This window comes from Arthrobacter sp. 24S4-2, assembly GCF_005280255.1.
In the GTDB taxonomy this organism is placed as follows: domain Bacteria; phylum Actinomycetota; class Actinomycetes; order Actinomycetales; family Micrococcaceae; genus Arthrobacter.
In genome coordinates, this window is sequence record NZ_CP040018.1 from 2,522,006 (window position 1) to 2,578,569 (window position 56,564).

54 protein-coding genes and 6 pseudogenes (2 of these 60 running past the window's edge) are annotated in these 56,564 nt (G+C 64.1%); 32 read left to right on the plus strand and 28 right to left on the minus strand.

Translation table 11 applies throughout. The features are described from left to right. The 6 genes and pseudogenes from FCN77_RS11455 to FCN77_RS11480 all read left to right on the plus strand — a co-directional run. A protein-coding gene (locus tag FCN77_RS11455; protein WP_254678954.1) for a tyrosine-type recombinase/integrase crosses the window boundary here: on the plus strand, positions 1-271 show its 3' portion. Its footprint begins 872 nt before the window's first position; the window shows 271 of its 1,143 coding nt (coding positions 873-1,143); its start codon lies off the left edge, out of view; its stop codon occupies positions 269-271. Further along, positions 268-1,227, plus strand: a complete 960-nt coding sequence (locus FCN77_RS11460) for a tyrosine-type recombinase/integrase (protein ID WP_137321569.1) — start codon at positions 268-270, stop codon at positions 1,225-1,227. The genes FCN77_RS11455 and FCN77_RS11460 overlap by 4 nt, the downstream gene beginning before the upstream one ends. Next, positions 1,224-1,631: a site-specific integrase gene (locus FCN77_RS11465; protein WP_137322365.1), complete on the plus strand. Its 408-nt coding sequence runs from the start codon at positions 1,224-1,226 to the stop codon at positions 1,629-1,631. The genes FCN77_RS11460 and FCN77_RS11465 overlap by 4 nt, the downstream gene beginning before the upstream one ends. Before the next feature lie 66 nt (positions 1,632-1,697). Further along, positions 1,698-2,881, plus strand: a protein-coding gene (locus FCN77_RS11470) for an IS3 family transposase (RefSeq protein ID WP_137322366.1) whose coding sequence is annotated in 2 segments (ribosomal slippage) — positions 1,698-1,959 and positions 1,959-2,881 — 1,185 coding nt in all. Because the reading frame shifts where the segments join, the coding sequence is not laid out codon by codon here. A gap of 135 nt (positions 2,882-3,016) precedes the next feature. Then, positions 3,017-3,562 carry a tyrosine-type recombinase/integrase gene (locus FCN77_RS11475; RefSeq protein ID WP_217496241.1) on the plus strand — a complete coding sequence of 182 codons (546 nt, stop codon included), beginning with the start codon at positions 3,017-3,019 and terminating at the stop codon, positions 3,560-3,562. 114 nt (positions 3,563-3,676) lie between these two features. Next, positions 3,677-3,994: pseudogene (locus FCN77_RS11480) on the plus strand (integrase core domain-containing protein); the annotation flags it as partial. Positions 3,995-4,074: 80 nt separating this feature from the next. On the opposite strand, the gene FCN77_RS11485 reads toward FCN77_RS11480, so the two are convergent. Further along, a complete protein-coding gene (locus FCN77_RS11485) occupies positions 4,075-5,244 on the minus strand; it encodes a hypothetical protein (RefSeq protein ID WP_137322368.1) in 1,170 nt (389 codons plus the stop codon). Between the two features lie 376 nt (positions 5,245-5,620). On the opposite strand from FCN77_RS11485, the gene FCN77_RS11490 reads away from it, so the two are divergent. After that, on the plus strand, positions 5,621-6,226 hold the full coding sequence (locus FCN77_RS11490) for a hypothetical protein (RefSeq protein WP_175417236.1): 606 nt from the start codon (positions 5,621-5,623) through the stop codon (positions 6,224-6,226). Between the two features lie 16 nt (positions 6,227-6,242). Here FCN77_RS11490 and FCN77_RS26315 read toward each other — a convergent pair whose 3' ends face one another. Further along, on the minus strand, positions 6,243-6,581 hold the full coding sequence (locus FCN77_RS26315) for a hypothetical protein (RefSeq protein ID WP_137322370.1): 339 nt from the start codon (positions 6,579-6,581) through the stop codon (positions 6,243-6,245). Between the two features lie 796 nt (positions 6,582-7,377). Here FCN77_RS26315 and FCN77_RS11500 point away from each other — a divergent pair. After that, entirely contained in the window at positions 7,378-8,430 is a 1,053-nt protein-coding gene (locus FCN77_RS11500) for an IS30 family transposase (RefSeq protein ID WP_217496303.1), read from the plus strand. Positions 8,431-8,516: 86 nt separating this feature from the next. Here FCN77_RS11500 and FCN77_RS11505 read toward each other — a convergent pair whose 3' ends face one another. Both FCN77_RS11505 and istA read right to left on the minus strand, forming a co-directional pair. Continuing rightward, positions 8,517-9,302 carry an ATP-binding protein gene (locus tag FCN77_RS11505; RefSeq protein ID WP_137321461.1) on the minus strand — a complete coding sequence of 262 codons (786 nt, stop codon included), beginning with the start codon at positions 9,300-9,302 and terminating at the stop codon, positions 8,517-8,519. A gap of 125 nt (positions 9,303-9,427) precedes the next feature. After that, a pseudogene (istA, locus tag FCN77_RS11510) lies at positions 9,428-10,564 on the minus strand (IS21 family transposase); the annotation flags it as partial. A 1,046-nt stretch (positions 10,565-11,610) separates the two neighbouring features. On the opposite strand from istA, the gene FCN77_RS11515 reads away from it, so the two are divergent. The 3 genes from FCN77_RS11515 to FCN77_RS11525 all read left to right on the plus strand — a co-directional run bounded on the left by FCN77_RS11515 (position 11,611) and on the right by FCN77_RS11525 (position 14,183). Continuing rightward, positions 11,611-12,663, plus strand: a complete 1,053-nt coding sequence (locus tag FCN77_RS11515; protein WP_217496303.1) for an IS30 family transposase — start codon at positions 11,611-11,613, stop codon at positions 12,661-12,663. A 452-nt stretch (positions 12,664-13,115) separates the two neighbouring features. Further along, the gene (locus FCN77_RS26835; protein ID WP_254678955.1) at positions 13,116-13,331 is read left to right on the plus strand and encodes a hypothetical protein; all 216 of its coding nucleotides are present in this window, start codon (positions 13,116-13,118) and stop codon (positions 13,329-13,331) included. Positions 13,332-13,478: 147 nt separating this feature from the next. Beyond that, positions 13,479-14,183, plus strand: coding sequence for an SRPBCC family protein (locus FCN77_RS11525; RefSeq protein ID WP_175417237.1), 705 nt, complete (start codon positions 13,479-13,481; stop codon positions 14,181-14,183). Positions 14,184-14,399: 216 nt separating this feature from the next. Here the strand turns inward: FCN77_RS11525 and FCN77_RS11530 are convergent, their stop codons facing one another. Next, positions 14,400-14,705, minus strand: coding sequence for a hypothetical protein (locus tag FCN77_RS11530; RefSeq protein WP_254678956.1), 306 nt, complete (start codon positions 14,703-14,705; stop codon positions 14,400-14,402). A 684-nt stretch (positions 14,706-15,389) separates the two neighbouring features. Between FCN77_RS11530 and FCN77_RS11535 the strand changes: the two genes are divergently transcribed. Next, entirely contained in the window at positions 15,390-15,941 is a 552-nt protein-coding gene (locus FCN77_RS11535; RefSeq protein ID WP_137322373.1) for a hypothetical protein, read from the plus strand. Positions 15,942-16,094: 153 nt separating this feature from the next. Here FCN77_RS11535 and FCN77_RS11540 read toward each other — a convergent pair whose 3' ends face one another. Beyond that, positions 16,095-16,532, minus strand: coding sequence for a MarR family winged helix-turn-helix transcriptional regulator (locus FCN77_RS11540; RefSeq protein ID WP_175417238.1), 438 nt, complete (start codon positions 16,530-16,532; stop codon positions 16,095-16,097). A gap of 155 nt (positions 16,533-16,687) precedes the next feature. Between FCN77_RS11540 and FCN77_RS11545 the strand changes: the two genes are divergently transcribed. Together FCN77_RS11545 and FCN77_RS11550 are read left to right on the plus strand one after the other, a co-directional pair. After that, positions 16,688-17,620 carry an NADP-dependent oxidoreductase gene (locus FCN77_RS11545; protein WP_137322374.1) on the plus strand — a complete coding sequence of 311 codons (933 nt, stop codon included), beginning with the start codon at positions 16,688-16,690 and terminating at the stop codon, positions 17,618-17,620. A gap of 631 nt (positions 17,621-18,251) precedes the next feature. Next, positions 18,252-19,487, plus strand: coding sequence for an IS110 family transposase (locus FCN77_RS11550; protein WP_137322375.1), 1,236 nt, complete (start codon positions 18,252-18,254; stop codon positions 19,485-19,487). Between the two features lie 102 nt (positions 19,488-19,589). On the opposite strand, the gene FCN77_RS11555 is transcribed toward FCN77_RS11550, so the two are convergent. Both FCN77_RS11555 and FCN77_RS11560 read right to left on the minus strand, forming a co-directional pair. After that, entirely contained in the window at positions 19,590-21,053 is a 1,464-nt protein-coding gene (locus FCN77_RS11555; RefSeq protein WP_137322376.1) for an IS30 family transposase, read from the minus strand. Positions 21,054-21,224: 171 nt separating this feature from the next. Further along, the gene (locus FCN77_RS11560; RefSeq protein ID WP_254678593.1) at positions 21,225-22,424 is read right to left on the minus strand and encodes an IS110 family transposase; all 1,200 of its coding nucleotides are present in this window, start codon (positions 22,422-22,424) and stop codon (positions 21,225-21,227) included. A gap of 283 nt (positions 22,425-22,707) precedes the next feature. Here FCN77_RS11560 and FCN77_RS11565 point away from each other — a divergent pair, with 283 nt between their 5' ends. After that, complete coding sequence (locus FCN77_RS11565; RefSeq protein ID WP_217496281.1) at positions 22,708-23,283, plus strand: recombinase family protein; 576 nt, start codon at positions 22,708-22,710, stop codon at positions 23,281-23,283. Between the two features lie 310 nt (positions 23,284-23,593). Here the strand turns inward: FCN77_RS11565 and FCN77_RS11570 are convergent, their stop codons facing one another. Further along, a complete protein-coding gene (locus FCN77_RS11570) occupies positions 23,594-24,544 on the minus strand; it encodes a YafY family protein (protein WP_137322377.1) in 951 nt (316 codons plus the stop codon). An 89-nt stretch (positions 24,545-24,633) separates the two neighbouring features. Between FCN77_RS11570 and FCN77_RS11575 the strand changes: the two genes are divergently transcribed. Then, entirely contained in the window at positions 24,634-24,999 is a 366-nt protein-coding gene (locus FCN77_RS11575) for a VOC family protein (RefSeq protein WP_137322378.1), read from the plus strand. Positions 25,000-25,935: 936 nt separating this feature from the next. Here FCN77_RS11575 and FCN77_RS11580 read toward each other — a convergent pair. Continuing rightward, entirely contained in the window at positions 25,936-27,342 is a 1,407-nt protein-coding gene (locus FCN77_RS11580) for an MFS transporter (protein WP_137322379.1), read from the minus strand. A gap of 115 nt (positions 27,343-27,457) precedes the next feature. Between FCN77_RS11580 and FCN77_RS11585 the strand changes: the two genes are divergently transcribed. Together FCN77_RS11585 and FCN77_RS25945 are read left to right on the plus strand one after the other, a co-directional pair. Beyond that, a complete protein-coding gene (locus FCN77_RS11585; RefSeq protein ID WP_137322380.1) occupies positions 27,458-28,006 on the plus strand; it encodes a TetR/AcrR family transcriptional regulator in 549 nt (182 codons plus the stop codon). Then, a pseudogene (locus FCN77_RS25945) lies at positions 27,937-28,194 on the plus strand (substrate-binding domain-containing protein); the annotation flags it as partial. The gene FCN77_RS11585 and the pseudogene FCN77_RS25945, both read left to right, overlap by 70 nt. A gap of 61 nt (positions 28,195-28,255) precedes the next feature. Here the strand turns inward: FCN77_RS25945 and FCN77_RS11595 are convergent. Further along, positions 28,256-28,843: a TMEM175 family protein gene (locus FCN77_RS11595; protein ID WP_137322382.1), complete on the minus strand. Its 588-nt coding sequence runs from the start codon at positions 28,841-28,843 to the stop codon at positions 28,256-28,258. A gap of 593 nt (positions 28,844-29,436) precedes the next feature. Here FCN77_RS11595 and FCN77_RS11600 point away from each other — a divergent pair. After that, positions 29,437-30,492, plus strand: coding sequence for a DNA polymerase IV (locus tag FCN77_RS11600; protein ID WP_137324744.1), 1,056 nt, complete (start codon positions 29,437-29,439; stop codon positions 30,490-30,492). A 17-nt stretch (positions 30,493-30,509) separates the two neighbouring features. On the opposite strand, the gene FCN77_RS27375 is transcribed toward FCN77_RS11600, so the two are convergent. Next, on the minus strand, positions 30,510-30,641 hold the full coding sequence (locus tag FCN77_RS27375) for a hypothetical protein (RefSeq protein ID WP_302647412.1): 132 nt from the start codon (positions 30,639-30,641) through the stop codon (positions 30,510-30,512). Between the two features lie 72 nt (positions 30,642-30,713). On the opposite strand from FCN77_RS27375, the gene FCN77_RS11605 reads away from it, so the two are divergent. Then, on the plus strand, positions 30,714-31,178 hold the full coding sequence (locus tag FCN77_RS11605) for a pyridoxamine 5'-phosphate oxidase family protein (RefSeq protein ID WP_137322383.1): 465 nt from the start codon (positions 30,714-30,716) through the stop codon (positions 31,176-31,178). A 109-nt stretch (positions 31,179-31,287) separates the two neighbouring features. Here the strand turns inward: FCN77_RS11605 and FCN77_RS11610 are convergent, their stop codons facing one another. Next, on the minus strand, positions 31,288-32,577 hold the full coding sequence (locus FCN77_RS11610; protein WP_254678957.1) for a wax ester/triacylglycerol synthase family O-acyltransferase: 1,290 nt from the start codon (positions 32,575-32,577) through the stop codon (positions 31,288-31,290). 996 nt (positions 32,578-33,573) lie between these two features. On the opposite strand from FCN77_RS11610, the gene FCN77_RS26320 reads away from it, so the two are divergent. The 4 genes from FCN77_RS26320 (at position 33,574) to FCN77_RS11630 (ending at position 37,443) form a co-directional block, all read left to right on the plus strand. Next, positions 33,574-33,897 carry a hypothetical protein gene (locus FCN77_RS26320; protein ID WP_217496283.1) on the plus strand — a complete coding sequence of 108 codons (324 nt, stop codon included), beginning with the start codon at positions 33,574-33,576 and terminating at the stop codon, positions 33,895-33,897. Between the two features lie 327 nt (positions 33,898-34,224). After that, positions 34,225-35,409 carry a glutamate--cysteine ligase gene (locus FCN77_RS11615; RefSeq protein ID WP_137322385.1) on the plus strand — a complete coding sequence of 395 codons (1,185 nt, stop codon included), beginning with the start codon at positions 34,225-34,227 and terminating at the stop codon, positions 35,407-35,409. Positions 35,410-35,822: 413 nt separating this feature from the next. Next, complete coding sequence (locus FCN77_RS11625; protein ID WP_137322386.1) at positions 35,823-36,248, plus strand: hypothetical protein; 426 nt, start codon at positions 35,823-35,825, stop codon at positions 36,246-36,248. 10 nt (positions 36,249-36,258) lie between these two features. Beyond that, positions 36,259-37,443, plus strand: a complete 1,185-nt coding sequence (locus FCN77_RS11630) for a cation:proton antiporter (protein ID WP_137322387.1) — start codon at positions 36,259-36,261, stop codon at positions 37,441-37,443. Between the two features lie 278 nt (positions 37,444-37,721). Here the strand turns inward: FCN77_RS11630 and FCN77_RS11635 are convergent, their stop codons facing one another. Next, positions 37,722-38,723, minus strand: a complete 1,002-nt coding sequence (locus tag FCN77_RS11635) for an MFS transporter (protein WP_137322388.1) — start codon at positions 38,721-38,723, stop codon at positions 37,722-37,724. 105 nt (positions 38,724-38,828) lie between these two features. On the opposite strand from FCN77_RS11635, the pseudogene FCN77_RS11640 reads away from it, so the two are divergent. Further along, positions 38,829-40,207: pseudogene (locus FCN77_RS11640) on the plus strand (carotenoid oxygenase family protein). A 27-nt stretch (positions 40,208-40,234) separates the two neighbouring features. Continuing rightward, positions 40,235-41,734 (plus strand): aldehyde dehydrogenase family protein, encoded by a 1,500-nt coding sequence (locus tag FCN77_RS11645; RefSeq protein ID WP_137322389.1) that lies wholly within the window; start codon positions 40,235-40,237, stop codon positions 41,732-41,734. Positions 41,735-41,919: 185 nt separating this feature from the next. On the opposite strand, the pseudogene FCN77_RS11650 reads toward FCN77_RS11645, so the two are convergent. Continuing rightward, positions 41,920-43,442: pseudogene (locus tag FCN77_RS11650) on the minus strand (SulP family inorganic anion transporter). Positions 43,443-43,619: 177 nt separating this feature from the next. On the opposite strand from FCN77_RS11650, the gene FCN77_RS11655 reads away from it, so the two are divergent. Continuing rightward, positions 43,620-44,006, plus strand: coding sequence for a MerR family transcriptional regulator (locus FCN77_RS11655; RefSeq protein ID WP_137322390.1), 387 nt, complete (start codon positions 43,620-43,622; stop codon positions 44,004-44,006). An 84-nt stretch (positions 44,007-44,090) separates the two neighbouring features. On the opposite strand, the gene FCN77_RS26840 is transcribed toward FCN77_RS11655, so the two are convergent. The 9 genes and pseudogenes from FCN77_RS26840 to arsB all read right to left on the minus strand — a co-directional run bounded on the left by FCN77_RS26840 (position 44,091) and on the right by arsB (position 50,352). Further along, positions 44,091-44,348, minus strand: coding sequence for a hypothetical protein (locus FCN77_RS26840; protein ID WP_254678958.1), 258 nt, complete (start codon positions 44,346-44,348; stop codon positions 44,091-44,093). 214 nt (positions 44,349-44,562) lie between these two features. Further along, positions 44,563-45,057: an MFS transporter gene (locus FCN77_RS26845; RefSeq protein WP_254678959.1), complete on the minus strand. Its 495-nt coding sequence runs from the start codon at positions 45,055-45,057 to the stop codon at positions 44,563-44,565. Positions 45,058-45,059: 2 nt separating this feature from the next. After that, positions 45,060-45,482: a low molecular weight phosphatase family protein gene (locus tag FCN77_RS11665; RefSeq protein ID WP_137322391.1), complete on the minus strand. Its 423-nt coding sequence runs from the start codon at positions 45,480-45,482 to the stop codon at positions 45,060-45,062. Continuing rightward, a complete protein-coding gene (locus FCN77_RS26850) occupies positions 45,479-45,880 on the minus strand; it encodes an arsenate reductase ArsC (protein ID WP_254678960.1) in 402 nt (133 codons plus the stop codon). The genes FCN77_RS11665 and FCN77_RS26850 overlap by 4 nt, the downstream gene beginning before the upstream one ends. Before the next feature lie 110 nt (positions 45,881-45,990). Beyond that, positions 45,991-46,155: pseudogene (locus FCN77_RS27690) on the minus strand (three-helix bundle dimerization domain-containing protein); the annotation flags it as partial. Between the two features lie 52 nt (positions 46,156-46,207). Beyond that, positions 46,208-47,593 (minus strand): NAD(P)-binding domain-containing protein, encoded by a 1,386-nt coding sequence (locus tag FCN77_RS11675; protein ID WP_137322392.1) that lies wholly within the window; start codon positions 47,591-47,593, stop codon positions 46,208-46,210. Between the two features lie 192 nt (positions 47,594-47,785). Continuing rightward, positions 47,786-48,763 (minus strand): thioredoxin-disulfide reductase, encoded by a 978-nt coding sequence (trxB, locus tag FCN77_RS11680; protein WP_137324745.1) that lies wholly within the window; start codon positions 48,761-48,763, stop codon positions 47,786-47,788. A gap of 42 nt (positions 48,764-48,805) precedes the next feature. Next, positions 48,806-49,228, minus strand: a complete 423-nt coding sequence (locus tag FCN77_RS11685; protein WP_137322393.1) for an arsenate reductase ArsC — start codon at positions 49,226-49,228, stop codon at positions 48,806-48,808. Between the two features lie 26 nt (positions 49,229-49,254). Continuing rightward, positions 49,255-50,352, minus strand: a complete 1,098-nt coding sequence (gene arsB, locus FCN77_RS11690) for an ACR3 family arsenite efflux transporter (protein WP_137322394.1) — start codon at positions 50,350-50,352, stop codon at positions 49,255-49,257. A 96-nt stretch (positions 50,353-50,448) separates the two neighbouring features. Here arsB and FCN77_RS11695 point away from each other — a divergent pair, with 96 nt between their 5' ends. From FCN77_RS11695 to FCN77_RS11705, 3 genes are all read left to right on the plus strand, one after another. After that, positions 50,449-50,799: a metalloregulator ArsR/SmtB family transcription factor gene (locus tag FCN77_RS11695; RefSeq protein ID WP_137322395.1), complete on the plus strand. Its 351-nt coding sequence runs from the start codon at positions 50,449-50,451 to the stop codon at positions 50,797-50,799. 35 nt (positions 50,800-50,834) lie between these two features. Beyond that, positions 50,835-51,176: a GNAT family N-acetyltransferase gene (locus tag FCN77_RS11700; protein WP_137322396.1), complete on the plus strand. Its 342-nt coding sequence runs from the start codon at positions 50,835-50,837 to the stop codon at positions 51,174-51,176. Between the two features lie 80 nt (positions 51,177-51,256). After that, positions 51,257-51,490, plus strand: a complete 234-nt coding sequence (locus FCN77_RS11705; protein ID WP_137322397.1) for a hypothetical protein — start codon at positions 51,257-51,259, stop codon at positions 51,488-51,490. A 50-nt stretch (positions 51,491-51,540) separates the two neighbouring features. Here FCN77_RS11705 and arsA read toward each other — a convergent pair whose 3' ends face one another. The 4 genes from arsA to FCN77_RS26860 form a co-directional block, all read right to left on the minus strand. Further along, on the minus strand, positions 51,541-53,304 hold the full coding sequence (arsA, locus tag FCN77_RS11710) for an arsenical pump-driving ATPase (RefSeq protein ID WP_137322398.1): 1,764 nt from the start codon (positions 53,302-53,304) through the stop codon (positions 51,541-51,543). Then, entirely contained in the window at positions 53,301-53,705 is a 405-nt protein-coding gene (gene arsD / locus FCN77_RS11715) for an arsenite efflux transporter metallochaperone ArsD (RefSeq protein WP_137322399.1), read from the minus strand. The genes arsA and arsD overlap by 4 nt, the downstream gene beginning before the upstream one ends. Before the next feature lie 244 nt (positions 53,706-53,949). Continuing rightward, positions 53,950-54,591, minus strand: coding sequence for an FAD-dependent monooxygenase (locus FCN77_RS26855; protein ID WP_254678961.1), 642 nt, complete (start codon positions 54,589-54,591; stop codon positions 53,950-53,952). Continuing rightward, entirely contained in the window at positions 54,567-55,136 is a 570-nt protein-coding gene (locus tag FCN77_RS26860) for an FAD-dependent oxidoreductase (protein ID WP_254678962.1), read from the minus strand. The genes FCN77_RS26855 and FCN77_RS26860 overlap by 25 nt, the downstream gene beginning before the upstream one ends. A gap of 666 nt (positions 55,137-55,802) precedes the next feature. Between FCN77_RS26860 and FCN77_RS11725 the strand changes: the two genes are divergently transcribed. After that, positions 55,803-56,273, plus strand: a complete 471-nt coding sequence (locus FCN77_RS11725; RefSeq protein WP_137322400.1) for a hypothetical protein — start codon at positions 55,803-55,805, stop codon at positions 56,271-56,273. Continuing rightward, on the plus strand, positions 56,270-56,564 hold the start of the coding sequence (locus tag FCN77_RS11730; protein ID WP_137322401.1) for a hypothetical protein. It continues 632 nt past the right edge of the window; the window shows 295 of its 927 coding nt (coding positions 1-295); it begins with the start codon at positions 56,270-56,272; the stop codon falls past the right edge of the window. Before FCN77_RS11725 ends, FCN77_RS11730 begins: the two co-directional genes overlap by 4 nt.

A 56,564-nucleotide genomic window follows, 5' to 3' on the forward strand; every position in this document is an offset into this window, starting at 1 on the left:
GGCCCCGCATGTCGCCTTGGCTGACCATACGGCGATTTACGTGATCGTCAACAAGGTCTTTCGTGCGTCCGGGGTGGAAGCTGTGAAGGTTGGAACGCGTTCCCTTCGCTACAACGCGGCGTCCAAGTTGTTGCGGGCGGGCACCGCGTTGCCGACGATTTCGGCGATTCTCGGTCATGCCCATAGTGACTCGACCAATGTGTATCTGAGTGCGGATACCGAGCGGTTGCGCTCGTGTGTCCTTCCGCTGCCGGAAGGGGCAGCGCGATGAGCACGTATGAATTCACCAGCGTGTTCGCCCGGGAATTGACGCGGTATCTTGCCTTCAAACAGGGCATGGGCTGCTACGGTGCATCGCGCATCTGGTATCTGCGCAGCTTCGACACCTACTGCACGGAACACGGGGTGAGGTCTTTTGACCAGCAGGCCGTCGAAGGTTGGGTCATCTTCAAGAAATCCTCCCAGCCGGGCTCCAGCCCGTCCTGGATGTCATACATCAGGGATTTCGGCCGCTGGTTGCGGACCCACGGCAACGCGGAGGCGTATGTGCTTGCCGAATCCTGGAAGAGCGGATTCTTCCGCTCCCAGCCTTACTTGTTGAGCCGCGAAGAAATCTCGTTGTTCTTCCGATCCGCTACTGAACTGGAGACCACTTCGCCGTGGAAATGGCAGTCCGTCGCCTTTTTTGCGCTGATGCATTCGTGCGGGCTTCGGACCTGCGAAACCCGCAGGTTGCAACCCCGGGATGTTGACCTCGACAAACGGGAAATCGATGTGCTGTGGTCCAAGGGCAACAGGAGCCGGCGCCTGCCAATCACCGGCCAGATCATCGATATTCTCGCCGACTGCGACCGGATATCCCGCAGGAAGTTCGGGCAACAGCGTCCCGGGTTCTTCGTCTCCTCGACCGCAGCCCCGGTATCACCGGCATCGATCGGGGTCACGTTTAACCGGATCTGGGACCAAGCCGGGTTGCCGCGAGCAGTTGGTGGCAGACAGCCTCACCCCTACTCCTTCCGCCACCATTTCGCCTACGCCAACATCGAACGATGGATGGCCGAAGGCACCGACGTCAATGCGATGCTGCCCTACCTCGCCCGCTACATGGGGCACGCATCGCTGGACAGCACCTTCTATTACATCCACACATCACCGGACTTCATGGATGGCTACGCAGCACTCACCCACGACGGCCCAGGCGTATTTCCCGAGGTGGGATTCGAATGAAACGCACAACGCACGAACCGACCCCTGATTTCTGGGGTTACGCACGGAACTACCTGCACGACTTCCTGCCCAACGTCAGGGAAATGGCGCCGCGCAGCATTGAGGCATACCGGATCAGTCTGGAGAGCTACGTCCATTACCTGGTCACGGAGAAGCAGGTCCGCCGCCAGAACATCGGTTTTGATCACTTCGACCGGCAATTCCTGAAGGACTGGGTGGTATGGATGCGGCAAGCCAAGGAATACCTGCCCGCAACCATCGGCCTGCGCCTGAGCGCCGTCAAGGCCTTCCTGAATTTCGCGTCCGCGGAAGACCTCACCCTGGTCGCTGTTTACCAAGCTGCCAAGAACATCAAGGCACCGGCCACACCGCGCAAACCCATCGAATACCTCCAGGAGAACTGAGCTGCCACAGAGATCTCGGACAGTGGGCCCTCTTAAAATGGGGGTCTACCGAAAGTAGAGATCAGCATGACCGCATCACGCAAGCGATTTACCCAGGAGTTCAAGGACGAGTTGTGCCGCGAGGTGATCAACACGTCCAGGCCGATCAAGGACGTGGCCACCGCGTACGGTGTCGGCCCCGAAACGCTCCGCAACTGGCTGGTCAAGTACCGGGCGGCCAACGGCGGCACGGAGGTGGATCTGACGGTGTCGGAACGGGCCCGGCTGAAGGAGCTCGAGCGCGAAAATCAGGAGCTGCGGGCGGAGACTGCGTTCCTGAAAAAAGCCAGCGCTTACTTCGCGCGGGAGCAGCGGTAGTGAGCAAGTACGAATTCATCGATTCCCAAAAAGCTCAGCCCGCCAATCTCAATTCGGTCGTGAAAATGTGCCGCTGGTTGGCCGTCTCGACGTCCGGTTTCTATCACTGGGCCACACGCCCGCAATCGGCCACGGCGGCCCGCCGCCGGGCCCTGACGGCGCGGGTCCGGCACTTCTTCGAGGAGTCCGAGGGCACCTACGGCTACCGGCGCATCCATGCCGACCTCGCCGCGGAACAGACCGAGTGCTCACCCGAGCTGGTGCGGCAGATCATGCGCTGCCAGGGCCTGGTGGCCTGTCAGCCACGTCCGTTCCGCATCACCACCGAGGCTGATGCTGAGGCTGCCGCGGGCATGCCCGACCTCGTCAAGCGGGACTTCACCGCGGACCGTCCCGGGGTGAAGTTCGTCGGCGACATCACCTACATCCACACCTGGCAAGGATTCGTCTACCTCGCCACCGTCATCGACTGCTATTCAAAGAAAGTCGTCGGCTGGTCCATCGCCGATCACATGCGCACCGGGCTCGTCGCCGATGCGCTCAAGAACGCCGCCGCCACAACCCGGATCGAGCCTGACGCGATCTGGCACTCCGACCGGGGCAGCGTCTACACCTCGACCGAGTTCAGGGCCCTGGTGGCCAGCCTCGGTATGCGCTCCTCGATGGGACGCACCGGCGTGTGCTGGGACAACAGCATGGCCGAATCGTTCTTCTCAGCCCTGAAAAACGAGCGTGTGTACCGGACTGTTTACGCGACAAAATCACAAGCCCGGAGCGACGTCATTCGCTACATCGAGGGGTTTTACAACAGCCGGCGCCGTCACTCCGCGCTCGGTTACCGGCGGCCCAACGAAGTCCACTATGGTTATCAACAGCCAGCCTTGGCAGCGTAGAAGAATCCACTAATTCCGCTGTCCGAAATCCCCGCAGCAGCTCAAACGAAACGGCAGCGATTCTCGCCGCCTATGACGGCAAGGACGTGAAGTCACGCCGGAACCGCATGCTGCTCATCCTGCTCTACGACAGCGGTGCGCGCGTCGGCGAGATCACCGCTAACCATTGACGACCTGGCACTGGCAAGACCGGCCCACTTGACCCTCACGGGAAAACGGGACAAGAGCCGCGTTGTCCCCCTGGGAGAAAAAGCCGTGGAACATCTCAAGGTCTATCTCGACGAGTTCCACCCGCAACGCGCAACCCGGCCCGCGACGCGGCCCCTGTTCTATAGCTCGCACCGTGGGCAACCAACTGCCCTTTCCAGCGACACCGTCGCCGCGGTGCTCAAGAAAGCCGGGGATCTCGCCCGCGAACGGTGCCCTTCGATCCCGGGCAACCTCCACTGCCACATGCTGCGGAAGACCAAGGCCATGGACCTTTACAAGCAAGGCATACCGTTACCGATCATCATGCAGCTGCTTGGACACGAAAGCATGAGCACCACTTCCGTGTTCTATGCCTTCGCCACCCTCGACATGATGCGGACAGCAATGAATGCCGCCACCCCGGCAATCAGCGACATGAGCACCGAGGCGCTCAGTGACGACGAACTTCAGCTGCTCTACTCACTGAAATAGCACGAAACGTTAAGCCGAGAAACAGGGCCGCGACCCAGGAATCACAAGGGCAAACTCCCCAACCTCGGCTTAACGATTACCTCGGCATAATCCGAGTTAAGCCGAATTCGGCTTAACTCCGACCGCGGCACCCAATACACCTCCCGGGAAATGGGCGCCTGGTGCACCGGAAACGCTGTGCGCCAGTCCATGGGGGCCACCGGGGTGTGCTGGGACAATGCCGTCGCCGAGTCGGCGTTCTCATCCCTGAAGAACGAGTTCTACCACCACCACAGCTTCGCCACCCGGCAGGACGCCCGCCGGGCGACCATGCGCTACATCGAAGTGTTCTACAACCGCTGGCGGCCCCACACCAACAATGATGGGCTGCCGCCGGCAACAGCAATGGCCAACTTCAAGACCAAAAACCAGCCGCTACCTGCGGCCGCCTAACCCAAAAAGAAACTAACCGGCTGTCTCACATCCTTGACACACCCCAGTTCCGAAGTAATCGGAGTCCGTTAGGGGAACCCTCACCGCGACATCTTGTCGTTCGTTGCAACCCTCAGCCCTGCCCTTGATCCGAGAGGATGGGGAGTTCTTCCGGCCTCTCCGCCGGTGCGAGTGGAGATGCCCAGAACCTCGTGGGCTCTCGAACGGTTGCTCCGTCTGGCTGTCAGGACCATCGCGGCAGCGCCCATTAGTACCGCCGCGACGACAGCACCAAGGACTACCGGAATACTGGCCCAGAAGCCGTCCCCCGCATTGTCGGACGGTGCCTGCGCCGGCGGACCTGGTTCTTCGACCTGCAGCCGTGTCCCCTGAACATTGGATTGGGGCGGCTGGGGGGCGTGTAGGACCTGGGACGCGAAGACAGTCACGGATTTGGCAGTTGTGTTGGTGACGAGGACGGACCCGTCGGGTTCGAGGGCGAGATGCCCGGGATCCTGGCCCGTGGGCAGGCCGAGCGAAACGCTCGTTCCGCCAGGTCTGATGACGGATAGGCCGTTGGCCATGTAGAGGACGTAGACAGTTCCATCCGGACCGACGACGACTTCCTTCGGACCCCCGGGCACCGCCACGCGGTATGCGACCGTCGCGTCTCCGGGCTTGATCACGGCGACGTCGTTGGCCGTGATATTGGTGACGTACACGGTGCCGTCCGGGCCAACCGCGATCCCGTGCGGGTCGCTCGTCCGCCCGGGCGTGGAACTGACCTGGATGGTGCGTGAGACGCTGCTCGCGCCGGCAGGGATCACCGAGACCGTCCCGTCATTCTGGTTGGTCACGTAGGCGATGCCGTCCTTGGCGACGGCCACCTCCCTGGGATTCCCTCCCACGACGATCTCGCGCGCCGGCGCGTCAGCTCCGGGCGGTATGACCGAGACCGTGCCAAGGTCGGGATTGGGAACAAACACCGTCCCGTCCGGCGCCGCGGCGATGAGGTGGGCGCCCCGAGTGAGGGCAATCGTGCGCGTCACGCCGGAGGATCCCTTCGGGATCACGCCCATCGTCTCCTGCTGCTTGGCGAAATCCCACCGTTCGACGTACAAAGTGCCATCGGCGGATAGGGCCATTCCCGCCGCGCCGTAACCGGTCGTCAGAGTCCGGGACGGTTTGTCCGCCCCTGGAGGGAGAACGCTTACCCCTCCGCCCGAGGAGTAGTCGCCGATATAGGCGGTGCCGTCTGCGTCCACGACCACGCAAAGGGGAGTTCCCCCGACGTCCACGACATCCCCGGCCGCGATCGCAGGACCAGCGCCAACCAACAGAATGCCGCCAACGGCGGCCCCAGCTAGAACCCCGGAGAAACGCATACCCCTACCCCCAAAATCGATGGCACACCAAGAAAAGCCTCAGAACGCAGCATACTGCCAGCAGGCCTGGCCTCATCCGGAACAATCCCCTGACGCGGCGAATCTGTCCCGTTGGACCTTCCGTGTTTGTGGCCCCCGTAGGACGGCTATATCCGGCCCCACTTCGTGACTCGGCGGCCAGCTTGTGAATCTGCGTTGGTCTTCGACCTGATACTCTCCGACCATGAAATTGCGGCGCGCCCCTCGTGGTTTGACCAATCCAGTGGTCGGGATCATCATCGCCCACTCGGTCGTATTCGTGGGGGGATTGGTCGCGCTCATCCTCCAAATCCACTCCTTGAACAGCGCAGGACTCGCAGTTTTCAGCATAGTTCTGGGCCTGATCATCTGCGGCTTGATCATGAGCGTTGGTGTGCTGGTCGCCCGGCACAATGAGCGTCGCCGTCACTTTCTCGTAGACGAACGCAACCCCGGTGCCGCAATCGCCAAGATGACCTGGAACAACGCCCTATTGCCCCCCTTCGTGAGTTCCAAGGCCCTGCTGAAACGCGCTAACCGGTTTGGCTACGGCGTAGACGTCGTAGCCAACGCCGAAGGGCTGAGTTTCTGGCGCGGAGGACGGAAGATCATCCAGCTCGGGGCGATTCCCTGGTCCACCCTCCGGTCCGTAGAGTCATGCCTGGTCCGTGCGCCCATCGGATCGCGGCAGGTCGAATCGGTCGTCTTCGAGTTCGATTCCAACCCCACACTCATATCACCCATCGTTCTCTACCCCAGCAAGGAAAAGGCCTGCCAGGCCATCGAACGACTGATGCACGGACGCCCACGAGTCAATACCGGCCACGTGGCTATAGCGTGCAAGACGTAGTCTCTGGAAGCCTGCTTCACGTTCGAGACCAGCGCTGAGAAGGTAATTCTCCCGTAAGCTGATCCTCAAACGCACACCCGCCATTTATCGCTGACAGAAAAGGCCAGATACGGCTGCGGTTCACAGTGCGGGCCGGGCCGGGGGTTACCGCAGCACGGTGATCGACCGGCTTGCGGGCGCATTGTGAAACCCTGTCTGCATCTGTCAACTGCAACTTTAAACTGACCGCTGGCTGCAGTTTGCGTTGACCGGTGGCTGCAATGGACTGACCGGTGGCGGCAAGTACTTTTGAACACTGCTTGAGTTCTAGCGATCGTTGCAACACCCCCGAATAATCGGGAGTTGCAACACCCATGGGATCACCATCGAAAAGTAGTCCTTCCTTAAGGAAAAAATCTCCTCTACCGAAAGAACCGGGGTCGAGAGCCGGGGCGCAGGGGAAGCGTTCCCAGCAGTCCCATACCCGTGCGCAAAGACAGGATTTCCTTTCTGCCGTTGAGCGGTTGGGAAGTGTTGCCGCGGCGGCCAAGGAGCTCGGCATTAACCGGAGCACCTGCCAGAAGTGGGCGAACGCTGAAGGGATCAGGCCGCAGCGCCAGTACACCCAGGCGGATAAGGACCACTTCTATGCCGTCTTGGACCGGGCCGGCACCATCACCGCGGCGGCCCAGGAGCTGGGATTGAACATCAGCACCGCGCATAACTGGGCCGGCAAGGTTAATCCTGCTGGGAGAAAACCACGGGCCACGAGAACTGTGAATGCTGATCCGGCGCGGCGCCACCCACCGTCGGTGATTGAGGAGTTCCTGGGCCTGCTGCGGGAAGTCGGCAGCGTCAGCGTTGCCGCCAGAGAACTCGGCCTGAACTACTCCACCTGCTCCAACTGGGCCAAAGCCGCCGGTCTGGTCTCCGTCAGTCCGCGACGGCCATCGGCGAAGCAGCTTCACTACCTGCGCTTGCGCCAAGAAGGAGCCGGCCGGAGGGACGCAGCCCTCGCAGTCGGTGCAAGCAAACCGAGCTCCTACAACTGGGACCGGCAACAGACTGCAAAGGACACGGCCGCGGCCCAAGGTCATGCCGCGGATCTGCCGTATAAACAGGAAGTGACAACTACATTCGCGGAACCTTCGGCCCCTGCAGCGGCACCGGAGTTGACAGCGCCGGTGGCTGAGCCGGCACCCGCGGTGGCGTTGGAAGCGCTGGAGCAGTCCGTCAGCGCCCGCTACCTGTCCCTGTCCGAGCGGGAGAGGATCGCGGACCTGCGGTCCCAAGGAACCTCAATGCAGGCGATCGGCAGGGCGCTGGGCCGGTCCGTGGGCACCATTAGCCGGGAGATCAAACGCAACAGCCACCCGGTGCTGGGTTACCGGCCTTACGGTGCTCACCGGGCGGCCACTGCGGCCCGGGCACGGCCGAAGGACAGTAAGCTGGCAGAACCCGGGGAACTACACGACTACGTGAAAACCAAGCTCCTCACACGCTGGTCCCCACAACAGATTTCCAAGCTCCTGATCAAGGAATTCCCCGATGACGAGCAGATGCGCGTGAGCCCCGAAACGATATACCAGGCCCTCTACTTTCAGGCCCGCGGTGGACTCAAACGCGAGGTCAAAGAAGCCCTGCGCACCGGCCGGACCCGCCGCAAGCAGCACAGGAACCCCGAAGAACGCACCAACCGTTTCCGTGACCCGATGATCAACATTTCCGAACGCCCCGCCGAGGTCGAAGACCGCGCCGTCCCGGGGCATTGGGAGGGGGATTTAGTGACCGGAGCTTACAACCAGTCCGCGATCGCAACGCTGGTTGAACGCACCACGCGATACGTGATGTTGGTGCACCTGCCGGTGGACCACACCGCCGAATCAGTCCGCGACGGGCTGATCAAGACCATGTCCACCCTACCGGCGCACCTGCGCGGATCCCTCACTTGGGACCAAGGCGCCGAAATGGCCAAACATAAGGCTTTCAGCATCGCCACCGACATGGACGTCTACTTCTGCGACCCCGCCAGCCCCTGGCAACGCGGATCCAACGAGAACACCAACGGGCTGCTACGCCAATACTTCCCCAAAGGCGCAGACCTGAACGCCTACGGGCCCGAGGACCTCGAGCACGTCGCCCAAGAACTCAACGCCCGACCACGCAAAACGCTCGACTGGGACACCCCAGCCGAGCGCCTACGTGATTTACTGATAGCCAGCTAAGCACGGGTGTTGCAACGACCCCTGGAATTCAAGCTGGTCAGGCGCCTGGGGCATGCTGGGGTTGGGGCGCCTGACCACGTTGCGGGTTAGTTCATCGGGCGGGTTCCTTTCCCGTTTTGGGCTTGCATGAGCCGGACGGACTCGCCGCTGGTTTGGCATAGGTGCGCGTGGTGCATAAGCCGGTCCACGGTCGCGGTGGCGATGGTTTTGGGCATCAGCTCATCAAAGCCGCTGGGGTGGATATTCGAGCTGATCGCCAGGGATCGCTTCTCGTAGGAGGCCTCCACGACGCGGTAGAAGCCCTCGGCGGCATCGCCGGAAACCGGCAGGAGTCCGATGTCATCGATGCAAATCAAATCCACGCTGGTAACGCGGGTGATGGCTTTGTTCACGCTGTCATCGATGCGGTGCCGGCGCACGAGGGCGCCGAGGTCCTCCAGGCTCAGCCACGACACGGACATGCCTTCGTCGATGGCCTGCTGGCCCAGGGATTCCAGCAGCAGGGTCTTCCCGGTCCCGGAGGGCCCGCACGCGATCAGGTTCTCCCGCCGCCGCACCCACTCCAGGGTCCGCAGGAACGAGGTCGTCGCCGCAGGGAGGGTGGAGAGGGACTCGTCCCAGACATCGAAGGTTTTCCCGGTGGGAAACCCCGCGCGTTTACGCCGGGTGGTTAGCATCGACCGGTTCCTGCCGGTCGCCTCGGCCTCGAGCAGGACGCGAATGACTTCTGTGGGGTCCCAGCGCTGGGCCTTCGCGGTCGCCAACACCTCGGCGACCACGGCGCGGGCGTGCGGCATGCGGGTGGTGCGCATCAAGGCGATGATGTGCTCCACATCCGCCAGCGGGCTGGCGGCAAGGGTTGTCGCGCTCATTCGGTGGCTCCTTCAAGATCAATATCGTCGCTGGTATTTGTGCTGGCGGTGCCGAAGTTGGCCCATGCGCTGGTGCCCTGACTCAGCCACTGGCCTTGATCGGTGACGGTGTGCCGGGTAGTGCTGAAATGGGAATCAATGATCGCCGGCACGCCGGGGCGGGTAAGTTCGTGCCGGGCGACTTCCACCGGCCCCTGCTCGCCGACATGGACAATGATGACCTCGGCGTCGGTGCCGCGCACCCAGAGCCTCTGCCCCATCAGCGTGTGCGGGACGGAGTAGCGGGAGTGCTCGTAGGTGACCATGGGCGTGTTCGGCGGGACCTGCCGGACCTGCCCGAAACTGGCCGTCACCGGCACTGCCGGGACCGGGTGCAGCTTGGGCTGTTCGATCAGTCTCAGCATGTCCCTGGGGATCTCCAGGGTGGCACGGTGCACCTTGGAATTCACATCCTCCATAAACGCCTCGCACGCCGCTTCCAGCTCGGCGAAGGAGGCGTAGTCCGAGCGCAGGTTCGTGTCTTTGGGGACGATGTCGGCTTTGGCGATCTTGACCGCGTTCTCCACCCCGCCCTTCGAGGCCGGGTCCGCCGGCATGCAGGTGTGCACGGCGGTGGAGTAGTGCCGGGCGAACGCGACGATCTGCGGGTTACGGACCGGCACCCCGGCGACGTGCTCGATCGTGACGGTTTTCTCATTGTCGGTCAAAACGTACGTTGGGACGCCCCCGATGAGCCTGAAAGAGCGGTCCAGGGCGGCGAACACGCTCGGCATCGTCTTATCCCGCAAGGGAATCACGATACGGAAGCGTGAATACGCCAGCCAGGCCACGAACAACACCGTTTTGGCGCCGTCAACGACGGGCCCGTCTCCGTAGTCCCATTGGAGCCACAAACCTGGCTCCACAGTCCAGGGGCGGTGAACACGCGTGTTTTGGGCCCGATATTTCGACTTCAGCCCGGCCAGCACGTACCGGGTCGTGCGGATCGATCCGGGATAGCCCAGATCAACGAGTTTTCCGTGCACAACGTCCCCGCGGATCTTCCCGCGGGACTGCTCGACCAGCGACTTCATCTGCGGCAGGAACGGGTCGGTGATCCGGCCCCGCTGGCGGGCGACCGGCGCCTGGACGCCTTCCTGCCGGGCCTTCACATACGAACGGACAGTGTTGTGCGAAACGCCGCAGATCTTCGCGGCATCCCGGTACGACCGGGTCAAATCATAAGCAGCTAAAATTTCCATGAACTCTCCTGGAGACTTCACATCAAGCCCCTTCCTTCCCACGATGGGTGAAACAAAAAACGATTGGCATCGCTATTTCACCGCGGAAGGAAGGGGCTCTCCCCGTAATGACACGGGGGGATGGACAAGGGAATCCCAGCAAGCCCCGGCCACACGCACGGCCAAGAACTGGTCAAAAGTACTTGCAGCCACTGGTCAAAACCACTGCCGCGAACTTGAGTTCTAGCGATCGTTGCAACACCCCCGAATAATCGGGAGTTGCAACACCCATGGGATCACCATCGAAAAGTAGTCCTTCCTTAAGGAAAAAATCTCCTCTACCGAAAGAACCGGGGTCGAGAGCCGGGGCGCAGGGGAAGCGTTCCCAGCAGTCCCATACCCGTGCGCAAAGACAGGATTTCCTTTCTGCCGTTGAGCGGTTGGGAAGTGTTGCCGCGGCGGCCAAGGAGCTCGGCATTAACCGGAGCACCTGCCAGAAGTGGGCGAACGCTGAAGGGATCAGGCCGCAGCGCCAGTACACCCAGGCGGATAAGGACCACTTCTATGCCGTCTTGGACCGGGCCGGCACCATCACCGCGGCGGCCCAGGAGCTGGGATTGAACATCAGCACCGCGCATAACTGGGCCGGCAAGGTTAATCCTGCTGGGAGAAAACCACGGGCCACGAGAACTGTGAATGCTGATCCGGCGCGGCGCCACCCACCGTCGGTGATTGAGGAGTTCCTGGGCCTGCTGCGGGAAGTCGGCAGCGTCAGCGTTGCCGCCAGAGAACTCGGCCTGAACTACTCCACCTGCTCCAACTGGGCCAAAGCCGCCGGTCTGGTCTCCGTCAGTCCGCGACGGCCATCGGCGAAGCAGCTTCACTACCTGCGCTTGCGCCAAGAAGGAGCCGGCCGGAGGGACGCAGCCCTCGCAGTCGGTGCAAGCAAACCGAGCTCCTACAACTGGGACCGGCAACAGACTGCAAAGGACACGGCCGCGGCCCAAGGTCATGCCGCGGATCTGCCGTATAAACAGGAAGTGACAACTACATTCGCGGAACCTTCGGCCCCTGCAGCGGCACCGGAGTTGACAGCGCCGGTGGCTGAGCCGGCACCCGCGGTGGCGTTGGAAGCGCTGGAGCAGTCCGTCAGCGCCCGCTACCTGTCCCTGTCCGAGCGGGAGAGGATCGCGGACCTGCGGTCCCAAGGAACCTCAATGCAGGCGATCGGCAGGGCGCTGGGCCGGTCCGTGGGCACCATTAGCCGGGAGATCAAACGCAACAGCCACCCGGTGCTGGGTTACCGGCCTTACGGTGCTCACCGGGCGGCCACTGCGGCCCGGGCACGGCCGAAGGACAGTAAGCTGGCAGAACCCGGGGAACTACACGACTACGTGAAAACCAAGCTCCTCACACGCTGGTCCCCACAACAGATTTCCAAGCTCCTGATCAAGGAATTCCCCGATGACGAGCAGATGCGCGTGAGCCCCGAAACGATATACCAGGCCCTCTACTTTCAGGCCCGCGGTGGACTCAAACGCGAGGTCAAAGAAGCCCTGCGCACCGGCCGGACCCGCCGCAAGCAGCACAGGAACCCCGAAGAACGCACCAACCGTTTCCGTGACCCGATGATCAACATTTCCGAACGCCCCGCCGAGGTCGAAGACCGCGCCGTCCCGGGGCATTGGGAGGGGGATTTAGTGACCGGAGCTTACAACCAGTCCGCGATCGCAACGCTGGTTGAACGCACCACGCGATACGTGATGTTGGTGCACCTGCCGGTGGACCACACCGCCGAATCAGTCCGCGACGGGCTGATCAAGACCATGTCCACCCTACCGGCGCACCTGCGCGGATCCCTCACTTGGGACCAAGGCGCCGAAATGGCCAAACATAAGGCTTTCAGCATCGCCACCGACATGGACGTCTACTTCTGCGACCCCGCCAGCCCCTGGCAACGCGGATCCAACGAGAACACCAACGGGCTGCTACGCCAATACTTCCCCAAAGGCGCAGACCTGAACGCCTACGGGCCCGAGGACCTCGAGCACGTCGCCCAAGAACTCAACGCCCGACCACGCAAAACGCTCGACTGGGACACCCCAGCCGAGCGCCTACGTGATTTACTGATAGCCAGCTAAGCACGGGTGTTGCAACGACCCCTGGAATTCAAGGAACGGTCAATCCAAATTGCCGTCTCTGGTCAGTTTAAAGTTGCAGCTAACACGCATCAGACGATAAGCCTCTAGTACCGGGAGACCGGCAGGTTCCACAATTGGGAATTGAGGAACCAGGTATCGAGGCACGCCGTGTTCCGAATCAGGAGGCGCATTCGTATGGAGATCGCCCGAGTTCACGCACAGAAGGGTAGGACGAAAATGTCCCCGACTAGGACTTCGGGCCATCCACGGCCTTGGAGCGCATCGCGTCCCATTGCGGATACGAGCAGCCGCTCCGAGGCAGCGTCCAAGCCTCATCCAGCCGCTGTCGCTGCCATCAAGGCATTCCACACGCTGGCGTGGCTTTCGATTGAGTCATGCGTTGTCTACGTGCTCTACAAGGGGTGGTCGGGCGCACTGACAGACGAGTTGGCATGGCTGCGGCGGTGATAGCGGGCGAATCTCTGGTGTTCGCCGGCAACGGATTCCGGTGTCCGCTCACACAGCTCGCCAAACACTACGGGGCCGAAAGCGGCGCGGTGACGGACATTTACCTTCCGAAATGGTTCGCCCACAACATGCCGGCCATCCACGTTCCGCTGCTGATAGTCATGGCCTACCTGCATATCCGGAACTACCGACGCCGATAGGCGGCTGTCCGGACGCCTTCAGGCATGTCAACGAAGTGCCCGGTCAGATCGAAGCGTCCGGTGAGGGGTCTTCCCTGGAAAAACCGCCCGGGAACCGGGGGCTTCCGGTCCATGACAAGTCAACCGCGGAATGGCAGACTCGGCTAAATGATGCCAGCACGAAACCTGGGCCGACTCTCAGCCCCCGCAGCGCTCACTTGCGTTGTGGGCTGCGGATTCGCATTCCGGCGCCTCCAACTCCGCTGGGGTTCCACCCCTGAGGAACTGGGCGGCCGGCTGCCGGGTGACGACTTCATCACTCACGCGGGCCTGCAGGCAACACGGTCCATCACCATTCATGCTCCGGCTGAAAAGGTATGGCCCTGGCTGGCGCAGATGGGCCAGCGCCGGGGCGGGCTCTACAGCTACGACTTCCTGGAAAACCTCGCCGGCCTGGACATCCATAGCGCGGACCGGATCCACCCCGAGTGGCAGGACATCAAGGTGGGGGACCCGGTTCATCTGGCACCCACGGACTCCTCAAATCTGGAGGTGGGGCTCCTTGAACCGGAAAGGACGCTTGTCCTGCGCATCCCCCCGAGTCCAGCACCCGGCCCCTTCGACTTCACCTGGGCCTTCATCCTCCAACCAAAACCAGACGGAACCACCCGCCTCGTTGTCCGTGAGCGGTACGCCTATCGGCAGTGGTGGGCCCGGTTCCTGGTCGAGACCGTGGAAGTTGCCAGCTTCGTCATGTCCCTGCGGATGCTCCACGGGATCAGGAGCCGGGCCGAGGGAAACTTTGAAGGGAACAAGCCCGCCGCCGAAGATGAAGCGGCGAAAGACGAACCCGCGCCCGTGGTAAAGCCCTAGGCAGTTCCCTTCTCAGCACGTTCATTCACTCCAAAAGGTTTCCAGTGACCCGAAACCCGGTGCGGCCGCGAGCCGCGCGCGCCGGAAATCCCGTCACCGAAACTATTCACCGAAACCGCCCAAGGTCGGAACCAGGTTCCGGCCCTTTTCGGTGTCAATAAATGGCGGGCTTTTCGGGGCTCTAGATGTCACCCTTTGTGTTCGTTTGCCGATCCTTCACCGGGCGGGGCTTGAGTCCAGGAGCAGGGCTGGGCCGCCCATGACACCACATGAATAAGTCGCGATATCCGTCTTGACCAGAATCGAAGTCACAGTGATCTGTCCCGGGCCGGGTTCGACGATGTAAATGTCGGCGCCACCGGCGGTTTTCCCGCGCAGGCTCAGCCCGTCCAGAGTACGGGTGCTTGGTGCAGGGTTCGGTCCGCAGTTGAAGTCACGACCGGCGAACTGGACCTTTGAGGGCACCTCCTTGGGCCACAGCGTCCAATCCGAGGTCATCTGGTGGACGGTCCAAAGCCGCACTCCCACAGTTCCTAGGCCGACAAGAAGGACGGCGCACAGTGCCCAGATTGCAATTCGTTTCCCCCGCATCATGTCGAAATCATTCTTGGGCGCCCGTGGGAAGTCAATATGTCGGATTCGGGACCACGGCATGCCAGCGCCTCATCCCGGGGAGGGAACCCTGACCGGTCGGGACCTGGTGCCCGCGCGTCCTCTTGAACATCACCCTGCGGCGACTTCAAGCTGAGGAGTGAGGGCTAGGATCAAAGCGAATTTAGATGTGACGTCGGTGCAGATATTCAGCGGGGTCGCTGAATGAAAAATGGTAGTTACAACCGCCCTCCTCTTGGAGTGCCTAGCGGTGGCGGTCTGGATGTTATCTGAGGGGGATGAAGTGATATTTTACTGGCCGTTTATTCCACTTGCCGCAGGCTTTTTAGTATTGGCGGGTTGCGCCCTGTACGCGAGATCGAAGCGACAGACAAGGGGGGACCATATCAAGGTCCTCGCACCATCTTCCTCTTCCTGTTGCTCGGGATAGGCCTCCTTATTTACTCGTTGGTCGGTTTTCTGACATTGTCGGCAGGGAGATAAGCAACCGCTGCACGTAACCCTGACCGGACCAAACCTGGGCCTCTGACGCACGGGCCCAAAGAATTCGATTCGTCCTGCCCAGGGAATTAATGCACGGACTAGGATCAAGGCATGGCAGCCGACATGCAGAAGCCCTCGCCTCCCGGAAGGTGGGAAAAGGCGCTCACTCGGTCGTACTGGTGGATTCTCTTCGTTGGCATTTTGGTCTCCAGCATCATCCTCCGCGAACCACTTGGCTTCTGGCCCTCAGTTGCACTCACTGTCGCCGTCATGTGTGCCTTTACACTCGTCCTCGCGCGACTGGCAACGTCGGAGAGGGAGGCTCGTCTCCTCCGGGACGTAGAGCGCGGACTCATCGAATGCGCAATCCGCTACCCCAAAGCTCTCCCCGGTTCGCTGAGCAGCAGGTGGGAACGGGGATTCGCCGAAGTGAACAACGGAACCATCAAATTCCAGCCTGTGTTTGGCGAGATGGGTTCCCCGACGGGGTCGGTACGAAAGTTCGGCGAGCTGTCCTCCCACGGATTGGTCGATTTGCCCCGGAAGAAGCCGGCCGAGCTCAAACGGTCCTGGAAAATCGCAGCAATTGGCACAGACAAAGGAGAGCTGGAAGTAGCCACCGGAGAGGCTGGTCTCACCCTACTTTCTCGCCATGCCGTGTGAATCGCAGGGGTACTTGGCGTTGTTCTATCAGCGGTAAACGGCGGGTGTCCGTTTGAGGAACCCTGACCGGGCAATCCGAGGGTCCTAAAGGGATCGACTAGCGGGCGATTGCTCAGAGCCGGTGCGATGTCGCTTAAATGGTGCGTTCCGTTTTTACGATGTCTTCCGCCGGCGGGGCGTAGCTGAGCGAGGCGGAGCGGCGCGGAGATGGGCGGCTGCCTGACCAAGGATGCGCGCGAGATCGTCGACGTCACCGTCGGAAAGAGCCGCGAACAGCAAGCTGTGAACGGCGTTGATATGGCCGGGGAACACTGTCGCGAGCACGGTGCCGCCAGCCTCGGTGAGTGCCAGGACGGTGCTGCGTTCGTCATTGGGCGAGGGCGAGCGGGCAACCAGCCCACGGTGTTCCAACAATTGCGCCTGGTACGTCAGTCCGCTGCGGCTGTAGACCACGCCGTCGGCGAGATCCGTCATGCGCAGTTGCCCATCCGGAGCATCGCCCAGGCGAGCGAGGAGCTGGAACTGGACGTAGCTGAGGTCCCCGGCATCACGGAGCTGTTTCTCAACTGCGTGGCGCAACAAGGTACTCACCTCGGTGAAAGCGAAGTACGCCCCGAGCTGCGGGGGGGGTCAGGGACGTTGGCGTTTCGTTCATGCTCCCATCATAGATGGTTGATTCGAGTTCGAAGCAGTGGTACCTTGGCATTATTGCTTCGAACTCGAAGCACACGATGAAGGGAAAGATCATGAAGGCAGTGCAGTTCCACGAGGTGGGCGGACCCGAAGTGCTCCAGTATGTGGAGACCGAGCAGCCGGCGCCGGTGGCTGGGCAGGTTCGGCTGCGTGTTGCGGCGTCCGCGTTCAACGCGGCTGACAACGGAATGCGGGCAGGGTTCTTGCCGATCCCGGTGGTGCTGCCGCATGTGCCCGGCTACGACGTCTCCGGCACCATCGACGCGGTCGGCGAGGGAGTCGAGGGCGTTGCGGTCGGTGATAGGGTGATCGGCTTCCTGCCCATGGAGCGGGACGGCGGCGCGGCGGAGTATGTGATCGCCCCTGCGGATGCTGTTGTGGCGGCCCCGACGAACATCTCGCTGGCCGACGCCGCGGCGCTGCCCTCGGTGGCGTTGACCGCCTGGCAGGCGCTTTTCGATGAGGGCCGGCTAGAGGCCGGGCAGCGCCTGCTCATCGTCGGTGCGGGCGGTGTCGTGGGCAAGTACGCCATCCAGCTCGCGAAACGCGCCGGCGTGCACGTCGTGGCGACCGCGAGCCCGCGCAGCATCGACGCTGTCCGCGCGGCAGGTGCGGACGAGATCATCGACCACATTGACGCCGACCTGCTCAGCGCCGTAGATGGGCAGGTCGACGTGCTGCTCAACCTCGCTCCTATCGATCCGGAGCAGTTCGTCGCGCTTGTTGCACTCGTGCGCGATGGCGGCATAGTGGTCAGCACCACTGCCTTCATGGCGACTCCGGGTGACGAGAGGCGTGGCGTGCGCGCCGCCACCGTATTTGTCCGCCCAAACCGTGAACGCCTCGCCGAACTGGCGTCCCTCGTCGACGACGGGAAATTAACCGTCGAAGTCACCCGCCGCATCCCTCTCGCCGAGCTGCCTGCCCTCCACGCCGAGGCCAGCGCGGGCCGCGTGCCCGGAAAGGTCATCATCCTTCCCGCCTGATCCATACAGCAGGAACCGGGTGACCCCCAAATGATGCCAAACGCACCAGCGGGGGTCACTCTGTGTCAGAACCTTCACTTGGACGTCGCCAGGGCCGGGAACTCCCGTCCCACGCCCACCAATAGTGCCCACCGGTGCCCGCAAGCCGGTCGATCACCGCGCCCTTGGTGCGCGTTAGCCGAACCCCTACCGGGACGGCTCGCGGCGACCGGTGTGCGCTCGAGCAGAACTGTGAATCGGGGGTCGGGGACCATCTCGCGGAAGACTGGCGCTAAGCCGTCCCCGGGAGTCGCCGAACGGTAACGTTCGTTTGCCTTACTCTTCTGCTTTTGAAACGTTTCCGCAGGTCAGCAATGCGGCGCCTCCGGCTCACCATGGTGAGCGAAGATTCGGGGGCGTCGCGTTCTGCTGTGGTCACGCGGTGAACCGCGGTGTGAGACTGGTCGTGTTCGTTGCGGTCGACCCCGAATCCTCTGTAGTGCCTGGGAGCCTGTAGGTCAGCATGGGGGTGGAGGGCTTCCACGGGAACCGTGGATTGGTGCCTTCGAGCCCGAGCGTCAGACTTCTGAATCTCCCTGCCCTCCCCGCGACGGACACCGAATGATCCGTCGACGGGAAGCAGGTGGCAGTGATGGAAGTGGTGCATGGCCGGTGTGCTGGTCTGGACGTGTCCAAGAGGGACGCCAAGGTCTGCGTCCGGGTCGCCGGTGTTGGTCGTCGCAAGACTGTTGAGACGGTCACGACGTGGGGCTCGACCACGAACCAGGTCCTGGCCCTGCGTGAGCATCTAATCGCCGAGCAGGTCACCTGTGCGGTGATGGAGGCCACCGGGGACTACTGGAAGCCGTTCTACTACCTCCTTGAGGACGCCGGGTTCGAGGTCATGCTGGTCAACGCCAGGCACGTCAAGAACTTGCCTGGCCGCAAGAGCGATGTCGCCGACGCGACGTGGCTGGCCCAGCTTGGCGCACACGGCCTGGTGCGTGGGTCGTTCGTGCCCCCGGAGCCGATCCGCCAGTTGCGCGATCTGACCCGGGCCCGGACCGCGATCACCCGGGAACGTGGCCGGGAGATCCAACGGCTCGAGAAGTTGCTCGAGGACGCCAGCATCAAACTGTCCTCGGTCGCCTCCGATATCACTGGCGTCTCCGGACGGGCGATGCTCGAGGCGATGATCGCGGGCCAAGACGACCCCGCCGCATTGGCCGACCTCGCCAAGCGGCGGCTGCGCTCGAAGATCCCGGCGTTGACCGAGGCGCTGAGCGGCCGGTTCACCGAACACCACGGTTTCCTGGCGCGGGTACATCTGGACCTGATCGACCGGCACACGAGGGCGGTCGAGGACATCACCGCCCGGATCGAGGTGGTGATCGCACCCTTTCAGGGATTCCGGGACCTGATCGCCACCATCCCCGGCATCGGCCCCCTCGTCGCCGACGTCGTCGTCGCCGAGACCGGCGCGGACATGACCAGGTTCGCCACCGCCGGGAACCTCGCTTCGTGGGCCGGGACCACGCCGGGTCACAACGAGTCCGCCGGACGAGTCAAGTCGACCAGGACCCGGCCCGGAAACCCCTATCTCCAAGGAGCGCTCGGCGCTGCCGCGATGGCGTGCGCACAGAACCCCGGCACCTACCTCGGCGCCCGCTACCGCCGAATTGCGTCGCGGCGAGGCCCCATGAAAGCCAACGTTGCGATCCAACACACCATGCTCATCGCGATCTGGCACATGGGCCGCTACGGAACCCTTTACGAGGACCCCGGTGCAGACTTCTTCACCCGTCTCCACCCCGAACGCGCCAAGAACCGCGCACTCCACCAACTCGAGGCCATGGGCTACCAGGTCACCCTCGATCGGACGGGTTAACAAAACGCGGGTCCCCTGACGAGGAAGGGAATCTTCGCGTCAGAGCTGTAAAGCATGCCGTGTCCGGGTCAATGTAAGGCTTACGGGCGTTTGGGTGGCTGCTCATGCTGAACAAGGCGACCTTCCCACCCCGGTAAGGGAAACCGCTCCAACTTTGGTCATTTTGATGCTTAGCGCTACTTTTCCGCGCAGTGGTCCTCGACCCCCGATAATCTCTGCGTAGTCGGTCGCGAATGGAGTTCTCAGGTGGGCATAGCATTTGAGCATGAGATCCCCTTCCCAACGGCCGGCCTCCAGACGGGTTTCGACCTCGGCAGGCCGTTGGCTGATCATGGTCATGTTGCGGATCCTTGATCCCTGCCCGGTGCGGGTGCGCCAGCGGGTCTTGCGGATCCGTCGACCGGTACGCAGCTTCATGGCATATCGCTGATGCAGGCCGTGGTCCTCACGCAGCAGCAATGCCCTATAGATCGTTTCCGGGCATAACCGCATCGTCTGGTGATCGGGGTAGGTCTTCTTCATCCACCCGCAGATTTCGTCCGGAGACCAGAAACGGTTGAGCTTGCGTTGCACGAGAGTGCGCAGCCGGGCGTTGGCTACGAGCTTGTGCACTTTGGGTCGGGCCCGTTGCAGCCGGGCGTCATGGTCGGCAGTGCGGGGCAGGTAGAGGCCCTGAGCGTCCCGATGACGGTCCAGTTCCCGTTTGATCGTGGAGGCGTGGCGGCCAAGTTCCACGGCGATGCGCCGCATCGAGTGCCCCAGCCGCAGCAGGTCCGCGATCCGCAACCTCTCCCGCGCATCAAGGTAGCGGCCCGCGGTTACGGCCGGCACTGTGATGGGTGGAATCTTGAAATTGCTGGCTCGACGCAGCTGCGTCCCCGTTCGTCTGTGCATACCAAGAAGTCTGCATGCTTCTGCGTTGCTCACCCCGTTGCGCATCAGCTGCCAATACTTCTCGGCCCGTGCTGCACGGTGCTGCTGCGCCTCCGGGAGCACCGCACCGAGCATCTGGTCTGCATCCCGGCCGGAGGAGAGAAAAGCGGCGTGCTGCGCCGCCGTCGCCGCATTCTGCTGTTTCGATAGTCGCGATAATCGTTCGCGTTCGAAGTTCAGACAGAGGCGATCCGTCAGGCGCAACTGGCCCTGGCACCGGCTAACGGTCACTTTGGACTGACGCAGCTGGTCGAAGCGACTTTGCATCCACCGATACGCGGTCGAACGGCTCACTCCCGCCGTCTTAGCTGCCTCCCCAAGGCTCTTCCCCCGATCAAACGCCGCCCAAAAGCTGGCCTCCTCGTCGACGCCAACTCGAAGATGATGGCGGTCTTTGACGTGGCCGACGTCCGCTTCCCACGCCAGCAGCCGGGCGGTGGTGAACCCCAGCTCCGCCGTCGTCTCGCCGGAAGTCTTGCCGTTGCGACGCAGGCGCAAGTATTCCTCGCGAAGCCAACGGTAGCCGACCTCTTTATCAATGCCAGCATGTCGGGCGGACGGTTTGAGACCATGCCCTTGCTTTACCGAGGCAAGAAACCGGATGCCTGCTGCTGACGAGGAACTGAGATACATGTCGAACCACCTTGAAAGAAGGTGTTGCTTCGATCAACAGAATCCGGGGGGGTGTCCCTATGTTTTTTGTCAAGCGTTGGGCCCCGGTTTTCTTTGCAAGTGGTGTGACCTGTTTGTGGGCAGAGATGCATGGCCAGCGGTGTGTCGCCGCCAGCTGACAGGCCAGGCCGTTCAGGCGCTTTGAGTCCCGGGTGCTTCGTATAGGGTGCCGTCGCGGAGCATTGCGAAGAGGACGTCGCAGCGGCGCCGTGCGAGGGCGATGAGGGCCTGGTTGTGGCGCTTGCCTTCGGCACGTTTGCGGTCGTAGTAGGCCCTTGAGAGTGGGTCTTTGAGCGCGGCGAAAGCGGAGAGGAAGAATGCCCGTTTGAGGCTTTTGTTGCCTTTTTTGGAAGGATGGTCGCCGCGGATCGAGGTGCCCGACCGCCACGTCACCGGGGCCAGTCCGGCGTACGAGGCAAGATGGCCGGCGGTCTTGAATTCCTTGCCCGCAACTTCGGTGATGATTCGCGCTTCCGTCCTGACCCCGACCGCCGGAATGGAGGTCAGGACGGTGTGAAGAGGGTGGGCCTCCACAAGCGCTTCGACCTGGGTGAGGATCTCGTCCCGGGACGTTCGCAACTGCTTGAGCATCGCTGCCAGCTGCGGCAGGACGATGCCTGCGGCGTTGGTGCCGGCGACCACGACGGTCTGCTCTCCCAAGGCGGTGAATACCTCGGCAGCCCAGGCCTTCCCGGCCCGCGGAGCGTGGCGGGACAGGAGCGTGGCGACCCTGTTCTGCCCGGCCTTGCGCAGAGTGGAGGGCGTGGGGTACTTGACCAGCAGCTCGGCCATGGCCGGGTGGTCCAAATGCATGCCAATGACCCGTTCCAGAGCCGGATGGACCTGCGCGAGCAACCCGCGGATCCGGTTTGAGGTGGCCGTGGCCTGCTTGGCCAGGTCATCATCAAAACCACACAACATCGACAGCTCCGCGGCCTGCTCGTCGGCGACGACGATGGAGCGAAGCGTGTGCGGCAGGGACCGGGCAGCCTCGGCAATTATCGCCGCGTCCCGGGCGTCCGTTTTGGCCTCGCCGGGGTGCAAGTCAGCGATGCGCCGCATGGCCAGACCGGGCAGGTAGCCGACCATAATGCCCTCTGCCTGTGCCACGGCGACCGGCAGGGCACCAATGGTGGAGGGCTGGTCAACGACCAACAGCACGCGTCCCTTGCCCGCTACGGCCTTGATGATGGAGCGTAATTTGGCCTCGTCCTGGGGCAGTGCCCGGTCGAGGATCTTCTTGCCCTGGCGATCGATGGCGACCGCGTGGTGATTGCTCTTGCCGACGTCAACACCGATGAAGATGTCGACGAGTTTATGGTCATTGATCAACGCAGACCTCCCAGAATTTGTGTCCGTCAAATCTGTGTTGGCATGTCCCGCGGCGGCAAGGCCCGGCATCCACGTTACGGCTGACCTACGCGGTGCTTCCTTGCGCTGGTCCGGTCCCCATTAGCGATCCCCTGGCGCCTATCGAATCCCGGTGACAACACCCCCCGGATCATTGATGACTGGGGGAATTAATCATGCCGGGACCGACAGGCCAACAACCCCAATTCTTACTCGATAAGGGCTACTAAGAAGGTAACGGGGGATTACGGCAACCATGTTCCCTATGACTGGAATGAAGATCGGTTACGCCCGGGTCTCGACGAACGACCAGGACCTTACCGCCCAACGCAATGCCCTCTTTGCTCTGGGTGTAAAGGAGGCCCAGATCTTCGTCGATCACGGACTTACGGGAGCGAATCGGGTGCGCCCTGGGCTCCGTGAAGCGATGGCGGCGTGCCGAGCCGGCGATACGCTCGTGGTGACCAAGCTCGACCGGCTGGCGCGCTCCCTTTCTGATGCCAGGGACATTGCCGACGAGCTGACGGCCAAAGGGGTAGTGCTTAGTCTCGGCGGCAACAGCCACGACCCGACTGACTCTGTAGGCCGGCTGCTGTTCAACGTCCTTGGAATGGTGGCCGAGTTTGAAGCGGATCTGATCCGGATGCGGACTCGCGAAGGGATGGCCGTCGCAAAAGCGAAGGGGCGGTTGAAAGGCAAGCAGCCCAAATTGTCCAAGACTCAGCGGAAGCACCTTCTGACACTGCACGACGCCGGCGAACATACGCAGGCCGAACAGGCCGAGCTGTTCCGGGTGTCCCGGACGACGGTGTACCGCGAGCTCCAACGGCGCACCATCTGAAGACCGACGCGGTGCCGACTTGGAACGCCAGATAGCGCTGCAAAAAGAACGCCATTTAGCGTTGCGATTCACAGACATCCAATGAGCTTCCGCAGAGAATCTGGATTATCACGAACGACCGTTCGTGAGAATGCCGCGATGATTGATCGCGCCTCCGGCGTGTCTTGTCTTGGTTGGGAATGGCGGTTTCGGTGTCGCGTACGCCGAACCGTTTGCGGGACGCGGAAGGCTCCCCGCGTCGGACTCACTTTTGGCGCTAACTCGGAAGCGATGCCGCATAGAAGAGGCGGTTTGGGGCCTCGCTGTCGGATCAGCCTTGGTAAAGGGCTGTTATTGCGGCGGCAGCGTCCCGAATGACGGCCCGCGCCTCGGGCGGGCCCGTGATGTGAAGGTGTGCACCGAATTGCAGCAGCTGACGTACGGACTCCACCTGGTCGTAGACCACGGTGATCTCGACCTGTTCCGCGTCCAGTGGCCTGGTGCCAGTGAGCCGGGAGCCTAGGATCCGTCGAGCGAGGGCAAGCCGGTTCTTCGACAGCGTTGCGGTAATTGTGATGCCGTCCCGGTTTTCTACCGCCGCGCTCAAATCACGGCTGACACTGGCCAGCGTTGCATCTGCGCGAAGGCGCCGAACCTCTGGCAGGACCTGCCAGCGCTTGAGCCTTTGCAGCGAAAACAGCCGAGGCACGCCGCCGACATCGGCCACCAGGTACCAACGGCCGCCCTTCGCCAGGAGACCGTACGGGTCAACGGTGTGCCATGAGGCCCCCTGTTCGGCACTTCTCCGATAGTGAATCCGCAAACGCCTGCCTGGCTGCAGGTCTCTGGCGAGTTCGGCGACGCCGGCGACGCTTGGCGCCGGGCTAAACCATGGAGTGTTGTCGACCGTAATCAACTCGGACAACGGCAGCTCCGACTGCCGGGTCAGAGGCCGGCGGGAAGCGAGCTTCCGTTGGGCGCTGCGCGTCAGTGAGTCGATGCCAAGTTGGCGCGCTTGCCCAGGGTCCAGACCCAGAAGTTTCAGGGCATCGACCTCTGTGGGACTGAGTTTGGACACATCCAGCTGTGACCCAGGAAGCAGGACGACGCCGCCGTATCGGCCACGCTCGGCGAACACGGGCACATCTGCGTCCGCCAGAGCCGTGACGTCGCGCAGCACCGTCCGGACCGACACTCCCAGCTCCTCTGCCAACTCAAGTGCCGTCATGTGGTGGCGCGTCTGGAGGAGCAGCATCATCGAAAGCAGGCGTTGGGATTTCATCCCATCAGTATCGTCGAATACCGGACAAGAGGTGTCATGTAATGGTGGCAGGCTTGGTGCATCCGAAAAACGTCAACCAAGGAGATCCCATGGCAACACCGAACCTGTTCCTCATCTACGTCACCGATGTTGAACGCTCCACCCGCTTCTACGCGGATCTGTTCGAAATGGAACCTGCCGCCGTCACTCCGCGTTATGTCCCGTTCGAGGTGGCCCCGGGCGTGCTCTTCGCCCTGTGGTCGGGCCGCGGCGACACTGTCACGACGGCGACGCCGCGAACCAGCGAGGTGGGGCTCATGCTGCCAGGGTCAGCGTCCGGAGTCGATGACTGCTTCACCGCGTGGACGGCCAAGGGGGCCACCGTCATCGAAGAGCCGCACGACGACGTCTTCGGGCGCACATTCGTGGTCGCCGACCCGGATGGCAACCTTATTCGTGTCTCTCCGATCGACTAAACCGGAGCACACAGGCAGGCTCCGTTGAGCAATTCTGCATCTGGAAGGCTAGAGAGCCGGGCCGGATCGGTTACTCGGCCCGGCGCCTTTTCACGGGCGGACTGCGGCCATCCCTAGATACCGGTGCGGATACGTCCTGGACAACGTCGAAGACGGGTATTGACGCGCCCGGCCTGCCTCAAGATGAAGTGCGAACACTGATGCATCGAGATGCAGCAACGGCTAAAAACCGGTCCCCGGAACTTCCCCGGTGAGGGGAAATTGCTACCCGGCATGCCCCAGGTGATGACCTTGCGTTTGCCGGCGACCGCGTGACCTTGATCAAGGGATTCCGCTCGGCAGACACGAAGGGTCGTCTTTTCTCGAGTTCAGGCCGTGGCGGCACGCTGACCAGTCACGATGTCTGGATGGAGAAATGCTTCCGCGGAAGGGAGAGTCACCTCGACGTTCGTCGGTTCCGTGCGCTGTGGTGGGAGCTAAGGGAGCTGCCGCGCGCTGGGCTGTGATGACATCGAGTGGGAGGCTGGCTGCAGCCGACGTTACCCTGGAGCCCAACAGTGACCCGCGGGCTTTCAGAACTGGAAGACACGAGGGAGTGGGCATCGCAGAAGCTCAACCAGCGTTGCCCACTGAACTGTCTGGGTACACCAGCTCGAACACGTCCACCAGCTTCGGAATGTCGGCCGAACCCGGCAATTACGAACTGCACTTTTATCTGCGAAGGACCATCCGAGGCCGAGTAATCGGTGTTCACCTGGGCAGGTGCCGACGTTCTCGGCCCACTGCAGGTCTCCTGCAACGGGGACGTTTTCAAGGCGACCGTGCAGCTGGGCACCAAGGGAGCAGATCTCAGGATGGACCCCGGCAGCGGCCCAGACGGCCGCTACGTATCCAGGCTCGTTCCATCCGCGTAGCCTCGCCAGTGAACGGGAGCCCTCAAGCCCTCCGAGGTCTGATGACCAGCCCCACGACGGCTGCCAGCGCAAGGGCGGAGAGGATGGTCGCCGACCAGAACCCGGCCCGCCCGCCGGTCAGGAAGTCGCCGGGGACAGCGAACGCCGCATAGGTCGAGGCCACGATGGCCAGTCCGACGGCGCCGCCAAGTTGCTGCATTGTCTGGAAAAGCCCGGAGGCGGACCCTGCGTGCTCGGGTTCGACGTTGCGAAGCGCGAGCGTCGTGAGCGGCATGAACGTCATGCCGGCCGAGATTCCCGTCAACAGCAGGGCAGCCATGACGACCACGAAGGGGGTGTCCGGACCCAGCTGCGTGAGCGGCAGGAAGGCGACGACGCGAAGGGCGGCGCCGATGATGACGAGGCGGACGGCCCCGAAGCGCTCGACCAGCCGCGGGACGATTCGCGACATCGCGAAGATGCTCAAGGGCATCGGCAGGAAAGCCAGGCCCGTCACCATCGGCGAGAGGTGCAGATCGTCTTCGAGGTACTGGACCATGAGGAAGAACATCGCAAGCATCCCGCCGTAGGTGGCCGCCATCGCAGCCAGCGCCGCCACCCGGCTCGGGCTGCGGAGCAGTTCCGGGCGGAGCAGGGGGTGGGCCACTCTCCGCTCGGTGATGGCGAGCACAGCGATCAGCGCCGCGCCGACCACGAGGCCGCCGATCGTGCGGGGACTGGACCAGCCGACGTCGCCCGCTTGGATGAGGGCCCACACGATGGCGACGGCGCCGCCCGTTGCGGTCACCGCTCCGAGCACGTCGAAGCGCCCGGGTCTCCGGGGAGTTTCAGTGATAAGGCGCGGCACGGCAATGAGAACGACGACGCCGATGGGCACGTTGATGAAGAGGGTCCACCGCCAGCTGGTGAGGTCGGTGAGCAGGCCGCCGAGGATGAGCCCGAGCGCTCCGCCCATCGAGGCGATGGCGGAGAACAGCGCGAGCGCCCGGTTCCGCGCGCCGTCGTCCCGCGCGCTGGTGGTGATGAGCGCGAGCACGCTCGGGGCGGCGAACGCGGCACCGAGGCCTTGGAGTGCGCGGGCGATGACGAGGAGAAGGGGTGAGGTGGCAAGGCCGCCGAGCAGTGAGAAGAGCGTGAAGGCTGCGACGCCCACCAGGAACGTGCGGCGGCGGCCGAAGACGTCTCCGATCCGTCCGCCGAGCAGCAGGAGGCCGCCGAAGGCAACGGCGTAGCCGTTCAGGACCCAGCTGAGCTCGGCCCGGGTGAAATGGAGGTCGGTGGCGATGTGGGGGAGTGCGACGTTTACGACTGTCGCGTCGAGGACAAGCATGAGTTGGGCGAGCATGACCAGCCAGAGGCCGATGCTGCCGGCGCGGCGGCCGGATGTAGCGATCCCGGCGGTCGCGCGTGTGGCGATTGTGGATGTCATGGGGTGGTGTCCTGTTCTAGCCGATGGGCTGACGTACACTAAGAGGAGAGAAGCTCCGGTTAGAACTATACGGAGACACTCTCCGTTTGGCAACCATGTTTTGAGAGGTGTTACTTTGCGCGCTGACGCTCAACGCAACCGCGACCGGATTGTGGAGGTTGCACGTGCGTCCTTCCGCGCCAAAGGCTTCGACGCCGTCTCGATGGACGAAGTCGCTAAGGGGGCCGAGGTGGGCCCCGGCACGCTGTACCGGCACTTCCCGACCAAAGAGTCGCTGTACGACGCGGTCCTTGAGGCCTGGGCGGAGAAGGTCAACGCGGCGGTAGACAGGGCGCTTTCGCTCGACGCCCCCGCGCGGGAGCGGCTGTTGACCTGGCTGACCGACTATGCGGCGATGCTGACAGAACACAAGGGTGCAGCCGCGCGGATCACTGCTGCGCTGGGTGATCCCGGGTCTCCATTCGCGGCAAAATGCACGACCTACGTCAATGCGAACCAGCGCTTGATTGACGCCATGGACTCGGCCCTTCGCCCGGGGGTCGAGGCAATGCAAATCAGTCGGCTTGTCGGCGGTGTGGCTGCAGTCGCAGACAACAGCGCGCTTCCCGCCGACTCAGTGGCATCGATGCTCGCAATCGTCGCCGACGGACTGCTCGCTCCCTGACCGTTTCAGCGAACGCATTCGAGGCCGGACTGTTCTGCTACAACGACCGCATGGCCATGGGCGCCTACCGGGCAGCGGCAGAACTGGGTCTCAGGAATCCCGAGGACCTCTCGGTGGTCGGATTCGACGACCGGGAGCTGATCTCGCCAAACCTCCACCCCGGCCTTTGCGCCTGGATTGCCCGCTGATGGCCTGCGACTCCATCGCGGCGCCCCGGCGCTGAGCCGCCCCACCCACAGGCCGGACGGGTCAGCCTTGGTGCGCTCGGGTGACGAAGTGCTCTACTCGGCGGTCAGGAGCCAGCCAGATCAGAGCCACCACAGTGTAGACCGCAACTCCCAGCAGCGGATGCACGATGCACAGCCCAATGCCGGCCAGATAAATCAGTGGGGACGCTTTGCCTTTCCAGTCCCAGCCAACTGCCTGGGCAAGAGCACCTTCCCGACCTTGCTGCCGGATGAGCGACTGTTGCAGGATGTAGTACGCGATCGCCGCGCAGAGAAGGTTGATCCCGTAAACCAGCACGGGTACCTGCACGAAGCCGGACTCATCCACCCAGCGGGTGCTGAACGGGAAAAGCGAAATCCAGAACAACAGGTGCAGATTGGCCCACAGGATTCTGCCGTTGACCCGGTCAGCCAACTGGATCATGTGGTGGTGGTTATTCCAGTAGATTCCAACGTAAACGAAGCTGAGCAGGTAGCTGAAGAATGTTGGCAGGACCATCCCCAGGCCATGCCAGGTCGGTTCCTCCGGCACTCGCAGTTCGAGCACCATGATGGTGATGACTATGGCCAGCACGCCATCACTGAACGCCTCCAGGCGGTTCTTATTCACCGGACTCCCTCCATCTGAGCATCATCCCAATCGAGGCAGGTGATAGCCAAGCCCCGGGCGTCAAGAGTCGTGCACGGCGCAGTTCATTTCAGGGGTGTTGCAGGCACCGGAAGTTCGAGCTCATCAATATGCTCGATTGCTCGCTGCTGCCTTAATGACACGAGCGGACATACATCATCGAATCGTCATCCAGGTCGCCGAAACGGTCGCGAAGGCGGCTACTTCCCCATGTTTCAAGGGTTTTCTGAACTGGCATGCGCGGGTATTCATTGGACGGGAGTAGACGGCCTGGACTGAGATTTGAACTGGGGATGCTGTTGGCCCGGTTATTCGGGACGGTGTGTGGGGTGGGACCATGGGAGAATCCGTGTTCGCGATTAGGGGACCTCAGGGAACCGACGCTCTAGAACTGGCCCGGCTCCAAGTCTCCTCCTGGAAGGAGACTTAGGCCTTGTGACCCTGTGGCCGTGTTCGGCGGCGCTGGAATTCAAAGAAGGTCAGGAGGCCGCAGGCTCAGCGGCCAAGCTCGGTGGAGAGCCGATGCTTGCCAGGGATGTTTAGGGCAGACTGGTGGCGTGAGCGGAATCCAGTGGGTGCTGCACGTCGATCTCGACCAGTTCATCGCGGCGGTCGAAGTGCTCCGGCGGCCCGAGCTTGCGGGAAAGCCGATCATTGTCGGCGGTCGGGGCGACCCCACCGAACGAGCTGTGGTGTCGACCGCATCCTACGAAGCCAGGGCCTTCGGTGTGGGTTCCGGAATGCCTCTACGCATCGCGGCCCGGAAAGTGCCCGACGCCGTGATCCTGCCCGTCGATCAGGAGGCTTACCTCGCGGCGTCGGACACGGTGATGGCGACACTGCGCGCGCAGCCCGGCGCGACCGTGCAGGTGCTGGGTTGGGATGAAGCCTTTGTGGGCATAAAGACCGAGAATCCGGAAGCCTACGCCCGGCAGGTGCAGGCCGCTGTCCTGGAGCGAACGCAGCTGCATTGCAGCGTGGGCATCGGTGACACCTTGGTCCGAGCCAAGGTCGCTACCGGTTTCGGCAAGCCGGCCGGCGTATTCCGTCTCACTGCCGGGAACTGGCTCGACGTCATGGGCAGTCGGCCCACCAAGGACCTGTGGGGCGTCGGAACCAAAGTGTCGGGCCGGCTGGCCAAACTCGGCATCGACACAGTCGCCGAGCTCGCCGCGTCCGACCCCCAAGACCTGGTCCCGGAGTTCGGCCCCAAGATGGGTCCCTGGTACGCGGAGCTTGGACGCGGGGCCGGCGCCAGCGTTGTGGACGACACCCCGTGGGTTGCCCGCGGGCATAGCCGGGAGACCACCTTCCAGCAGGACCTGACCGAGCCCGCCCAGGCGGACGACGCCGTGAGGGAGCTGACAGCGCGTGTCCTTGAGGATGTTGTGGCCGAAGGGCGGCCCGTGGTTGGGCTGACCCTGAAGGTTCGGTACGCACCGTTCTTCACCAAGACCCACGCGACGAAGATTCCCGAGACATTCGACCGGAACGAAATCCTCGCGCGGGCCTTGGACCTCGCAGCCGGAATCGAAGCGGGCCGTCCGATCCGTCTCCTAGGCCTGCGGGCCGAAATGGCAATGCCCGACGATGCCCGAAAGGGACATACGCCTACGCGCGGCGGTTGGTGACGGCGTCGCTCCCTTCCTTACCAGTGCGGATGAATCGCTTCGCGGAAGTAACGGTCGTAGACGTCCAGGGCGCCGGTGGCAAGCCCGCCGCCGACGTCGTATATCGCTCCCGCCGCAGCGTCATTGACAGGAACCTTAAATACCAGCAAGCCCAGAATTGAAGTTGTCCCGGGGGCGCCGGGCTCTACTCCGGTCCGGGCCGGACGCATAGAATCACTGCCATGGGCACTTCAAAGTCGGGACCGAAAGCCGAAGTTCTGACCGTGGAGGATTGTTGGAAATATCTGGCGTCCTCCTACATCGGCAGGCTGGCGGTCATCAACGGAACGACACCCGAAATTTTCCCCGTGAATTTTGTGCCTGTCGAGAGGACCCTTGTGTTTCGGACTGCCCCGGGAACAAAGCTCCGCTCCTTGCTTGCGGGGACTCCTGTTGCCTTGGAGGCGGACGGGCTGAATCTCTATGCCACCGAAGTTTGGAGCGTCGTTGTTAAGGGAATACCGGCGCTTATATCGGACGGCGACGTGAATTTCGAGATGGCGGGGCCCGATCGTGAACCTTGGGAACCGGGTCTCAAGGAGCATCTGATCCAGATCAGGCCCACGGAGGTCACCGGGCGTAGGTTCGCCGTTCATGCTCGAACGCGGTGGTGGCCGCCTCTGGATTTCTCCTCGGAATGGACCTAGCGGCGGCGCGCGCCAGCCGCGGTTTCCGACGGTGAGCATTCCTTGCCTGCGGAAATTTTGGGTTCGGTGTCTGCGCCGGTTGCGTTTCTCTGAGAGTACTTTGTGGCGGTTAGGGTTCCGGGGTGTGCGTTTGAAGTTGTTTGAACGTGTCGGAAAGCCCGCGGCTGAAGGCGTCCAGGTCGGGGAGGGCCTGTGTGTCGGCGACGATGACGATGTTCAGCTGGCCTGAGTAGGAAAGCACGCTGATGCCAAGGGGGATATTGCCCTGAACCACACCTATTTGGAACATCTCCAGCACTTTGGCTCCGGCGAAGTAGAGGGGCGTCGGAGGGCCGGGGAGGTTGCTCAGCAGAAGGTTCACCAGCCGCTGATGGAACATTGCCCGGACCATCCATCGCTGCAGGAGGCGGCTGCCGGGTTGGTACGGCGGCTGGAGGCGCTGGGCCGAGGTCGCTCTGGCGATGCGTTCGAGCCGTCGCACCGGGTTTGGTTCCCCGACCGGTATGGGCACTATTCGCACGCCGACGCGGTTTCCACTTGTGGTCTCGCCGGGGCCGCGTAACGACGCTGCGACGGAGACCTTGAGCTCGAGCTGCGGTGTCAGCTCGCCTCGGGTTGCCAGTAACGTCCTGCACCCGCCCGCGTAGGCGGCCAGCAGAAGGTCGGTGAGCTTCGCACCATACTGATGGGCGAGGGCTTTGGTGGAGGCGAGGTCGCTCCGGACGAGGATGAGGCGGCGACGGGGACCCACTGGTTCGTTCAGCGACACGGCGGGAGCGCGGCCGGCCCGGGCCAGGGACAGCATTTGCTGCCCGCCCGTTGCGATGAATGCTGCCAGGCGCCCCGGATGGGCCAGGGTTGTGAGGACTCTGGTCAGCGCTCGTCCGTGATCGTGGACGTTGCCCGTGAAGAGCTGCCAGTCACTTGGCCTGGGCTGGATTTCCTCAGGTATCGCTTCCGGCACGGGGATCTGGCTGTCGGGGTCAAACAGGGCGGCCAGCAGGCTCTGTGCGGCCAGGCCGTCGGCTGCTGCGTGATGGAGGCGGATCAGGAGAGCGACGCGGTTCCCGGTGAGCCCGGTCAGCAGCCACATCTGCCAGAGGGGCCGGGAGCGGGGCAGCGCTGGTTGGTTCAGCTCGGAGCAGAGGGCGAGGAGTGATGCCTCGTCACCCGGGGCTGGCACCGGGCAGGCGTTGACGTGCAGGGCAATGTCGAACGCGGGGTCCTCGTTCCAGAACGGGGGACCCAGGCCGAGCCGGGGCCGTGTCAGGAGCTGGCGAAGCCTCCGGCTCTGATGCGTCCGGCGTTCGACGTGTGCACGGATGTCTTGCAGGCGCAGCTGCCCGTCTGAATTGAGGAGCCGCCCGGCGTCCAGGAAGGCCAGTGCTGCCACGTGCATCGGGGACCCCTGATCCTCTGTTCGCAGATTACTCACGTCCAGGGGCGAAAGGCGTTCAGGTCCTTCCCGTGCACTGCCTGTTCTTGGGCCCTTCATGTTCAGCTCCCTAATCCAATCAATGACCAGCAAATCGTGGATACCTGCGCCAGGAACAGTAGGGCGCCGAGGTTCGCGCCCCGGGCTCGTTGTGCGCGAGGATCTTCCTGCCATAACGAAGATGTATCCCAGTATGCGGTTTGCCGCGATCTTAGGGGGCGTCTATCTCCATCGTCCAGGCCGTTGGTGTTCTTGGGTTCTCCGACGAACCCCAGGAAAGGCGGGGGAAGGTGGTCTGTGCTCACTGTGGGGCCGGCAGGTGTGCCGTTGTCGTCTTGGCCTCGCCGGGGCGCAGTTTGCTCAAGTGCAGAATTCCGAGGACAAGGAAGAGCAGCGACAGCGCCATGCACCGGCCAAAACGCGGCCGGGCCCAGCTCGGCATCAAATGGCGGCTTCACGAGTTCGCCCACTGCCAGGGAGAAATTGAGGGTGAAGCCGAGAATGCAGATGCTGGCGGCAAACGATCCCGAGCCCAAAGAGGAAGACCATGCCTTGGCCGCTCATCGCGCTCTTTGTGGCGGCTTTGCAGTCAGGTCTCGGTCACGGCCGCCGCAGGTGTGCCGGGGAAGACTGGAGGCTGCCAGATCAGTCGTACCGAAGAGGCCTAAGCGTTTGGTGGGCAGCCCCGGCTTGGTCATAGATGCCCGCCCGCGAGCGCATAGTAGCCGGGGCTCTTGCACGTCATACGACGCCAGGGGTAATGGTTCTGCCGGCAACATGAGGACTCACCCCGTACCACCCTCTCCTGAAAAGGTGCGGCCATCCACAGGCGTTGCTGTACGTTCCTCGTTCACGACACCTCTCGCCAATGGCCACAAAAAGGTCCTACCATCCGCCAGACGTCAGGCGTAATCTGGACGGAATCCACATTCGGGAAGGCCAGGGAGGAAGGCGGCGGCCGTGAGCATCAAGGATGAGTGGCAACGGATCGACTCCGAGACCAGGACATGGCTGCTGGAAAATCCGGGGTCCCTGACCATACCCGCCGCTATGTCGGCCAAAATCAGCACAGACGACCACGGGGACATCGCTTATGACCCGCACGGGCAGGTTGTTCTCTCCCCAGCCGACCACGATTTCATCCGGGAGAAAGCGGAGGCCGCCGGAACAATCCGCGTCCCCGCTGCGACGGAATACCGGTTTTTCGATACATCACCTTTGCCGGTAATCAGGAATGCGCCGGCTGGAAGGCATGCCGCAACTTCGCCAGATGGGCCTCAGTAGGATACTGCATTGGGCGCTGGCATCCTCTTTGCTGGCGCCGGCAAACCTGCAGAGATGGTCTCCCCGTATGCGTCGTTTGCATAACACGCGCAGAATGTTGGCCCGGCTGCGGGCTGGCTGGCGACTGTTCTGTGCCGGACTGCCTGGGCGCTGGAGCCGGAGCCGCACTGACGCCGTGCATCCAGGAAACGCGGCTAACACCGTCACGTGAAGGCCGCATGCGGCAGACAAACCTTCGGCCGGTATCGGAGGCCTCTGGGACAACAGCTTCAGGAGCACGTGGACCGATGGTCATCTGGCCATCGTTTCGTGGGCCACACTTAGCACGTGCGTACTCTTGGTGTTGAGGAAGAATTTCTGATTGTTGATCCCCACGATGGTGGCCCGCTGCCGATAGCAGGCGAGGTGCTGCGTCTCCATGATCTGGGTCGTGCGGCTGAGGCACCTCCCTCGTACCCGATGCTGGCAGTTGAGCTCCAGCAGGAACAGCTCGAAGTCATCATCGGACCCCACAGCAGCCTGAGCGGGCTGGCCGCCGAAATACGCGCTGGCCGCTCTTACGCGGACTCGCTGGCCCGGAAAGCAGGTGCAAGGATCACGGCCCTCGCCACGTCCCCGTTGCCGGTCCGCCCCCGGCACACCCGTAACGCCCGCTACGACGCCCTTCTGGATAAGTTCGCGCTGACGGCCCGGGAGCAACTGACATGCGGATACCACGTCCACGTTTCCGTCGGCTCGGATGAGGAAGGTGTCGCGGTCCTGGACCGGATCCGGTCCTGGCTCCCGCCACTCATGGCGTTGAGTTCGAATTCGCCGTTCTGGAACGGCGCCGACAGCGGTTATGCCAGTTTCCGCACGCAGGCCTGGAACCGGTGGTCCACGGCGGGTCCGACGGACCTGTTCGGCTCGGCAGACGCGTACCACTCGCTGGTGGAGCGCCTGTCGGGCACCGGGGTAGTCGCCAGCCCGGATTTTGACGCCCGGTTATCCGCCCGACACCCGACTGTAGAGATCCGTGTGTCCGATGTCTGCCTTGAAGTCCGGGACGCTGCCCTCATCGCGGCGCTGGTACGGGCGCTAGTGGAGACCGCGGCCAGGGAATGGGAGGCCGGACACGCGCCGGACATGGTTCCCACGGCGATCCTGCGGCAGGGAACCTGGTTGGCCAGCCGGTTCGGTATGGACGCAAACCTGCTCCACCCGATAGCTCACAAGCCGGACACCGCCGGAAATGTGGTTACCGCACTCTACGACCACGTCCGGGACGCGCTCAACGAGTCTGGGGATACAGCCTTCGTAGAGGAGTCCCTGCGCCGGATCCTGGACCAGGGCACCGGCGCCTCCTGGCAGCGGCAGTATTACGAACGTAGCGGCAGCCTCGCAGATGTGGTTGCCCACGCCACCGGCGTTACCCATGGGGAAACCGACAATCACCACCCACGAAGGGAACGGTTGCTGGCCAACGCAGAGAACGCGAGCCGACGTTCGGACCTGGTCGCCCTCCGGCACTGATATGTCCTGCACCGACCCGCGCGAATCCGGCCGGTCAACCACACGGTCGCCCTTCGATTTCCTGCGTCAGGGCAAATCGCCAACAGAGTTTGGAACAGGCTCTCAGTCCTGGAGTAACAGCAGCGTAAGGACGCGGCACCGGCCGTTGACCGCGTGTTGCGGCGTGAGTACTGTGAGTCCACTATCCATCCGCGCCGTGGAGGCAGCAATGGGCGGCAATTCCAAAAGCAGCACTGACTACGAATTCCTGGCCGTCTGGCGCGTCGCGGGACCCCGCATGAAGGGTCCGCCGGCTTGGCTGGCTGCCCAAGCCCGCCTTTCCTGCAGACCACCGTTGGGCGATGGCCCCCGGCCAGGAAGCCCTCGCCCGCCCACGTTTGCAGGCCGATACCGCCGGCCGAGGAGTACAACGCATGCCTGACGAAAACAAGGGCGAGGTCCGCTGGTTGCCGCAGCCTGAGGAGCAAGATTATCCGGGCGCGGCGGACTATCTTTCCTTACTCGGATCCGACGACGTCGTTGCCACCATTGTCGCGTCGCTCATCGTCGCCCCCATTCAGCATCGCAAGGCCAAGGACATTCTCCGGGCCGCGAGGCTGGTGCTGCTTCCCGAGGACAACGCCCACGTGGCCTCGGACCTGAAGAAGATCAAGGAAGGCAAGAAGCTCTCGCCTATCCTGATGGTCAGGGGTGACCTGGTCCGGGGCATTCCCGCGCAGGTGGCCGATGGCTACCACCGGGTGTGCGCAAGCTACTACACGGACGAAAACACCGACATTCCACTCAAACTGGCTGACGCGGCCCCGGTAACCACCGCAAGCCAACCGCAATGCCGGTAGAAGGAGGAACGTGTCGTTCTTTCAGCTTTCGCTGATCGCCGCGGTCGCGCTCCTCGGGCCGCTGCTGGCGCTCCCTCAGAAATGGCACCTTCCCGTGGTACTGGGGCAGTTGCTGGCTGGTATCGCCATCGGGCGCACGGGTCTGGGCCTGGTGGACTCCTCGGACCCCACGTTCACCTTTGTGGCCGACGTCGGATTCGCCCTCATCATGTTCGTCGCCGGGACGCATGTCCCCGTACGGGACAAAGCCATCCGCCCCGCACTGGGTGCTGGCGCCCTGCGTGCCGGCATCGCCGCAGTGCTCGCGGCCGCCGTCGGAATCGTCATTGCCTTTGCCTTTGGCACCGGACATGCTCCCCTTTACATCGTTCTGCTCGCTTCCTCTTCGGCGGCCTTAGTCCTGCCGATCGTCGATTCGCTGCGGCTGACAGGACCAAAGGTCCTGATGACGACGGCGCAAGTGGCGGTAGCGGACATCGCCTGCATTGTGGCGCTTCCGCTTGCTGTCGACCCACCCAATGCGCCGAGGGCAGCCGTCGGGGCAGCCGTCGTCGCGGCGTGCGCTGCGGTTTTGTTCTTTGCGCTTCGCTGGTTGGAGCGCAGCGGCACGCGCGGACGGGTGCATGACGTGTCTGAGGACCGGAAGTTCGCCCTGGAGCTGAGGATCCAACTTGCCTTGCTCTTCGCGCTCTCCGGGCTTGCCGTCGCGGGCCACGTGTCCATCATGCTGGCCGGGTTCTCCTTCGGTCTGGTGGTCGCAGCGGTGGGCGAACCCCGGCGACTGGCTCATCAGCTCTTCGCCGTCAGCGATGGCTTTCTAGGGCCGGTGTTCTTCGTCTGGCTGGGCGCATCGCTCGATCTGCGCACCCTTGCGGGAAGCCCCAGAATGATTCTCCTCGGGATTTGCCTTGGCCTGGGAACCCTGCTGGCCCATGGAAGCCTGCTGCTACTCGGCCAGCCTCTGCCGCTTGCGGTGCTTGCAGCGTCCCAGTTGGGGGTGCCGGTTGCCGCCGCCACTATCGGCTCCCAATTGCATCTGCTGGAGCCGGGAGAAGCCTCGGCCATGATCCTCGGAGCCCTCATCAGCATCGCGGCAAGCGCCGCCACGGGCTCACGGGCCGCCCGCACGTTTACGAAGCCCACCCCGGCGCCGGCGGGCAACCCATCCGGGGGCGGCCCGACCGCGGCTGCGTAGTCCGCCTAAGCTAGAGGGCGACTTCCGCTGATCTCCCAGTTCAGCAACGTTGGGGCGGCCGGGTGCACATGTCCGGAGAGGTGGCCGGATCTATTGCGTGTTCGTGGCTGCCGCTTGGCGCACTGTGGGGCGTCCAGGAGTACTTGGGGCCCCGGTGTTGGTGAGGACGAGGAATGCTATCAGAACGGAAGAGGCGAGGGCCGAGCCGACGAATGTCCAGAAGACTGCCTGGGGCGGGGCGCCGGAGGCGAGGATGACGCCGCCGAGCCAGGGGGAGGCTATGGCGCCGAGGCGGCCGGTGCCGTTGGACCAGCCCAGCGCGGTGGCCCGCAGCTGGGTTGGTAGGAGTCCGCTACGGCGGCGTTGATCAGGTTCAGTGCCGAGTGGGCACCCATGCCCATGACGGCGATGAAGGCCAGCAGCAGGATCGCGTTTGACGTTCCGAGTGCGAGCCAGGCCAGGAGGAAGGATCCGACGACGGCGCCGATGTTCAGGGTCAGGGAGAACTGCAGGGCGGATTCCAGGGGGTAGTTCAGTTTCTTCATCAGTTGGGTCAGCCAGGTGTTCAGCCCGTACCAGGTCAGGAGGTTGGTGAAGGCCGCCGCTGCGAAGAGCAGGGTGAGCTTGATGTAGCGCCGGGAGAACAGGTCCTGGAATTTTCCGGAGGCGCCGGAGGCGCGGTTTGCCGCGTACTCGGCGGACTCGGGAAGCTTTAGAAAGGACACGGTCAAGATGAACGCCGAGAGGGCGGCTCCGATCCAGAACATGGGCCGCCAGCCCGCCGAGGGAATGATGGCCAGACCCAGCAGCGAGGCGGTGGTGCCGCCCAGGGGTACTCCGGCCATGAGGATCGTTACGACCAGGTTGATCTTTTTGGCGGGTGCGTTTTCCTTGGCGAGGGCCAGGACTGAGGGCATGACTCCGCCCATGCCCAGCCCGGCGAGTAGCCGGCACAGGCCCAGTTGTCCGGGTGCGCCGGCCAGGGCGCCTGCAGCCGTGAAAATCATGAAGATGGTTATTGATGCCAGGATGAGGCGTCGTCGGCCGAAGCGGTCGCTGAGCCTTCCGCTGACGAGTGCGCCGACCAGCATGCCGACGTAGACAAAGCTGCCGATCGCGCCGACGCCGGCGGAGTCGAGCTTCCAGCCGGGCTCGGTGAGCAGGGATGGGATGAGGGCTCCGAAAACGATCAGATCATAGCCCTCGGCGACGATGACCAGCGAGCACAGGGCGACGACGCCCCATGACCCGGTCCGGGTAAGGCTTGGGGAGGATTCCATGAGACGTCCTTGTCCATAGTTTGCTGGCGGTCCGGTTATCGGCCGGACACCGGGTTGGTGTTTCTTCGAAACCTGCGCGGGGCCCGCAGCAGCTTTGACCTCGAGGTGACCGGCACAATCCCAGATGACATCGCCGGCGCCCTTTTCCGCATTTCTTCCAACCCCAAGTTTCAGCCCCGCAACACGGATCGGTACCACTGGTTTGAAGGCGACGGCATGGTCGCCGCCGTCTACGTCCGCGAAGGGAAGGCAGCGTTCCGCACCGTTGGGTGGAAACCGACTCCTTCAAGGTCGAGGTGGAGCAGGGCGAGGCCGTCTACTCCGGCTTCGTCAATGGCGGCACCCCCGGTGTCCTGCCGGGAGGAGCACCCCGGGGCAAGAATGTCGCCAACACCAATGTGGGTATCTTCGATGATCACCTGCTGGTGTACTTCGAGGGCGGGTTGCCGCACCAAATGAACCCGGACACGCTGGAAACGTACGGCACCTGGGACTTCCACGGCGGCATCGACGTGCTCTGCACCGCGCACTACAAGATCGATCCGGACACCGGAGACATGCTCTTCTTCGCCGCCACCGGGCCGATCATCACCTGGTACCGGGCCGACGTCGCGACCGGCAAGATCATCGACTCGCACCGCTTCGAAGTCGGCATCCCGGTCATGATGCATGACTTCGTGGTCAGCGACAACTACGCGATCTTCTTCGTCTCGCCCAGCACCTTCCGGCTGGACCTCATCGCGCAGGGCAAACCTGGCGTGGTCTGGGATGAGAAGGCCCTCCCGCACGGTACCCAGATCGTGATGATGGACCGCCGCACGCACGAGGTGAAATGGTACGAAGCCAACGGCATCTTCGCCCCCACACACTTCTTCAACGCCTACGAAATCGGCGAGGAAGTCATCATTGACGTGCACCGGATCTCCCGCCTGGGAAACCCGGCCGGCAGCAACACCCCGGTCAGCTCGCACGAATGGTTCCCGCCGGCCATCCCATGGCAGTGGAAGGTCAACACCCGCACCGGCACGGTCACGGACCAGATGATCAGCGGAATCGCGGGGGAGTTCCCCAAGATCAACGACGCCTACGTGGGCCGTCAGCACCGCTACGGCTACTTCGTCACCACTCGCGGGCTGAGCACGGACACCATGACCGACGGCCTGGCCCGGCACGACTACCTGCTGGACTCCACCACCGTCGTGGAAGGCCCTCCCGGCCTGACCAACCCGAGTGAGCCGGTCTTCGTGGCCCGCCCGGGCGCGAAGACCGAGGACGACGGCTATATCCTCTCGATCTGGTGGAACCGCGAAACAGGCCTCAGCGAGATGCTGATCCATGACGCCGCCGAGCTGCACCGCACCCCCCTGGCGCAGATCAAGCTCCCGGCCCGCATCCCCTTCGGCTTCCACGGCAGTTGGGCCGGGCAGGACGTGCTCGAAAAAAGCATCGCCACGCTCGCCTTGGAACACTCCCCGCTCACCTAAAGACCAACAGACTCAGGAGTCATCACCATGACCGCTTCACTCACCGAAACCACGACGGCGGCTCCCGGCACGGCAGCCACGGGCACCTTCGCAGGGCAGACCACACAGCTGCAGTACATCGCCGGCGAATGGCGCGAAGGCCGCTCCGAAAAGGTCCTGACCGTCACCGATCCATTCACGAACGCCGAACTCACCACCATCCGGCAGGGCACCGTCCAGGACCTCGACGACGCCTATCGCGCCGCCGAGCAAGCCCAGAAGGGCTGGGCCGCGCAGACCCCGGCCGCCCGCCAACAAGTCATGCTCCGCGCCGCCGCCATCATCGAGGAACGCCGCGAGGAAATCATTGACTGGCTGGTCAAAGAATCCGGCAGCACCATAATCAAAGCCAACGTCGAGGTGTCCGCGGCCGCCGGCATCACTCTGGAGGCGGCGTCCTTCCCGGGCCGCGTCTTCGGCCGCATCCTCGAATCCAACACCCCGGGCAAGGAAAACCGCATCTACCGGCGCCCGCTCGGCGTCGTTGGCGTCATCAGCCCGTGGAACTTCCCCCTGCACCTCTCCCAGCGCTCGGTGGCGCCGGCACTCGCCCTGGGCAACGCCGTCGTCATTAAACCTGCAAGCGATACGCCGGTGACCGGCGGGTTGATCCTGGCCCGCATCTTCGAGGAAGCGGGCCTCCCGGCGGGTGTCCTAAGCGTGGTGGTCGGCGCCGGCTCCGAGATCGGCGACGACTTCGTCACCCACCCGGTCCCGGGACTGATTTCCTTCACGGGGTCCACACCTGTGGGCCAGAACGTGGGACGGCTCGCCGTCGGCGGCGAATTCATCAAGCACGTCGCGCTGGAGCTCGGCGGCAACAGCCCGCTCGTGGTGCTCGGCGACGCCGACCTGGATGGGGCCGTGCAGACGGCGCTGCTGGGCAAGTTCCTGCACCAGGGCCAGATCTGCATGGCCGTGAACCGGATCATCGTCGAAGCCCCGCTGTACGAGGAGTTCGTGGAACGCTTCGTCCAGGCCGCAGCCTCGGTCCCGGCGGGAGATCCATCCAAACCGGAAACCCTGGTCGGCCCGCTCATCAACGACAGCCAGCTCGCCGGAATCCGCGAGAAGATCGCGCTGGCCAAAAGCGAAGGTGCCCGCGTAGCTCTGGAAGGTTCGATCAACGGCCGCGTTGTGTCCCCGCACGTGTTCGCCGATGTCACCGCGGACATGGAGATCGCCCGAGAGGAGATCTTCGGACCGCTTGTGGGCATCATCCGCGCCGAGGATGAAGCCCACGCCCTGGAACTGGCCAACGCCAGCAACTTCGGGCTCAGCAGCGCGGTGTTCACCAAGGACACCGAACGCGGCGTCCGCTTCGGCCTTGGCGTCAGGGCAGGCATGACCCACATCAACGACATGCCCGTCAACGATGAAGCCCACGTCCCGTTCGGCGGGGAACGCAACTCCGGGCTGGGCCGCTTCAACGGCGACTGGGCCATCGTGGAGTTCACCACCGACCACTGGATCGGCATCAAACGCTAGGCCTGGTAGCACTGAGATGAAAGATCGTTGCTCCTTCCGGCGCCTGCAAACTCCGGGGCCGGAAGGAGCGCACCTTCATGCTCGAAACGTACTTCCAGAAACAGAAAAGCCAGGGCAGGGGAGCGCGGAGGCCGAGAGCTCCCTTTCCAAGTCGGAAGGGGAGCTCTATGGGATTCCTGGCTGGTTTAGTGGCCCCCGCCGAGTTTGCCGCCGAGGCGTTCGCGCATGAGGGTGCTGGCGTCGTTGAGGCCGATGATCTTCACGTCTTTGCCGTGGTGGTGGTACTTCTCGGTGATGGCGTCCAGCGCGGCGATGGTGGAGGCGTCCCAGAGGTGTGAGGCGTGCATGTCGATGATGACGTGCTCGGGGTCCAGGGCGTATTCGAACTGGGTGTAGAGGTCGTTGGAGGAGGCGAAGAACAGTTCACCGTCCACGACGTAGGTGGCGGTTTCGTGGCGGTCAACGGTCTTGACCGACCGTTCGACCGTGACGAAGTGGGCCACGCGGCGGGCGAACATGACCATGGCCACGAGCACGCCGACGCCGACGCCTATCGCCAGGTTGTGGGTGGCGACGGTGACGATGACGGTGGCGAGCATGACGATGGTTTCACTCTTGGGCATCATCTTCAATGTCCGGGGCTGGATGCTGTGCCAGTCGAAGGTGGCCACGGAAACGAAGATCATCACGGCGACCAGCGCCGCCATGGGGATAACGGAGACGATGCCGCCCAGTGCGACGACGAGGATGAGCAGGAAGACGCCGGCGAGGAAGGTGGAGATCCGGGTCCGCGCGCCGGAGGCTTTGACGTTGATCATGGTCTGGCCGATCATGGCGCAGCCGCCCATTCCGCCGAAGAAGCCTGTGACGATGTTGGCGACGCCCTGGCCCCAGGCCTCGCGGGTCTTGTCGGAGCGGGTGTCAGTGACGTCGTCGACGAGCTTGGCCGTCATGAGCGATTCAAGAAGACCCACGAAGGCCATTGCCAGGGCGAAGGGGAAGATGATCTGCAGGGTTTCGAGGCTGAACGGCACGTTCGGGATGAACAGTGTCGGCAGCGAATCAGGAAGGTCGCCCTTGTCGCCCACTGTCGGTACTGCGACGGCCGCGAAGACGGTGATCAGCGTCAGGAACACGATTGCGACCAGGGGGCCGGCACAGCCTTGGTCAGTTTGGGCAGGCCGAAGACGAGGGTCAGGCCCAGGGCCACGAGGGGGTAGACAAGCCACGGAACACCAAGGAGTTCCGGGACCTGGGACGTGAAGATCAGGATGGCCAGGGCGTTGACGAAGCCCACCATCACTGACCGGGGAATGAACCGCATGAGCTTGGCGACCCCGGACAGGCCCAGGATGACCTGGAAGATGCCGGCGAGGATGACGGCGGCGACAAAGTAGTCCACGCCGTGGGACCTCACCAGTGGGGCAATGACCAGGGCAATCGCGCCGGTGGCCGCGGAAATCATCGCGGGGCGTCCGCCGACGAAAGCGATGGTGACGGCCATGGTGAAGGATGCGAAGAGCCCGATCCTGGGGTCGACGCCGGCGATGATGGAGAAGGCGATGGCTTCCGGGATCAGGGCCAGGGCGACGACGAGCCCGGCGAGGACTTCGGTCTTGAGCCGGCGCGGCGACATCAGGGTGCCCCGGACCGATTGAAGCTGTTCGGGGGTGAACGCCGGGGGGTGTCCGGTTTTTGTAACGGCCATTTCTGGCTCCGTTCATGGTCAAGAAGACGCGCGACTGCGGCTTCGTTTTGCTGATGAATGAGGGGGCGCAGCGCCGCGCCGGTCAGAGGGGGATTAGTCTGGAAGGTCTCACCCCAGTGCCTAAACCTTACCCTAACGTGATGGTAGGGTTTAAATCAGAACAGGACGGAGGACCTGATGACGGCTAAGACCAGCAGCACCAGCACCATGCACATCGGTGAACTGGCGGAGAGGACGGGTCTGTCCCTGCGGACCATCCGCCACTACGACGACGTAGGGCTCCTGCCAGCCACAGCGCGCACGGACGGAGGCTTCAGAGTGTATTCCGAGGATGATCTCGAACGCCTCACGGTCATCAAGCAGATGAAGCCGCTCGGGTTCTCGCTGGAGGAAATGGCTGAAATCCTTGGCCTTCTGGCGGCCCCGGACGACGCGGCATCTGAACGATCAGGGACGCTGGCGGAATTCCTGGAGAAGGCTGTGCACCAGCGGGCCAAGATGGCCCGGAACCTGGCCCAGGCTGACGAGCTCATCCAAAGGCTGAGCGGCCGGGGCCCACGATGAGCAGTGGCGCTCCAACGCTGTCCGCGCGTCCTCCAGGTCCCACTCCGTCAGGTAGCTGGCCGGGTCGGTCCGTCCAGCCAGTCCTCAAGGGACATCAGTGTGCATTTCCCGGGGCCGCCGTAAGGTGACGGCGGCGATGACTGCTGCGGTCGCAGCGGCTGCAGCCATGACATAGGCCATGTTCGTGTAGGTTCCGAGCCAGGCTGCCACTGCCGGCCCGGCCGCCGGGGCGATTGCGGCGAAAGTTCCCTGGAGGGAGCCGAGGCTTGTTGTTCCCCACCGGTCGGCGACGATGGTTGCCTGCAGCAGGGTCTGGCAGCCGCGGACCGCACCGGCGAGCATTCCGGCCGCGATCAGCAGCGGGACGGGGCCGGGCAGGGCGGCAAGGAGGAGGACGGCGCAGGCTGCCGTTCCGGCGATGATCGGTAGCCGGGCGCGGGCGGGATGGCGGCCGGGGCCCAGCTCCGGTTCAGGTAGCGGGCGTGCAGCGGCACGGTGATGATTCCCATGATCACGGCGAGGATGATGAAGCCGCTTCTCCAGCCGTACGCGGACGTCAGGGCTGCGGTGACGGGGCGAAGATGGTGGACGCGAACCCGGCGACGAGGGTCAGGACGGTCAGGGGCCGGATGCGGGCAGGCCCGTACCAGCGGCTGATCACCGTGAAGGCCGGTTGGTACAGGACCGCTGCCTGCGCGATGCCGGCGACAAGCCAGGCCGCGAAGAACACTGGCAGGTTCGGCGCCATTGCCGCCATGACCAGCGCCAGCACTCCGACGAGGGATCCGTCGATCATCAGCGTACGCGGCCCGGTCCTGTCGAGGATCCTGCCAACGAGGATGCCGGCCGCTGCGGAGACCAGCAGGCCGGCGGAAAAGGCTCCCGTCACCAGGGCCGGGTCCCACCCGGTGTCCTCGCTGATGGGGCGGGCCGCCGCGATCAAGGCGTAGTAGAGCACGCCCCACCCGGTCGTCTGGGTGACCCTCCGCGGTGAGGATCCGCACGGTGCACCCTCCGCGGTGAGGATCCGGGTGGGAGCGGGCGCGGGCACGGTCAGTTCCCGGTGAGCTCCGCATACAGCTTCCGGACCCGGGCCTTGATGTCATTCCGGACCAGGCGCATGCGTTCCATGCCTTCAACGCCGCGCTCGGAGGGCTCGTCGGTATCCCAGACCTCAAGCCGCTTGCCCTCGGGGGCGTCGACTTTTGCCTCGTTGCCCAGGACGATGACGACGTCGACCGCGTTCAGTACTTCGTCGGTGACAGGTTTGGGGTGTTCGCCGGTGATGTCGATGCCGAGTTCAGCCAGCGAGTCCACGGACTGGGGATTCAGCGACTTGCCGGGTTTGGTCCCGGCGGAGTGCACCGTGACGGTCCCCTTTGCGAGCTGGTTCATCAGTCCGGCGGCGAGCTGGGACTTCCCGCCGTTCTTGCTGCAGACGAACAGGACGCTGGGCGTTTTGGTGGTCGGGTTCATGCCTTTGATTCTTCCTCGTCTGCGTCGGGGTTGCTGAGCAGTGATGCTGCCAGTGCCTTGACCCGGTCATGGATCTCATCGCGGACGATCCGCACGGCCGCGACGGGCAGGCCGGCCGGATCTGCCAGCTCCCAGTCCTCGTAGCGTTTGCCAGGGTAGATCGGGCAGGAGTCGCCACAACCCATCGTGATCACCACGTCAGAGGCGCGCACGACGTCGTCAGTGAGGGGTTTGGGATAGTCCTTGGTGAGGTCCAGGCCCATTTCGGACATCGCTGCGACGACGGCGGGGTCCAGTGCGGCGGCAGGGAGGGAGCCGGCGGACCGGACGCGGATCCTCCCCTTGGCCTCGACGGTGAGCAGGGCTGCGGCCATCTGGGACCGGCCGGCGTTCTGCACGCAGACGAACAGCACCTCCGGGACGTCGCTGGTGACGGCCCCTTGGATTTGGCCAGGGCGTTGAGCCGGTCGCTGGCGAAGTGCTCGGTGGTCGATGGCAGGTACGTGGTGATCTTCGCGGTCCGGGCCAGGGCCGTGTAGGACTCGAAGACGTAGCGTTCCACCGTTTCCGCTGCGAACACGCCCGCAAACCGGTCGGCCAGGCGCGCGCTGATCCGGTGCAGGAGCTCGGTGTTGTCCTGCAGGCCCAGGCCGTGTTCAGGGTGGTAAGTCATGTCAGCACTCCAGTGTGGTCGTTGGACGAAAACAGAAAACAGGGGAAGGAGCTCAGTTCTCGCCGGAGCGGCCGTGGGCCAGTCCGGTGGGGAAGCCGACGAGGACCGGTTCTGGCGCTCCGCAGCATCGGCCGGAGGTTTCCGCCACGAAAGCCGCGGTGGCGGCGGCAGGAACATCGCAGCTGGTGCCGAAGTCCGAGGAGCAGACGCCAGTCTCCGGCAGCTCGAGCTGGACGGTGTCCGCCGCTTCCCGGTCCCCGGCCAGCGCCGCGGCGACGGAGCGGACCTGCTCGTAGCCGGTGGCGAGCAGGAAGGTCGGAGCCCGGCCGTAGGACTTCATGCCGACAATGTAGAAGTCCTGCTCCGGGTGGGCGAGCATCTTGGCGCCGTGGGGTTCGACGGTGCCGCAGGAGTGGAATTCGGGGTCGATCAGCGGGCCGAGCTCACGCGGGGCCTCGACTCCCGGGTCCAGTTCCAGCCGCAGTTCCCGAAGGATGCCCAGGTCGGGGCGGAAACCGGTGGCCGGGACCACGACGTCGGCCTCGAGGGTAAGGCCGTCCGTGGAGGTCAGGGTGACGACGCCGTCGACCCTTGCGAGCGTGGCGATCCCGAAGCCTGTGTGCAGTTCGATCGCGCCGGTCTCGACGAGGCTGCGGAGCCGGCTGCCGAGCTGGCCGCGGGCGGCAAGCCCATCGGCGTCTCCGCCGCCGTAGACCTTGGCGGCGGAGGCGCCGCGGATAGCCCAGATGATCTTGGTTCCCGGTGACTGGCTGGCGAGTTCGGCGAGGTTGATCAGGGTGTTGGCGGCGGAGTGGCCCGCGCCAACCACGAGCGCGGTGCGGCCCTCGAACCGGTCGCGGTCGCAGCCCAGGACGTCCGGCAGTGGTGAGGAAATCCTGTCGGCTGCGGCAGCTTCGCCGAGGGCTGGCAGGCCGGAGGTTCCGAGCGGGTTGCGGGTCGCCCAGGTGCCGGACGCGTCGATGACTCCCGCGGCCTGGTAGTCGCGGACTTCTCCGTCGGCGTGTTCGACCCGGACCAAAAAAGGTGTGGTGTTTCGGTCACGGCTGTGGGTTCTGTCCATACCCTGCCGGGTCACTGCCACGACGCGGGCGCCGGTGTGCAGGCGGGAGGCGATCGCGGGAAGTGCAGCCAGAGGTGTGAGGTACTGGTCCATGAGTTCGCCGCCGGTGGGCAGCGCCGACACCTCCGGTGATTCCCAGCCCGTGGCGTCGAGCAGGCGGACGGCGGCGGAGTCAGTGTTGAACTGCCACGGGGAAAACAGCCGGATGTGGCGCCACTGCTCGATGGCCGCGGCCGGAGTCGGGCCGGCCTCCAGGATCAGCGGCTCGAGGCCGCGTTCGATCAGGTGCGCTGCCGCCGCGAGGCCGACGGGGCCGGCCCCAATGACAGCTACGGGAAGGTTGTTCTGTGCAGCCATGGTGTCCTCTGTTTCATCCGTTGGGGCGGTTCATCGTTGGGGCCCGCCGGTCCATGAGGGACCGGCAGGCGGCGGAAGCACTGCTCAGCAGCAGTCCAGGTCGTTGTCGCAGCAGTCCTGGCTGGTGTCGGCGCAGGTCGAATCGGTGCAGCATTCGGTATCCATTCAGCTCACCCCCTTTCCTCCCGTGGGTCAGGCGTGTGTGGGTTCCTCGACCAGGGCGGTGGCGATGCTGTCCGCATCGTCCAGCGCGGCGAGGTAGCGCTCGGCATCGAGGGCGGCGGCGCACCCGGTGCCGGCGGCGGTGATGGCCTGGCGGTAGCGGTGGTCCACGGCGTCTCCGCAGGCGAAGACGCCCGTCAGGTTGGTGACGGTGGTGGGGGAGTCCACCTTGATGTAGCCCTCGGCGTCGAGGTCGACCTGGCCGTGCAACAGTTCGGTGCGCGGGACGTGGCCGATGGCGACGAAGATGCCGGTGGCGGACTGCTCGCGGGTTTCCCCGGTGCGGGTGTCGGTCAGGGTGATGCCTGTGACCTTGCCGTCGCCATGGATCGCGGTGACGGCCGAGTTCCACGCGAAGCGGATCTTGGGGTTGTCCTTCGCCCGCTGGGCCATGATGCGCGAGGCGCGGAGCTCGCCCTTGCGGACCACGACGGTCACGGACTTCCCGAAGCGGGTCAGGAAGGTGGCTTCCTCCATCGCGGAATCGCCGCCGCCGACCACGATGATGTCCTGGTCACGGAAGAAGAACCCGTCGCAGGTGGCACACCACGAGACTCCGTGGCCGCTGAACTTCTTCTCCTCAGGCAGGCCGAGCTCCTTGTACGCGGAGCCGGTGGCGAGGATGACCGCGGGAGCTTCGTGGGTCTCGCCGGCTCCGGTGACCACGCGCTTGAGGTGGCCGGTGAGCGTCACTTCGGTGACGTCGTCGAACACCACCTGGGCGCCAAAGCGCTCCGCCTGCTGCTGCAGCCCGTCCATGAGTTCGGGGCCCTGGACCCCGCCGGGGAAGCCGGGGAAGTTCTCCACCTCGGTGGTGTTCATCAGGGCGCCGCCCGCGGTGACCGAACCCGCCAGGACCAGCGGCTTCAGGCCGGCCCGGGCGGCGTAAATGGCCGCGGTGTAACCGGCGGGGCCGGATCCGATGATGATCAGCTGCTGTGTGCTCAATTCTTTGGTGCTCACGAAGTCTCTCCTGGTCTCGGGGCGGGGTTACTTGGCGGCGGGCGTGAGGGATGCGATGAGGTCCTCGATGCGGGCCTTGATCTGGTCGCGGATCGGGCGGACGGCGTCGACGCCCTGGCCTGCCGGATCTTCGAGTTCCCAGTCCTCGTAGCGTTTGCCCGGGAAGATCGGGCAGGTGTCGCCGCAGCCCATGGTGATCACGACGTCGGATTCCTTCACGGCCTCGGTGGTGAGGACCTTCGGAATCTCGGAGGACATGTCGATGCCAAGCTCGGCCATCGCGGCGACGGCGGACGGATTGACCTTGTCGGCGGGCTGGGATCCGGCGGAGCGGACTTCGATCCGGCCCTCGCTCAGGGTGGTGAGGAAGGCGGCGGCCATCTGGGAGCGGCCCGCATTGTGGACGCAGACGAACAGGACGGACGGCTTCTTGGCGGTTTCGGTGCTCATGGGTTTCTCCTGAAGTATCTTGAGGGTCAGACGGAAAGGTGGCTGGAGGTGAAGTAGCGTTTGCGGGTCCAAAGGGCCACGTAAACCAGTGCAACAAGGACGGGGACTTCGATCAAGGGCCCGACGACGCCGGCCAGCGCCTGCCCGGAAGTCACACCGTAAGTGCCGATCGCCACGGCTATGGCCAGTTCGAAGTTGTTGCCCGCGGCAGTGAAGGCGAGCGTGGTGGTTTTGGCGTAGCCGAGGTCGAGCCACTTCCCGATCAGCATGCCGGCGCCGAAGATGACGACGAAATAGACCAGGAGCGGCAGGGCGATCCGGACGACGTCGAGGGGGCGGGACGTGATGGTGCCGCCCTGCAGCGCGAACAGCAGCGTGATGGTGAAGAGCAGGCCGTACAGCGCCCACGGGCCAAGCTTCGGCAGGAACGTGCCCTCATACCAGTCGCGGCCCCTGGCCTTTTCGCCGATCGTGCGGGTGAGGAATCCGGCCAGCAGCGGAATCCCCAGGAACACAAGTACCGAGGCGGTGATGGCCCAGAAGGAGAAGTCCGCACTGGTGGTCGGGAGCCCCAGCATGGAGGGCAGCAGTTGGAGGTAGAACCAGCCCAGTGCGCCGAACGCGATGACCTGGAACACGGAATTGATGGCGACCAGCACGGCGGCAGCTTCGCGGTCACCGCAGGCGAGGTCGTTCCAGATCATCACCATGGCGATGCAGCGGGCCAGTCCCACAATGATCAGGCCCGTGCGGTACTCGGGCAGGTCCGGGATGAAGATCCAGGCCAAGGCGAACATGAACGCCGGCGCCAGCACCCAGTTCAGCACCAATGAGGTGATCATCAGCTTGCGGTCGCCGAGGACGCGGTGCGCCTGGTCGTAACGGACTTTCGCCAGCACCGGGTACATCATCACCAGCAGCCCGATGGCTATCGGCAGCGAGACTTCGCCGACCTTGACCGCCTCGAGGGCGGTGTTCAGGCCCGGGATGAAACTGCCCAGGAGCAGTCCCAGGACCATGGCGGCGATAATCCACACCGGCAGGAAACGGTCCAGGGTGGAGAGTTTGCCGACAACGGCAACCTCGCTTCCTGGAGTGGGCGACGGGTCAGTCTGGGTGCTCACGGGACTCCTGTGCTGCTCAGCTTTAGATTGATGCTTGTCGATATGAAGTATTCACAACTATATCGATGAATGTCAATCTGTGTGCATAATAGACACATGAATTCTCTGCAAACTGTTGAGCCGGCCCTGGACGAAGCCTGCTGCGCACCGTCCGGTCAGCCTGTCCTCAGCGCGGAGGATGCCCGGCAAAGGGCCCTCGTGTTCAAGGCTCTGTCCGATCCCAACAGATTGCGCCTGCTCTCCATCGTCAGGGGCGCCGTGGCCGGGGAGGCCTGCGTCTGCGACCTCACCGAGCCGCTGGACCTGGGGCAGCCCACTGTGTCCCACCACCTGAAGATTCTGGTCGACGCCGGCCTGCTGCACCGCGAGAAGCGTGGCACCTGGGCGTACTACTCCCTCGTTCCCGGCGCTATGGAGCAGACGGCCGGCCTCCTGGCGTCCCTGTGAGTCACTTTCCGCCTCGCGACGTCACCGTCCGGCCGATGCAGGACTCAGATTGGCCCGAGGTCCAAAGGATCTACGGCGAGGGAATCGCGACCGGGCAGGCAACGTTCGAAGCCGGGGTGCCGGACTGGCGCCATTTCGACCATTCGAGGCTCGCCTCCCACCGCCTGGTGGCGCAGGCGCCCACCGGCGGGATCCTTGGCTGGGCGGCCGTGTCCGCTGTTTCTTTCCTGAGAACGAGCCGAGCCTGCAGCTTCACCTCGCTCACGGATTCAGGGCTGTGGGCCATCCGGGAAAAGATTGCCCGGATGGCCCACGGCCCCGCTGCCGGCCAATGGCGGGACACCGTCCTGATCGAACGGCGCACACAGGTCCTTTAGTTCTTGCGCGACGCGCCCGGCACGGCAAAGGTGGCCCCGAAGGACCTGACATTAGGACGGCAACCAAGAAGGAGGACACAATGCACACCGAAACTCCGACCATGGAAGACCGGTTGCGGGCGATGCTGGAAAACATCAGGACCGCGACAGCCAACACGCGCCAGATGATGGATTCGCCCGGCGACGAGAACTGGCTGCAGGACGGCGAGTCCGATGCCGAGTACCTGCGGGCCATCCAGCGCGACACGATCGCCAGGCTGGACGCCACCGCCAGGGACATCGAAGCACTGCTGGCGCAGCGCCTGGACGGCTAGCCGGACGGGTCACAACCCCGCCACCACGGGGGAGCGGGGCCGGATTCACGTCAGGCGGGCAGGGAGCTGAGTGCGGTCAGGGCCGACAACTTCTCTTCGCCGATGGGCTCTTCGGGCAGCAACGGAATCAGGGCGACCCTGTCCGTCAGGGTGTGCACCATCGCGATCTGTTCGATTTCGTTCGCGGCGCGGGCCCGGAGGAAAGGCGTCTGCGGGTGCGCGGCGGCGATCGAGTTGTTGATGACCCACGCCCACGGTTGGATTCCGGCCCTCTCCAGGTCATTCTGCAGCTCCTGGGCTTCGAGCACGGGCGTCGTTTCGGCCAGCGTGACGAGAACAACCTTGGTCTGCGCCGGATCCTGGAGCCGCATAAGGGGCGTCACGAACCCCATCGTGTCGCCGACCTGGCGGGCGATCTCCCGGTGGTACGAGCCAGTGGCATCCAGGAGCAGCAGGGTGTGGCCGGTGGGTGCCGTGTCAATCACCACGAAGTGCCGGCGGGACTCCTGGACCACCCTGGAGAACTGCCGGAACACAGCCACCTCGTCCGTGCACGGGGACATCAAATCCTCAGCGAGGGCCGCGCGCCCGTCATCGTCCAGGCTCCTGCCCTTGGTCTCCATCACGTGGCTTCGATATTCCTGGATGGCCGCTGCCGGATCGATGCGCGAAACCGTCAGGCCCGGGATGGAACCATGGAGCGTCTCGGTGAGGTGCGCTGCGGGATCAGTCGTAGTCAGGTGCACCGCATGTCCGCGCTTGGCCAGGGCGACCGCAATGGCGGCAGCGAGGGTGGTCTTCCCGACCCCGCCCTTGCCCATGCACATCACGAGACCGTGGCCGTCGACCTCCACTTCGTTCACCAGGGCAGCCAGCGGGGCGTCCTCAATCTCGGGGACCAGCGCGGCGTCAGCGGTGATATGCGCGCCGGAAGTCGCCTCGAACAGCGACGCAAGCGCCGGAATGCCGACCATATTGCCCGGCTTCAGATCCAGAACATCGCGGGGAAGTCCGGCGACGACCTCGGGCATGGCCGCGATGGCATCAGCCTCCCGTGCCCGCAGGGCCTGCGCCAGATCCTCATCGCCGGCGGCTTCCGGCAGGACGCCGTTGACGACGACGTAACCGCCCCCGATTCCGATCTGGTTGAGTTCGAGGTAAGTCCGCTCGATTTCGCTCAGTGACGATGTCTGCGCACGGCTGACCATGACAAGCCGTGTCCTCGCGGGGTCGGTAAGGGCTTGGACCGCCCTGGCGTACACCTGCTTGTGCTTTTCGAGTCCCGACAGGGGGCCCAGGCAGGACGGGTCCCCCTTGCCGGCCGCCAGGAAGTCGGTCCAGGAGCCCGGCAGCTGCAGCAGACGGATCGTGTGGCCTGTCGGCGCGGTATCGAAGACGATGTGGTCATACTCTCCATAGGAGCTGTCGTCGGCTAACAGGTTGGTGAACTCGTCGAAGGACGCGATCTCCGTAGTGCAGGAACCTGAGAGGCTCTCGGCGATGCCGACCAGTTCCTCTTCCGGCAGGAGTCCGCGGACGGGCGCGATAATCCGTTCACGGTAGGCCTCGACTGCCTGCTCCGGGTCAATTTCCAGCGCCGAGAGACCCGGCACATCCGGAATGGCAGTGACGGTGTTCCCGATGGTCTCGCCGAAAACCTGCCCGACGTTGGATGCGGGGTCTGTGCTGACCAGCAGGACCTCCTTGCCGGACTTGGCGAGGGTGAGCGCTGTTGCACACGCTACGGAGGTCTTACCCACACCACCCTTGCCAGTGAAGAACAGGAACCGGGGTGCGTTCTCAAGAAATTTCACGCCGGGACCTGGCAGCAGCCCGTTGAGCCGCCGCAGCAGCCGCCGGACCTTTCACTCAGGCCAAGTTCCGGGCGGGACTGCGGCTCAGCTTTGGCTTCGCCCAGTCCGGCCAATGCCAGTAGTTGTCCCCTGCTCGGGTAGGTCCCGGTGGTGACTGTAACGCCGTCGACGGTAGTGAGCGGAAGGCCCTTTGATCCAACCAGGTGCATGAACCCGCGGACCGTCTCGTCCTCGGCGAAGGCGGTCGGTTCGCTGGCGAGGTTGTGGCGCGCAATGTCGGCACCGAGGCCCTGGAGATGACGCACATCCGCGGTCACGTCCACCAAGGACTGGTCCACGTCGGGGCCGCAAACACCGGTGTCACAGCAGAGAGCTGACTCGTAGATTCGGATAGCAGGCATGTGGTTCTCCTTGACGTTCATGGCGGTTCGATTCGAAGCCGATACAGAGCCCCACTCATTAGGGGCCGTCGTCCAAGAGGGGACAGCATGTTGCGACTCTCCTCTCAGTGTATCGATGACCATCGATGCATGGAAGGGGTGCCGTGAGTGACGCTGACTACCGTTCACTACCACGCATGCGGGGAGTGCGGAGAAACCGGGTGTTGATCCAGAAAGTGGACACCTGCCCAGAACCTATGACCGCTTACTTTGCGATCCTGCCCACGATCTGGCGGGCCACCAGCCGGTCGATTCCCGGCAGATGGGTGGCCCGTATGATCCACTGACGCAGGAGGCGCTGGGTCCGATTGGCGGGCAGGAACGATGCGGCGGTGCGCCTGCCGGCGGCCTGGGCCTCCTCGACCACGGGTCGCCAGCGTTGCTCGAATTCGGCGAGGGCTGAGCTGATCCCCTCAGGTGAGGCCACGGGTCCGAGGATGTCCCCCAGTAGCGCGGCACCGGCGATTGCGAGCGAGCCGCCCTGGCCCGCGAGGAGCGACACGGCGCCGCAGGCGTCCCCCACGAGAACGGTCCGGCCCCTCTGCCAGCCCGGCATGACGATCTGTGCGACCACATCGTCGTACGGATGCTCGGGGCACAGTTCCAGCAGCCGGTCGACCGCGTGGCCGAGTCCGGCGAACTCGCGGCGCAGCCGCTCCCGCGGACTCCCGGATCGCTGGTGCCCTCTCGCGCCTGCGGCGTCCCGGTAGACCATGAATGCGGCCACCTCGTCAGAGCGGAGGCTGTAGAGCCCGGCCATCCGGTCGATGCTGTCGGTGAGGACGAAGCGGTTCCGGAAACGGGCATTCAGGAGCGGTTCGGTCACGATGAAGGCGGCTGCACGCATGCCGAGGGGCGCAGGTACTCCGCTTCGGGACCGAACACCTGGGCGCGGACTCCGGAATGGATGCCGTCAGCCCCGATGAGGACGTCCGCGGCGAGCGTCACATCCGGGGAGTCATCGACGGCGACCCGCACGCCGTCCTCGTCACTCCATACCTGGGTTACCGGTGCCCCGTAGCGGACCCGCACCCGGCCCGGGGCCACGTCGTCGAGCGCAGCGAGGGCGGCGCGCTCCATGTCGGGGCGCAGCAGGCTCAGGACCTTCCCGCCGGCAAGCCGGGCGAACTGGTCGTAGTCGAGGCTGGACGTGGGGCGTCCTGTTGCATCGACATACTCGGCTGCCTCGACGTGGTAGGCCACCGCTGCGAGCCGCGGGTAGAGGCCGATCCGCTCCGCCGCCTCCACTCCCGGGCCAAAGAAGTCCATCATGTAGCCGTCGGGGCGCGGAGCAGCCGATTTCTCGAGGAGCTCGACGTCCCAGCCGGCCAAGCTGAGCTGGCGGGCCGCGACGAGACCCGCAATGCCTGCCCCGACAACCACGGCCTTCATATCCTGCCTCCAACGATCAGATCCAAGGGGCTGAAGGAGCCCGGCCGGGAGCGCAAGAACTCCAACGCCACCTGCTGGCTCATTCTTGACTCTTTCCCCGCGGGCTGTCCAACGCGCAGGACTCGGTTTCGCATCCTGCTTGGGATATGGCGCACGGGGCGTAGGGAGCAGCACACCGCGGGAGGACCCGCGTCCTTGCCAGCTGCCGGGCAATTGCCGGAGCCGCATGCTACTCACATAACGCTTCGAGAATAGCTGTGCAGGTCTCGTCCGAGAGTCAAAGACGCGCCGTGGACCCCGTCAGACGACGGGGGTATTTTGACTGCATGGACAACAAAAGCGTTCGTCCGGACGCCGCGTCGTCGACCCGATGGCTGTGGCGATGATCGGTGACGGGGCACCTGGCGCTGCTGGCGCGATGCGGTCAGTTTTTTCGCTGAGCGGCCTGCGTTGACGCGCTTGGCCGGGGCCGTGGAGATTTGTGCCGCGGTCTGGTGGGGCTCCACGCAGCCGAACGGTCGTCCCCCTTGGTTCCAACAGCAGGGAGCGAGGGGGCACGGAAGTAGGCACTGACGTGTGTCATGTTCCATGAACCCCCTCACAGTGGAACCTCCGGGCCTAGACTGTGGCTCAGAGGACATTTCCGAGGGAGGTGCCATGGAGCGATTGAGCATTTTGGACCGGTTCAGGCCTGTCGGTGCTCCCGGTCCTGCGGGCCCGGCTGGCGTGCCGGCTGCTGATATCCAAGGTCCGGCCGTTGAACTGGCACCGGTGTTCGCCGCGCTCGCCGACGACGTCGCACGGTGCGCGGCACTCGTTGACGAAGCACGCCTGAGCGCGGAAGAGGACGTGGCCCGGGCCCGCACACAAGCGGCGGCGATCCTGTCCCAAGGCCGGCTTGACGCCGGAGTGGAGCGCGCAAAGGCCGCCGCCCGGGTCGAACGGGAAGCCTCGGAGCAGGACGCGGAGCTGCTGGAACAGGCACGCCAGGAGGCAGCGGCGCTGGAAGAGTCTGGCCTGGCGCTCATGCCGGCCGTCGTCGATAAGGTCATCGATACCATGCTGGCTGCGCTGAACCCAGGACTGCTGGGCCCAGGGCCGCTGAGCCCGGGACATAAGAGCCCGGGACAGAAATGAAGGCCGACTGGGTGGCTGCCTCCGTGCGGGCACGGTCCATGGCGCAGCGCCGCGTCGGCGCTGCTGCCAGCCGGGAGGTGGCAGCTCAACCGAGCCTGGACCGTGCGCTGTCTTCGCTTCAGGGGTCAAGCTATGCGGAACGGCTCGCCGGGGCGCCAGGACTGGCGGCCGCTGAACGTGCCCTTCAGGAGACCGTTTTGTGGCAGCTGCGCGTTCTTGCCGGGTGGCTTCCGGCGTCGGGCACCGCACTTGCCCGGGCGGCTGCTGGCATTTTTGAAATCGAGAACGTCA

Bases quoted from the DNA above. Each gene is read 5' to 3' on its own strand.
- FCN77_RS11460 (WP_137321569.1), top strand. From the start codon at position 268: ATGAGCACGTATGAATTCACCAGCGTGTTCGCCCGGGAATTGACGCGG.
- FCN77_RS11465 (WP_137322365.1), top strand. From the start codon at position 1,224: ATGAAACGCACAACGCACGAACCGACCCCTGATTTCTGGGGTTACGCA.
- FCN77_RS26315 (WP_137322370.1), bottom strand. From the start codon at position 6,581: ATGGGTGTTGCAACTCCCGATTATTCGGGGGTGTTGCAACGATCGCTA.
- FCN77_RS11505 (WP_137321461.1), bottom strand. From the start codon at position 9,302: ATGAGCGCGACAACCCTTGCCGCCAGCCCGCTGGCGGATGTGGAGCAC.
- FCN77_RS26835 (WP_254678955.1), top strand. From the start codon at position 13,116: ATGGCTGCGGCGGTGATAGCGGGCGAATCTCTGGTGTTCGCCGGCAAC.
- FCN77_RS11525 (WP_175417237.1), top strand. From the start codon at position 13,479: ATGATGCCAGCACGAAACCTGGGCCGACTCTCAGCCCCCGCAGCGCTC.
- FCN77_RS11535 (WP_137322373.1), top strand. From the start codon at position 15,390: ATGGCAGCCGACATGCAGAAGCCCTCGCCTCCCGGAAGGTGGGAAAAG.
- FCN77_RS11545 (WP_137322374.1), top strand. From the start codon at position 16,688: ATGAAGGCAGTGCAGTTCCACGAGGTGGGCGGACCCGAAGTGCTCCAG.
- FCN77_RS11550 (WP_137322375.1), top strand. From the start codon at position 18,252: ATGGAAGTGGTGCATGGCCGGTGTGCTGGTCTGGACGTGTCCAAGAGG.
- FCN77_RS11555 (WP_137322376.1), bottom strand. From the start codon at position 21,053: ATGTATCTCAGTTCCTCGTCAGCAGCAGGCATCCGGTTTCTTGCCTCG.
- FCN77_RS11565 (WP_217496281.1), top strand. From the start codon at position 22,708: ATGACTGGAATGAAGATCGGTTACGCCCGGGTCTCGACGAACGACCAG.
- FCN77_RS11570 (WP_137322377.1), bottom strand. From the start codon at position 24,544: ATGAAATCCCAACGCCTGCTTTCGATGATGCTGCTCCTCCAGACGCGC.
- FCN77_RS11575 (WP_137322378.1), top strand. From the start codon at position 24,634: ATGGCAACACCGAACCTGTTCCTCATCTACGTCACCGATGTTGAACGC.
- FCN77_RS11580 (WP_137322379.1), bottom strand. From the start codon at position 27,342: ATGACATCCACAATCGCCACACGCGCGACCGCCGGGATCGCTACATCC.
- FCN77_RS11605 (WP_137322383.1), top strand. From the start codon at position 30,714: ATGGGCACTTCAAAGTCGGGACCGAAAGCCGAAGTTCTGACCGTGGAG.
- FCN77_RS11610 (WP_254678957.1), bottom strand. From the start codon at position 32,577: ATGCACGTGGCAGCACTGGCCTTCCTGGACGCCGGGCGGCTCCTCAAT.
- FCN77_RS11625 (WP_137322386.1), top strand. From the start codon at position 35,823: ATGCCTGACGAAAACAAGGGCGAGGTCCGCTGGTTGCCGCAGCCTGAG.
- FCN77_RS11635 (WP_137322388.1), bottom strand. From the start codon at position 38,723: ATGGAATCCTCCCCAAGCCTTACCCGGACCGGGTCATGGGGCGTCGTC.
- FCN77_RS11645 (WP_137322389.1), top strand. From the start codon at position 40,235: ATGACCGCTTCACTCACCGAAACCACGACGGCGGCTCCCGGCACGGCA.
- FCN77_RS11655 (WP_137322390.1), top strand. From the start codon at position 43,620: ATGACGGCTAAGACCAGCAGCACCAGCACCATGCACATCGGTGAACTG.
- FCN77_RS26840 (WP_254678958.1), bottom strand. From the start codon at position 44,348: ATGCTCGCCGGTGCGGTCCGCGGCTGCCAGACCCTGCTGCAGGCAACC.
- FCN77_RS11665 (WP_137322391.1), bottom strand. From the start codon at position 45,482: ATGAACCCGACCACCAAAACGCCCAGCGTCCTGTTCGTCTGCAGCAAG.
- FCN77_RS11675 (WP_137322392.1), bottom strand. From the start codon at position 47,593: ATGGCTGCACAGAACAACCTTCCCGTAGCTGTCATTGGGGCCGGCCCC.
- FCN77_RS11685 (WP_137322393.1), bottom strand. From the start codon at position 49,228: ATGAGCACCGAAACCGCCAAGAAGCCGTCCGTCCTGTTCGTCTGCGTC.
- FCN77_RS11695 (WP_137322395.1), top strand. From the start codon at position 50,449: ATGAATTCTCTGCAAACTGTTGAGCCGGCCCTGGACGAAGCCTGCTGC.
- FCN77_RS11700 (WP_137322396.1), top strand. From the start codon at position 50,835: ATGCAGGACTCAGATTGGCCCGAGGTCCAAAGGATCTACGGCGAGGGA.
- FCN77_RS11705 (WP_137322397.1), top strand. From the start codon at position 51,257: ATGCACACCGAAACTCCGACCATGGAAGACCGGTTGCGGGCGATGCTG.
- arsD (WP_137322399.1), bottom strand. From the start codon at position 53,705: ATGCCTGCTATCCGAATCTACGAGTCAGCTCTCTGCTGTGACACCGGT.
- FCN77_RS26855 (WP_254678961.1), bottom strand. From the start codon at position 54,591: ATGCGTGCAGCCGCCTTCATCGTGACCGAACCGCTCCTGAATGCCCGT.
- FCN77_RS26860 (WP_254678962.1), bottom strand. From the start codon at position 55,136: ATGAAGGCCGTGGTTGTCGGGGCAGGCATTGCGGGTCTCGTCGCGGCC.